Origin of the sequence: Pseudomonas guariconensis (genome assembly GCF_024127895.1) — a bacterium.
Taxonomy (GTDB): Bacteria; Pseudomonadota; Gammaproteobacteria; order Pseudomonadales; family Pseudomonadaceae; genus Aquipseudomonas; species Aquipseudomonas guariconensis_B.
The window spans coordinates 56,488-113,042 of sequence record NZ_JAMYBK010000015.1 but is presented as its reverse complement, the minus strand read 5'-3'; the positions used below and the strand labels follow the sequence as shown (position 1 = coordinate 113,042).

General features: G+C 64.8%; 52 protein-coding genes and 4 tRNA genes (2 of these 56 only partly in view). 40 read left to right on the top strand and 16 right to left on the bottom strand.

What is annotated here, in order from left to right; translation table 11 throughout:
- A protein-coding gene (locus NJF35_RS16400) for a DUF962 domain-containing protein (RefSeq protein ID WP_253091269.1) crosses the window boundary here: on the bottom strand, positions 1-131 show its 5' portion. It extends 181 nt beyond the left edge of the window; only the first 131 of its 312 coding nucleotides appear in the window; the start codon lies at positions 129-131; its stop codon lies off the left edge, out of view.
- A 155-nt stretch (positions 132-286) separates the two neighbouring features.
- Here NJF35_RS16400 and NJF35_RS16395 point away from each other — a divergent pair, with 155 nt between their 5' ends.
- Positions 287-1,339, top strand: coding sequence for an AraC family transcriptional regulator (locus NJF35_RS16395; RefSeq protein ID WP_225789749.1), 1,053 nt, complete (start codon positions 287-289; stop codon positions 1,337-1,339).
- Positions 1,340-1,355: 16 nt separating this feature from the next.
- On the opposite strand, the gene NJF35_RS16390 is transcribed toward NJF35_RS16395, so the two are convergent.
- Complete coding sequence (locus tag NJF35_RS16390) at positions 1,356-2,810, bottom strand: TrkH family potassium uptake protein (protein ID WP_225789748.1); 1,455 nt, start codon at positions 2,808-2,810, stop codon at positions 1,356-1,358.
- 183 nt (positions 2,811-2,993) lie between these two features.
- Between NJF35_RS16390 and NJF35_RS16385 the strand changes: the two genes are divergently transcribed.
- The gene (locus tag NJF35_RS16385; RefSeq protein WP_225789747.1) at positions 2,994-3,551 is read left to right on the top strand and encodes a nitroreductase family protein; all 558 of its coding nucleotides are present in this window, start codon (positions 2,994-2,996) and stop codon (positions 3,549-3,551) included.
- A 32-nt stretch (positions 3,552-3,583) separates the two neighbouring features.
- Here the strand turns inward: NJF35_RS16385 and NJF35_RS16380 are convergent, their stop codons facing one another.
- From NJF35_RS16380 to NJF35_RS16355, 6 genes are all read right to left on the bottom strand, one after another.
- Positions 3,584-4,918 (bottom strand): sensor histidine kinase, encoded by a 1,335-nt coding sequence (locus NJF35_RS16380; RefSeq protein WP_253091268.1) that lies wholly within the window; start codon positions 4,916-4,918, stop codon positions 3,584-3,586.
- 69 nt (positions 4,919-4,987) lie between these two features.
- Positions 4,988-5,404, bottom strand: a complete 417-nt coding sequence (locus tag NJF35_RS16375) for a Spy/CpxP family protein refolding chaperone (RefSeq protein WP_225789745.1) — start codon at positions 5,402-5,404, stop codon at positions 4,988-4,990.
- Positions 5,405-5,571: 167 nt separating this feature from the next.
- On the bottom strand, positions 5,572-6,249 hold the full coding sequence (locus NJF35_RS16370) for a response regulator transcription factor (RefSeq protein ID WP_225789744.1): 678 nt from the start codon (positions 6,247-6,249) through the stop codon (positions 5,572-5,574).
- A gap of 7 nt (positions 6,250-6,256) precedes the next feature.
- Complete coding sequence (locus NJF35_RS16365; RefSeq protein WP_253081468.1) at positions 6,257-6,643, bottom strand: translation initiation factor 2; 387 nt, start codon at positions 6,641-6,643, stop codon at positions 6,257-6,259.
- Between the two features lie 403 nt (positions 6,644-7,046).
- Positions 7,047-7,346 carry a YciI family protein gene (locus NJF35_RS16360; RefSeq protein WP_225789742.1) on the bottom strand — a complete coding sequence of 100 codons (300 nt, stop codon included), beginning with the start codon at positions 7,344-7,346 and terminating at the stop codon, positions 7,047-7,049.
- Position 7,347: 1 nt separating this feature from the next.
- Entirely contained in the window at positions 7,348-7,944 is a 597-nt protein-coding gene (locus NJF35_RS16355) for a septation protein A (protein WP_225789741.1), read from the bottom strand.
- 67 nt (positions 7,945-8,011) lie between these two features.
- On the opposite strand from NJF35_RS16355, the gene NJF35_RS16350 reads away from it, so the two are divergent.
- The 6 genes from NJF35_RS16350 (at position 8,012) to NJF35_RS16325 (ending at position 14,471) form a co-directional block, all read left to right on the top strand.
- Complete coding sequence (locus tag NJF35_RS16350; RefSeq protein WP_225789740.1) at positions 8,012-8,872, top strand: PHP domain-containing protein; 861 nt, start codon at positions 8,012-8,014, stop codon at positions 8,870-8,872.
- Between the two features lie 13 nt (positions 8,873-8,885).
- Positions 8,886-9,515 carry an L-threonylcarbamoyladenylate synthase gene (locus tag NJF35_RS16345; protein WP_225789739.1) on the top strand — a complete coding sequence of 210 codons (630 nt, stop codon included), beginning with the start codon at positions 8,886-8,888 and terminating at the stop codon, positions 9,513-9,515.
- Positions 9,516-9,640: 125 nt separating this feature from the next.
- The gene (locus NJF35_RS16340; protein WP_225789849.1) at positions 9,641-10,339 is read left to right on the top strand and encodes a segregation and condensation protein A; all 699 of its coding nucleotides are present in this window, start codon (positions 9,641-9,643) and stop codon (positions 10,337-10,339) included.
- Between the two features lie 21 nt (positions 10,340-10,360).
- Positions 10,361-11,125, top strand: a complete 765-nt coding sequence (scpB, locus tag NJF35_RS16335; protein WP_225789738.1) for an SMC-Scp complex subunit ScpB — start codon at positions 10,361-10,363, stop codon at positions 11,123-11,125.
- A gap of 187 nt (positions 11,126-11,312) precedes the next feature.
- Entirely contained in the window at positions 11,313-12,377 is a 1,065-nt protein-coding gene (gene rluB, locus NJF35_RS16330) for a 23S rRNA pseudouridine(2605) synthase RluB (RefSeq protein WP_225789737.1), read from the top strand.
- A 675-nt stretch (positions 12,378-13,052) separates the two neighbouring features.
- The gene (locus tag NJF35_RS16325; protein ID WP_225789372.1) at positions 13,053-14,471 is read left to right on the top strand and encodes an amino acid permease; all 1,419 of its coding nucleotides are present in this window, start codon (positions 13,053-13,055) and stop codon (positions 14,469-14,471) included.
- Positions 14,472-14,616: 145 nt separating this feature from the next.
- Here NJF35_RS16325 and NJF35_RS16320 read toward each other — a convergent pair whose 3' ends face one another.
- A complete protein-coding gene (locus NJF35_RS16320) occupies positions 14,617-15,501 on the bottom strand; it encodes a LysR substrate-binding domain-containing protein (protein ID WP_253081472.1) in 885 nt (294 codons plus the stop codon).
- Positions 15,502-15,676: 175 nt separating this feature from the next.
- Here NJF35_RS16320 and NJF35_RS16315 point away from each other — a divergent pair, with 175 nt between their 5' ends.
- Positions 15,677-18,697, top strand: coding sequence for an FAD-binding and (Fe-S)-binding domain-containing protein (locus tag NJF35_RS16315; protein WP_253081473.1), 3,021 nt, complete (start codon positions 15,677-15,679; stop codon positions 18,695-18,697).
- Between the two features lie 135 nt (positions 18,698-18,832).
- On the opposite strand, the gene NJF35_RS16310 is transcribed toward NJF35_RS16315, so the two are convergent.
- The 5 genes from NJF35_RS16310 to phhA form a co-directional block, all read right to left on the bottom strand.
- The gene (locus tag NJF35_RS16310; RefSeq protein WP_253091267.1) at positions 18,833-20,014 is read right to left on the bottom strand and encodes an MFS transporter; all 1,182 of its coding nucleotides are present in this window, start codon (positions 20,012-20,014) and stop codon (positions 18,833-18,835) included.
- Positions 20,015-20,116: 102 nt separating this feature from the next.
- Positions 20,117-20,245 carry a hypothetical protein gene (locus NJF35_RS24670; RefSeq protein WP_262923792.1) on the bottom strand — a complete coding sequence of 43 codons (129 nt, stop codon included), beginning with the start codon at positions 20,243-20,245 and terminating at the stop codon, positions 20,117-20,119.
- Positions 20,246-20,581: 336 nt separating this feature from the next.
- On the bottom strand, positions 20,582-21,775 hold the full coding sequence (locus NJF35_RS16305; protein ID WP_262924613.1) for an amino acid aminotransferase: 1,194 nt from the start codon (positions 21,773-21,775) through the stop codon (positions 20,582-20,584).
- On the bottom strand, positions 21,775-22,131 hold the full coding sequence (locus NJF35_RS16300; protein WP_225789367.1) for a 4a-hydroxytetrahydrobiopterin dehydratase: 357 nt from the start codon (positions 22,129-22,131) through the stop codon (positions 21,775-21,777). The genes NJF35_RS16305 and NJF35_RS16300 overlap by 1 nt, the downstream gene beginning before the upstream one ends.
- A 39-nt stretch (positions 22,132-22,170) precedes the next feature.
- Complete coding sequence (phhA, locus tag NJF35_RS16295) at positions 22,171-22,959, bottom strand: phenylalanine 4-monooxygenase (RefSeq protein WP_225789366.1); 789 nt, start codon at positions 22,957-22,959, stop codon at positions 22,171-22,173.
- A 257-nt stretch (positions 22,960-23,216) separates the two neighbouring features.
- Between phhA and NJF35_RS16290 the strand changes: the two genes are divergently transcribed.
- Positions 23,217-24,776 carry a sigma-54-dependent transcriptional regulator gene (locus NJF35_RS16290; protein WP_225789365.1) on the top strand — a complete coding sequence of 520 codons (1,560 nt, stop codon included), beginning with the start codon at positions 23,217-23,219 and terminating at the stop codon, positions 24,774-24,776.
- A gap of 97 nt (positions 24,777-24,873) precedes the next feature.
- On the opposite strand, the gene NJF35_RS16285 is transcribed toward NJF35_RS16290, so the two are convergent.
- On the bottom strand, positions 24,874-25,131 hold the full coding sequence (locus tag NJF35_RS16285) for a DUF2790 domain-containing protein (RefSeq protein ID WP_225789364.1): 258 nt from the start codon (positions 25,129-25,131) through the stop codon (positions 24,874-24,876).
- A gap of 408 nt (positions 25,132-25,539) precedes the next feature.
- Here NJF35_RS16285 and acs point away from each other — a divergent pair, with 408 nt between their 5' ends.
- The 20 genes from acs to mgtE all read left to right on the top strand — a co-directional run bounded on the left by acs (position 25,540) and on the right by mgtE (position 47,242).
- Positions 25,540-27,501, top strand: coding sequence for an acetate--CoA ligase (gene acs / locus NJF35_RS16280; RefSeq protein WP_225789363.1), 1,962 nt, complete (start codon positions 25,540-25,542; stop codon positions 27,499-27,501).
- Positions 27,502-28,122: 621 nt separating this feature from the next.
- Entirely contained in the window at positions 28,123-28,908 is a 786-nt protein-coding gene (locus NJF35_RS16275) for an ABC transporter substrate-binding protein (protein ID WP_225789362.1), read from the top strand.
- 91 nt (positions 28,909-28,999) lie between these two features.
- Positions 29,000-29,689, top strand: a complete 690-nt coding sequence (locus NJF35_RS16270) for an ABC transporter permease (RefSeq protein ID WP_225789361.1) — start codon at positions 29,000-29,002, stop codon at positions 29,687-29,689.
- A complete protein-coding gene (locus tag NJF35_RS16265; protein ID WP_225789360.1) occupies positions 29,686-30,384 on the top strand; it encodes an ABC transporter permease in 699 nt (232 codons plus the stop codon). Before NJF35_RS16270 ends, NJF35_RS16265 begins: the two co-directional genes overlap by 4 nt.
- Before the next feature lie 22 nt (positions 30,385-30,406).
- A complete protein-coding gene (locus tag NJF35_RS16260; protein WP_225789359.1) occupies positions 30,407-31,171 on the top strand; it encodes an ABC transporter ATP-binding protein in 765 nt (254 codons plus the stop codon).
- A 99-nt stretch (positions 31,172-31,270) separates the two neighbouring features.
- Positions 31,271-32,251: a transcriptional regulator ArgR gene (gene argR, locus NJF35_RS16255; RefSeq protein ID WP_253091265.1), complete on the top strand. Its 981-nt coding sequence runs from the start codon at positions 31,271-31,273 to the stop codon at positions 32,249-32,251.
- 322 nt (positions 32,252-32,573) lie between these two features.
- On the top strand, positions 32,574-33,794 hold the full coding sequence (locus NJF35_RS16250) for an aspartate aminotransferase family protein (protein WP_225789357.1): 1,221 nt from the start codon (positions 32,574-32,576) through the stop codon (positions 33,792-33,794).
- 140 nt (positions 33,795-33,934) lie between these two features.
- Complete coding sequence (aruF, locus tag NJF35_RS16245; RefSeq protein WP_225789356.1) at positions 33,935-34,954, top strand: arginine/ornithine succinyltransferase subunit alpha; 1,020 nt, start codon at positions 33,935-33,937, stop codon at positions 34,952-34,954.
- Between the two features lie 81 nt (positions 34,955-35,035).
- Positions 35,036-36,067, top strand: coding sequence for an arginine N-succinyltransferase (gene astA, locus NJF35_RS16240; RefSeq protein WP_225789355.1), 1,032 nt, complete (start codon positions 35,036-35,038; stop codon positions 36,065-36,067).
- Positions 36,064-37,527 carry a succinylglutamate-semialdehyde dehydrogenase gene (gene astD, locus NJF35_RS16235; RefSeq protein WP_253091264.1) on the top strand — a complete coding sequence of 488 codons (1,464 nt, stop codon included), beginning with the start codon at positions 36,064-36,066 and terminating at the stop codon, positions 37,525-37,527. The genes astA and astD overlap by 4 nt, the downstream gene beginning before the upstream one ends.
- A 23-nt stretch (positions 37,528-37,550) precedes the next feature.
- Complete coding sequence (gene astB / locus NJF35_RS16230) at positions 37,551-38,900, top strand: N-succinylarginine dihydrolase (RefSeq protein WP_253091263.1); 1,350 nt, start codon at positions 37,551-37,553, stop codon at positions 38,898-38,900.
- 14 nt (positions 38,901-38,914) lie between these two features.
- The gene (locus tag NJF35_RS16225) at positions 38,915-39,202 is read left to right on the top strand and encodes a topoisomerase II (RefSeq protein WP_225789352.1); all 288 of its coding nucleotides are present in this window, start codon (positions 38,915-38,917) and stop codon (positions 39,200-39,202) included.
- A gap of 11 nt (positions 39,203-39,213) precedes the next feature.
- Positions 39,214-40,221 (top strand): succinylglutamate desuccinylase, encoded by a 1,008-nt coding sequence (gene astE / locus NJF35_RS16220; protein ID WP_253091262.1) that lies wholly within the window; start codon positions 39,214-39,216, stop codon positions 40,219-40,221.
- A gap of 341 nt (positions 40,222-40,562) precedes the next feature.
- Positions 40,563-43,187: an alanine--tRNA ligase gene (gene alaS, locus NJF35_RS16215; RefSeq protein WP_225789350.1), complete on the top strand. Its 2,625-nt coding sequence runs from the start codon at positions 40,563-40,565 to the stop codon at positions 43,185-43,187.
- A gap of 85 nt (positions 43,188-43,272) precedes the next feature.
- Positions 43,273-44,508, top strand: coding sequence for an aspartate kinase (locus NJF35_RS16210; RefSeq protein WP_225789349.1), 1,236 nt, complete (start codon positions 43,273-43,275; stop codon positions 44,506-44,508).
- Positions 44,509-44,679: 171 nt separating this feature from the next.
- On the top strand, positions 44,680-44,868 hold the full coding sequence (gene csrA / locus NJF35_RS16205; protein ID WP_043209419.1) for a carbon storage regulator CsrA: 189 nt from the start codon (positions 44,680-44,682) through the stop codon (positions 44,866-44,868).
- A 72-nt stretch (positions 44,869-44,940) separates the two neighbouring features.
- Positions 44,941-45,031: transfer RNA gene (locus NJF35_RS16200), tRNA-Ser, on the top strand.
- 107 nt (positions 45,032-45,138) lie between these two features.
- Positions 45,139-45,215: transfer RNA gene (locus tag NJF35_RS16195), tRNA-Arg, on the top strand.
- Between the two features lie 74 nt (positions 45,216-45,289).
- A tRNA-Arg gene (locus NJF35_RS16190) sits at positions 45,290-45,366 on the top strand.
- Between the two features lie 433 nt (positions 45,367-45,799).
- Positions 45,800-47,242, top strand: coding sequence for a magnesium transporter (mgtE, locus tag NJF35_RS16185; protein WP_225789348.1), 1,443 nt, complete (start codon positions 45,800-45,802; stop codon positions 47,240-47,242).
- Positions 47,243-47,373: 131 nt separating this feature from the next.
- On the opposite strand, the gene NJF35_RS16180 is transcribed toward mgtE, so the two are convergent.
- Entirely contained in the window at positions 47,374-47,700 is a 327-nt protein-coding gene (locus tag NJF35_RS16180) for an Arc family DNA-binding protein (RefSeq protein WP_225789347.1), read from the bottom strand.
- An 86-nt stretch (positions 47,701-47,786) separates the two neighbouring features.
- On the opposite strand from NJF35_RS16180, the gene NJF35_RS16175 reads away from it, so the two are divergent.
- From NJF35_RS16175 to NJF35_RS16130, 10 genes are all read left to right on the top strand, one after another.
- The gene (locus NJF35_RS16175) at positions 47,787-48,032 is read left to right on the top strand and encodes a hypothetical protein (protein ID WP_225789376.1); all 246 of its coding nucleotides are present in this window, start codon (positions 47,787-47,789) and stop codon (positions 48,030-48,032) included.
- 11 nt (positions 48,033-48,043) lie between these two features.
- The gene (phnN, locus tag NJF35_RS16170; RefSeq protein WP_225789375.1) at positions 48,044-48,655 is read left to right on the top strand and encodes a phosphonate metabolism protein/1,5-bisphosphokinase (PRPP-forming) PhnN; all 612 of its coding nucleotides are present in this window, start codon (positions 48,044-48,046) and stop codon (positions 48,653-48,655) included.
- Positions 48,656-48,816: 161 nt separating this feature from the next.
- Positions 48,817-48,891 (top strand) — tRNA-Arg (locus NJF35_RS16165).
- 147 nt (positions 48,892-49,038) lie between these two features.
- Positions 49,039-50,061 carry a LacI family DNA-binding transcriptional regulator gene (locus NJF35_RS16160; RefSeq protein WP_225789346.1) on the top strand — a complete coding sequence of 341 codons (1,023 nt, stop codon included), beginning with the start codon at positions 49,039-49,041 and terminating at the stop codon, positions 50,059-50,061.
- An 83-nt stretch (positions 50,062-50,144) separates the two neighbouring features.
- Positions 50,145-50,915 carry a sugar phosphate isomerase/epimerase family protein gene (locus NJF35_RS16155; RefSeq protein ID WP_225789345.1) on the top strand — a complete coding sequence of 257 codons (771 nt, stop codon included), beginning with the start codon at positions 50,145-50,147 and terminating at the stop codon, positions 50,913-50,915.
- Positions 50,908-51,861: a sugar kinase gene (locus NJF35_RS16150; protein WP_225789344.1), complete on the top strand. Its 954-nt coding sequence runs from the start codon at positions 50,908-50,910 to the stop codon at positions 51,859-51,861. Before NJF35_RS16155 ends, NJF35_RS16150 begins: the two co-directional genes overlap by 8 nt.
- A gap of 64 nt (positions 51,862-51,925) precedes the next feature.
- Positions 51,926-53,203, top strand: coding sequence for an MFS transporter (locus NJF35_RS16145; protein WP_225789343.1), 1,278 nt, complete (start codon positions 51,926-51,928; stop codon positions 53,201-53,203).
- A gap of 9 nt (positions 53,204-53,212) precedes the next feature.
- A complete protein-coding gene (locus NJF35_RS16140) occupies positions 53,213-54,199 on the top strand; it encodes a 2-hydroxyacid dehydrogenase (protein ID WP_225789342.1) in 987 nt (328 codons plus the stop codon).
- Positions 54,200-54,338: 139 nt separating this feature from the next.
- Positions 54,339-55,091, top strand: coding sequence for a gluconate 2-dehydrogenase subunit 3 family protein (locus NJF35_RS16135; RefSeq protein WP_225789341.1), 753 nt, complete (start codon positions 54,339-54,341; stop codon positions 55,089-55,091).
- 3 nt (positions 55,092-55,094) lie between these two features.
- Positions 55,095-56,555 carry the 5' portion of a GMC family oxidoreductase gene (locus tag NJF35_RS16130; RefSeq protein ID WP_225789340.1) on the top strand. 327 nt of this gene lie beyond the right edge of the window, so 1,461 of the gene's 1,788 nt are visible here — the first part of the coding sequence; it begins with the start codon at positions 55,095-55,097; the stop codon falls past the right edge of the window.

Below are 56,555 nucleotides of genomic sequence, written 5' to 3'. Positions count from 1 at the left end.
GTATAGGCCAGCAGGGCGATGACCAGGCTGGTGCCGACGAAGTGCAAGCGACGGCAGGTGGGGTTGCTGTGCTCCCCCAGGTAATAAGGGTAGAACTCGGCAAAACTGCGGAACTGCGCTCTGCGGTTCATGGCTGTGCTCCCGGAGGATTCGCGTTCTGGACAGGATACACGGCGTGGAGCCTGATTCGAGTCTAGAGTCATTGGCGGAGCCGGCCAGTGACAATAGGCGCCAAATGAGTATCCTTTGGGTTCACCGCAGGAGCGGTCAGCACAAGAAGCCTGTCATGAGTGAAAGAACCACGTCAGCCAGCTGGGCATCAGGGATCGTCAAGGCGCTCGAGCTGGAAGGGCTCGATTGCCGGGCCATGTTCAAGCAGCTCGGGCTGGACTTCGCCGCCCTCGACGACCCGGACGCACGTTTCCCCCAGGACGACATGACCCGCCTTTGGCAATTGGCGGTGGAGCTGTCCGGCAACGAGGCCATCGGCCTGAACATGGCGCGGGTGGTGCGTCCGGCCTCGTTCCACGTGGTGGGCTATGCGCTGATGTCCAGCCGCACCCTGGCCGAGGGCTTCGAGCGCCTGGTGCGCTACCAGCGGATCATCGCCGAGAGTTCCGACCTGAGTTTCCGCCTGGAGCCGGACGGCTATGTCCTGACGCTGACCGTGCACGGTGACCATCTGCCCCCGACCCGCCACAGCGCCGAGGCGTCGCTGGCCTGCGCGTTGTCGCTGTGCACCTGGCTCAGCGGGCGGGCGGTCCAGCCGCGGCGGGTGCTGATCCAGGGGCCGCAGCCGAAGAACGTCGAGCCGTACAAGGTGGCCTTCCATGCGCCGCTGGTGTTCGGTGCGCCCCATGATGCGTTGGTGCTGGAGCGTGCCGACATGGAGGCGCCGCTGCCCACCGCCAACGAGGCCATGGCCATCCTGCACGATCGCTTTGCCGGGGAATACCTGGCGCGTTTCTCGGAAAGCCGGGTGACCCACCGGGTACGCCAGGTGCTGTGCCGCATCCTGCCCCAGGGCGAGCCCAAGCGCGAGACGGTCGCCCAGGCCCTGCACCTGTCCCAGCGGACCCTGCAGCGCCGCCTGCAGGAGGAGGGCACGAGCTTCCAGGCCTTGCTCGACGATACCCGTCGGGAGCTGGCCGAGCAGTACCTGGCCCAGCCCGGCATGACTTTGCTGGAAAGCGCCTACCTGCTGGGGTTCGCCGATCCGAGCAATTTCTTCCGGGCGTTCCGGCGCTGGTTCGACGTCACGCCCAGCGAGTACCGTGCCCGCCTCGGTGCCGGGGCGGCTTCGTTCGCGCCCCCGTTGCAGCGGCACGCGCCCCACTAGCGGGGCGTATCCTGGGTCAGTGACGCCAGAATGCCGGCATGCACAAGACCAGCACCGTGATGATCTCCAGGCGGCCGAGCAACATGCCGCCGGCGAGGATCCACTTGGCCGCGTCCGGCAGGCTGGCATAGTTGCCGGCCGGGCCGATCACCTCGCCCAGGCCAGGGCCGACGCCCGAGACGGTGCCGGCGGCGCCGGTCAGGGCGGTCATCCAGTCCACGCCCAGCAGTGACAGCAACAGGGCGATGATGCAGATGGTGATGGCGAAGAAGAACGAGAAGGTCAGGATCGAGCGTACGATCTCCTCGTCGAGGCGGTGGCCGTTGTACTTTTGCTTGATCACCGCGCGCGGGTGGATCAGTTGGTTGAGGTTGGCCTTGAGCAGGATGTAGGCCACCTGGAAGCGGAAGATCTTGATCCCGCCAGCGGTCGACCCCGAGCAGCCGCCGATGAAGCCCAGGTAGAAGAACAGCATCAGCGAGAAGTTGCCCCACAGGCTGTAGTCGCCCAGGGCGAAGCCGGTGGTGGTGACCACCGAGGTGACGTTCAGTGCCACGTGGCGCAAGGCGTCGAGCCAGGGCAGGCTGGTGGTGGCCCAGTACCAGGTGCCAAGGACGACCCAGGTCGCGACCAGCAGGCCGAGCAGGCCCTGGACCTGCTGGTCCTTGAACAGTGCCTTGCGGTGCCCGCGCAAGGTGGCCACGTACAGGGTGAACGGCATGCTGCCGAGGATCATCACCACCACCGCGACCCAGTGCACCGCCGGCATGTCCCACTTGGCCAGGGATTGATCCGAGGTGGAGAAGCCGCCGGTGGAGATCGCCGACATGGCGTGGTTGACGGCGTCGAACGGGGTCATGCCGGCCCACCAGAAAGCCAGGCTGCCGAGCAGGGTGATGCCGATGTACACCAGCACGATCGACTTGGCGACCATGTGCGAGCGTGGCATGACCTTCTCCGAGCGGTCCGAGGACTCGGTCTGGAACAGGCGCATGCCACCGATGCGCAGCAGCGGCAGGATCGCCACCGCCATGGCGATGAAGCCGATGCCGCCGAGCCAGTGCAGCATCGAGCGCCACATCAGGATCCCTGGCGACATGTTGTCCAGCCCGCTGAGCACCGTGGCGCCGGTGGCGGTGATGCCGGACATGCTTTCGAAGAAGGCGTCGGTATAGCTGATGTGCTGGGTCAGGAGCAGGGGCAGGGCGGCGAACACGCACACCACCACCCAACTGCTGACGGTCAGCAGGTACATGTCGCGAGGCCGCAGGCGCACGTGTTCGGGGCGGCCCTGGATGACCATGGCCAGGCCGGCGACGAAGGTGATCAGGCTCGACCAGAGGAACGACGGCATGTCGCCGGTGCGCTCGAAGATCACCAGGGTCGCCATGGGCACGACCATGCTGACCGCCAGGGTGATCAGGAAGATGCCGATGATGAAACCAATGATCCTTAAGGTCGGCAACGCCATGTGATCTGCTCTGACTCGAAACGGAAGGGCGCCATTCTACCTGTGGGTCAGGCAGCTGCAAGCGACAAGCTGCGAGCTGCAAGAAACAGCGGGCTGTGCATGGCCGGCTTTTTCCTGAAGCTTGCAGCTTGTCGCTCGCAGCTTGAGAATGGCCGCACATTTCGTTTGCCAGGAGGGTAGCCTATGGAGGCTCTCGACGCATTGCTCAACCGTGTTTCCGTGCCACGCCTCACCGACCCGGCGCCCAATGCCGCCCAGCGCGAGGCGCTGTTCCAGGCGGCGCTGCGTGCCCCGGACCATGGCCAACTGCGCCCCTGGCGCTTCCTGACCATCGAGGGGACGGGCCGGGAAAAGCTCGGTGAGCTGTTCGCCGAAGCCGTGCAGAACAAGGGCGATGCCAGCCAGGCCGCGCTGGACAAGGCGCGCGCCATGCCGCTGCGGGCGCCCCTGCTGGTCGTGGTGATCGCACGCCTGCAGGATCATTTCAAGGTGCCCAAGTCGGAGCAGCGCCTGGCCGCGGGCTGTGCGGCACACGGTATTCTCATCGCTGCCCATGCCCAGGGTATCGGCGCGGTGTGGCGCACGGGCGACATGGCGTTCGATGCCCATGTGCATCGGGGGCTGGGCTTGGCGGACAACGAGGAGCTGATCGGCTACCTGTACCTGGGCACGCCGGTGAGCGAGCCGCGGACCGCGCCGGTGCTGGAGACTGCCCAGTTCGTCAGTGCCTGGGGCGAATGAGGGTTTTGGGGGCCGCTTCGTGCCCCCGGGATTCAACTGCCCATCGCCTCGGCCAGGGGTAACTCCAGCCTGGCGATGAAGCCCCTCTGCGGGTGATTGCTCAGCACCAGGCTGCCCCCATGGCGTTCCGCCGCTCGCCGGGCGATGGCCAGCCCCAGGCCGTGCCCTGGCGCCTCCTGCCCCGGTGCGCGGAAGAAAGGCTCGCCCAGTTGCGCCAGGTGCTCCTCGGCTACCCCAGGGCCATGGTCGCGCACACTCAGTACTACGCGGTCTTGTTCACGGCTGGCACGGATCTCGATCGGTTTCCCCGGCGGATTGAAGCGCAAGGCATTGCGCAGCAGGTTGTCCACGGCACGTTCGATCAGCGTTGGCCAGCCCTGCAAGGTCAGGCCGGGCGTGGCTTCCAGGCGCACGTCCTGCTCCGGGGCGCTGAGCTGGGCATCCTTGCGCACGCTGCCGAGCAGGGCGTTGACGTCGACAGCCTCGCTGTGGGCTTGTTCGGCATCGACCCGGGCCAGGGCGAGGATCTCGCTGATCAGGTCTTCCAGGCGGTCGCACTCGCGGGTCAGGCGTGGCCATAGCGTCTGGCGCTGCTCGGGGCCGGCGCGCTCGGCCAGGGCCAGGGCGATGCGCAGGCGCGCCAGGGGCGAGCGCAGTTCGTGGGACACATCGCGCAGCAGCTGGCGCTGGCTGCCGATCAGGCTCTGCAGGCGCGCCCCCATCTTGTTGAAGTCGTTGGCCAACACGCCGAACTCGTCGCGCCGGGCGGCCAGACGGGCCAGGCTGTGCTGCTGGTAGCTGGTCTGGCCAAGGTCGTGCACCGCGCCGCGCAGGCGGCTGAGTGGGCGGGTGATGGACAGGGTCACCAGCAGGCTGAACAGGGTCAGTACCACCAGGGCGATGCCCAGGGCACTGAGCGGCCAGAGCAGGCTCTCGCGGTGCCAGGCGTCCAGCGCCGGGTGGGGGATGCGGTAGATCAGCAGGTAAGTCTCGCCGCTATAGGGGCTGGTGTATTCCTCGGTCAGGCGACGCCAGGGCAGGCGACGCTGATCGTTGTGCTGGCGCGCCTCGAAGGCTGCGGCACGGCGCGGGAAGGTGCCAGGCACCACGGCCTCGCCGCTGTCGTCGAGCACCTGGACATCGATCTTGAAGCGCTGTTTGCGCCGTTCCAGGAAGTGCTGGGCGGATTCCCTGCCTTCCTGTTCGTAATGCCGGGCCCAGTGGCTGGCCAGGGTGTTCAGGCCAGGGTGGCGACTGAGGATCCAGGCGTCCTGGTTGAGCATGTGGCCGAGCAGGATCGACAGGCCGGCGACCAGGGTAATGGCCAGCCAGAAACTGGCCAGGATGCGCCAGAACAGTGAACGCAAGACAGGCTCCTCCAACGAACGGACAAAACCCGGCCCGCATGGGAGCGGGCCGGGCAGGGGGGTGACAGCTTACTGGGCCTTGCCGGCTTTTTCAGCCTTCCAGGCCTGGAACTCTTTCCACTCGGCCTTGCGTTCGGCACGTTTCTTCTGCAGTTCGTCGAACTTCTTCTGTTGCTCAGGCTTGAGCAGGCCGCGGATGTCGGCCTGGGTCTTGTCGTGGCTGGCCTTGAGCTCGTCCTTCAGGGCTTTCTGCTCGGCCGCGGGCAGTTTGTCCAGGTAGCGCTGGGTGATGTCGCGGCGCTGCTTCATCTGCTCACCCATCAGCTTGCCGATCTGCTGGCGTTGCTCGCGGCTCAGGTCCAGCTGGGCGAAAGGCGCGTCACCGCGATGATGCGGGCCGTTGTGGCGCGGGCCGCCGTCGGGCATGGCCATGGCTACGGTCGGCAGGGCGGCGGCGAACATCAGGGCGATAAGGGTCTTGCGCATGGTGTTTCTCCTTTCATGGGCCGGTGATTACCGGATGAGCCCAGTCTAGGGGGATCAAGGTCAAGGGCGGTCAGCGGACGGTAAAGGCTGGGTAAAGACAGCTTCAAGCTGCAAGACAAGAGCGGATCGGTGTCGGTCGCGTGATCTGCTTCTAGCTTGCAGCTTGGTTAGAGGCTGTAGTAGTAGCCCCGGCTGCGCAGGGCGACGATGCGAGGGCGGCCGTCGGCGTGTGGGCCGATCTTCTTGCGCAGGTTGCTGACGTGCATGTCCAGGCTGCGGTCGTACAGCGTCAACTTGCGTCCCAGGCCGACCTGCGCCAGCTCCTGCTTGTCCAGTGGCTCGCCCGGTTGGCGCAGCAGGGCTTCGAGGATGCGGCTCTCGGAAAGGGTCAGGGTCATCTCGCGCTCGTCGATGCTGACCACACCCCGTGCAGGGCTGAAGGTCAGGTCGCCGACCTCGACCTGGCTGCTGCTGGCGGCCGGGTGGCTGCGGCGCAGCACGGCGCGCAGGCGGGCAGTGAGCTCGCGCGGGTCGCAGGGCTTGGCCAGGTAGTCGTCGGCCCCAAGCTCCAGGCCGAGGATGCGGTCCAGCGGCTCGCCCCGCGCCGAGAGCATCAGCACCGGCAGGTCGGCATGCTCGCTGCGCAGCTGCTTGAGCAGCTCCAGGCCACTGCCGTCGGGCAGCATCACGTCCAGCACCACCGCCGAAGGGGCGTGCTCGGCCAAGGCCTGGCGCGCGCTCTGGCCGTCGTGGCAGGCGCGTACCGCAAAACCTTCCTGGACCAGCCAGCTGCCGAGCAGCTCGCAGAGTTCCTGGTCATCGTCAATCAGTAACAGCTCGCTCATGACTCACTCAATTCAACCATTGACGGCGTCTCCTGTGTCCGCCACTGGCAAAGATACCGCAGACGGCCGAGAACAGTGCAACGGCCGAACCGATCAGGAACCACAGCTGCTGGTCGGTCAGCAGGGCCTGGGCAGGGCTGGCCTGCAGTTCCTTGATCGCCAGCTTCAGGCGCTGGTTCTCCTGGCGCAGGCGGGTGAGCTGGGCATCCAGCCGCTCGCTGTCGGCGTTCTGCAACTGCTGGGCGAGCGTGGCGCGTTGCTTCTCGCTCTCTTCCAGGCGCTGTTGCAGCTCGGTGATGCGGGCACCGGCTTCCAGCGACAAGGGTTGCTGGGCAGTGGCGAAAGGGGACAGCAACAACAGGCAAAGCAGCAGGGACATCGGACCTTGACGCATTGGAACTCCTGATTCCTATCGGTTCAGGAGGTTGTCGGCCGTTCGTCGGAATAGATGAGCCGAAGGGCAGCGGTGGCTGCAGCTTGGGGCTGCCTTGCAGCCCATCGCTGGCAAGCCAGCTCCCACAGGATGGCGCAAGCCTCACGTTCAACGCTATCCCTGTGCAGGCTGTGTGAAAACCCTCCGAGCAATCGGGCTGTTCAAAAAATAACCTAAAAATCGCGCTTCTACGCGTATTCTGGGTGAGTTGAGCAGCCAAGCTTTTCCAGATTTCGCGTAGAAGCGCGATCCTGAAAAAGCATTGGAGGTTTTCACACAGCCTGTGTGGGAGCCGGCTTGCCGGCGATGGGGCGCGAAGCGGCCCCAAAAACGGCTCAGGCCGGCACCGAGGTCGTCTCGCTGCTCAGGGCAGGACCTGCTTGAACGGCTTGACCACGACCTTGTCGTAGACGCCCGCGGCGACGTACGGGTCGGCATCGGCCCAGGCCTTGGCCGCGGCCAGGGAATCGAACTCGGCGACGATCAGGCTGCCGCTGAAGCCGGCTTCGCCCGGGTCGTTGCTGTCGATCGCCGGGTGCGGGCCGGCCAGTACCACGCGGCCTTCGGCCTTGAGCTGCTGCAGGCGCTCGATGTGCGCGGGGCGGGCGGCCAGGCGCTTTTCCAGGGAACCTTCGACGTCGCTGGCAATGATGGCGTAGAGCATGTCAATCCTTGGGTTTGGAGGTGGAGGGATCGCTGTCGTGCAGGTGGCGCGAGAGGTACACGCCCTGGGCCACCAGGAAGATCACGGTCATGCCCAGGCTGCCGAACACCTTGAAGTCGACCCAGATGTCCTGGAAGGTGAAGGCGACGAACAGGTTGGCCGCGCCGCAGACCAGGAAAAAGCCGATCCAGGCCAGGTTCAGGCGTGTCCAGATGGCGTCGGGCAGGGCCACGGCATGGCCCATGATGCGCTTGATCAGCACCCGGTCGCCGATGAAGTGGCTGGCGGCGAAGCCCAGGGCGAACAGCCAGTTGACCACCGGGGCCTTCCACTTGAGGAAGGTCTCGCTGTGGAAGGCGAGGGTCAGGCCGCCGAACACCAGGCAGGCCACGAGGGTCAGCAACTGGCCTTTTTCCAGCTTGCCCTGGCGCACGAACAGCGCCCCGTAGACCACCAGCGAGCTGATGATCAGCACCGCCGTGGCACTGTAGATGCCGCCCAACTCGAAGCCATGGCCGGCGATTTCGAGGGGGCGCGGATCGAGCTTGTAGACGATGAAGAACAGCAGCAGCGGGATGAAATCGATGAATTGTTTCACAGTGGCAGCCAGAAGCGGGATGTGACGGCATAATATCAAACATCGATTCCAGCGAAAGCGCTCCTCCATGAATGTTGATCTGCACTGTCACAGCACGGCCTCCGACGGCGCCCTGTCGCCCTCGGCACTGGTCGCCCGGGCCCATGAGCACGGCGTGCGGACACTGGCGCTCACCGACCACGACACCATCGAGGGCCTGCCCGAGGCGCGCCAGGCCTGCCGCGAGCGAGGCATGCAATGGGTCAGTGGTGTGGAGCTGTCGTGCACCTGGGGTGGCGCCACCATCCATGTGCTGGGCTATCACTTCCCGCTCGACGCAGCGCCGCTGCTCGAGGCCATCGAGGCCTTGCACCGTGGCCGCTGGCTGCGCGCCGAGGAAATCGACCGGCGCCTGGCGGCCAAGGGCATGCCGGGCAGCCTCGAAGGCGCGCGTGCCGTGCAGCAGGCGCTGGGCGACAGCGACAACGCCCCGGCACGCCCGCACTTCGCCGAGTTCCTGGTGCGTGCCGGGCACGTCAAGGACCGCGGCGAGGCCTTCCGCAAGTGGTTGGGCGCCGGCAAGCTGGGCGACGTCAAGCTGCACTGGCCGACGCTCGAGGAAACCGTCGCGACCCTGCGCCAGTCCAACGCATGGGTGAGCCTGGCCCATCCCATGCACTACGAACTCACACGCAGCAAGCGCAGACGGCTGATTGCCGACTATATTCAGGCAGGCGGGCAGGCGCTTGAGGTGGTCAACGGGATGATGCCGGCCGAGCAGGTGGGCACGATGTCCATCCTCACCCGTGAGTTCGGTCTGCTGGCCAGCGCCGGCAGTGATTTCCACGGCCCCGGCACCTGGGGCGAGATCGGTGCCTACCGGCCACTGCCCGAGGACCTGCCACCTTTGTGGCGCCGATTCAGCCATGAACAGCCTATGGCGGTATGAACAGGACGACTACGTGAGCCAATTCTTCCAGATCCATGCGGAAAATCCGCAGGCACGCCTGATCAAGCAGGCCGTCGAGATCATCCGCAAGGGTGGCGTGGTGGTGTACCCCACCGACTCGGCCTACGCGATGGGCTGTCAGATCGGTGACAAGACCGCCGTGGAGCGGGTCCGGCGCTTGCGCCAACTGGACAAGAACCACAATTTCACCCTGCTGTGCTGCGACCTGTCGCAGATGGGCCTGTTCGCCAAGATCGACACGGCCACCTTCCGCCTGCTCAAGGCGCACATCCCCGGGCCGTACACCTTCATCCTCAATGCCACGCGCGAAGTACCACGGCTGTTGCTGCACGAGAAACGCCGGACCATCGGCCTGCGGGTGCCGTCCAACCCGATCGTCCTGGCCTTGCTCGAAGAGCTGGGCGAGCCGTTGATGAGCGTGAGCCTGATCATGCCGGGGGACGAAGAGCCGATGACCGACCCCTACGAGATCCGCCAGCGCCTGGAGCACCACGTCGACCTGATCATCGACGGTGGTTTCGGCGACCTGAAGGCCTCGACCGTGATCAGCCTGGCCGGCGACGAACCGGAAGTGATCCGCGTCGGCTGCGGCGACCCCGCGCCGTTCCTGGCGCTCGCGTGAGCCAGGTGGATGCGCCCGAGGCGCCGCCCAGCGACGCCGAGGCTCCCCAGCAACTGCAGTTGGCGCTGGTCTACGGCGAGGCGGTGACCGAGCTGCCGGTGGACCTGTACATTCCACCGGATGCGCTGGAAGTCTTCCTGGAGGCCTTCGAGGGCCCGCTGGACCTGCTGCTGTACCTGATCCGCAAGCAGAACATCGACATCCTCGACATCCCGGTGGCGGAGATCACCCGCCAGTACATGGCCTATGTCGAACTGATGAAGTCCGTACGCCTGGAGCTGGCCGCCGAGTACCTGGTGATGGCCGCCATGCTCGCGGAGATCAAGTCGCGCATGCTGTTGCCGCGCTCCAGCGAAGTGGAGGAAGAGGAGGGCGACCCGCGCGCCGAGCTGATCCGCCGCCTGCAGGAGTACGAACGCTTCAAGGCCGCCGCCGAGGGCATCGACGAGTTGCCCCGGGTCGGCCGCGAGATCGTCGTGCCGCGCCTCGACGCGCCCCAGGCCAAGGTGCGCAAGCTGTTGCCCGAGGTCAGCCTGGAAGAGTTGCTGGTGTCCATGGCCGAGGTGATGCGCCGCAACGACCTGTTCGAAAGCCACCAGGTCACCCGCGAGGCGCTGTCTACCCGCGAGCGCATGAGCGAAGTGCTCGAGCGCCTGAAGGGGGGCGGCTTCGTGCCCTTCGTCGAGTTGTTCACGGCAGAGGAGGGCAAGCTCGGCGTGGTGGTCACCTTCATGGCGATTCTCGAATTGGTGAAGGAATCGCTCGTCGAACTGGTGCAGAATGAGCCCTTCGCCCCGATCCATGTCCGTGCCCGGGCCGAGTGACAACGAGCCAGCCCCCATACGATGAACCTGAACGAACCCCGCGACCTGGCGTCGCTGATCGAGGCCTTCCTCCTGGCATCCGGCAAGCCGCAATCCCTGGAGCGCTTGTACGAGCTGTTCGAGGAAGCCGAGCGCCCGGCGCCTGCTGTCTTCCGGAAGGCCCTGGAGGTCCTGGGCAAGTCCTGCAGCGGCCGTGCCTTCGAGCTCAAGGAGGTGGCGACCGGCTACCGTCTGCAGATCCGCGAGGACTTCGCACCCTGGGTCGGGCGGCTGTGGGAGGAGCGTCCGCAGCGCTATTCCCGTGCCCTGCTGGAGACCATGGCGTTGATCGCCTACCGCCAGCCCATCACCCGCGGCGAGATCGAGGACGTGCGTGGCGTAGCGGTCAACAGCAACATCATCAAGACCCTGATGGAGCGCGAGTGGATCCGTATCGTCGGTTACCGCGAGGTACCTGGCAGGCCGGCCATGTTCGCTACCACCAAGGCGTTCCTCGACCATTTCAATCTCAAGAGCCTCGACGAGCTGCCGCCTTTGGCCGAGCTGCGCGAACTGGAGCCGGGGCCGTTGCTCGACCCCGACGAGGCCGCGGTGCCTGCGCACCTGCAGGCCCTGGCCGATGCCAGCCTGGGCGAGGAGGGCGAGGCTGCGCCGCCTGCCGAGGAAACCAGTTTCCGCACCCTGCTGGTGGAGCTCGATGCCATGGAAGAGGGGCTCAAGACCGATTTCGACGATTTGCGCGATGAGGCCCCGCAGGCCGAGGTCGAGGACGAACCTAAGTCGTAGGCGGTGCCGGCCCATTCGCGGCGGCCCGGCATGACCTGCCGAAAACCTTCGGGCGGAAAACCGGGGCGCGCGCAAGAAAACCCGCTAGTCTCCAGTGCGTTCGCCCGTCGAACCGCGTATGATGCGCGCCCCTTTGGCGCATCCGTCGCCAAGACCGATTTCACTACATACACCGGGAGGTGCCCAGATGAGTGACAAAGACCTGCAGGAAACCCAACCTACCCCGCCGTCCGGCGAAAAGCTGCAGAAGGTGCTGGCGCGCATTGGCGTCGGCTCGCGCCGTGATGTCGAGGCCTGGATCAGCCAGGGCCGGATCAAGGTCAATGGCGTCGAAGCCACCCTCGGCCAGCGCGTCGACCTGCACGACGCCATCGCCGTCGATGGCAAGCTGATCAAGCGCGTGGAAGCCGCCGAGGCGACCCGCCGGGTGATCATGTACAACAAGCCCGATGGCGAGATCTGCACCCGTGACGACCCCGAGGGCCGCCCGACCGTGTTCGACCGCCTGCCGCGGCCGAAGGAAGGCCGCTGGATCAACATCGGCCGCCTGGACATCAACACCACCGGCCTGTTGCTGTTCACGACCGATGGCGAGCTGGCCAACCGCCTGATGCACCCGTCCTACGAGATGGACCGCGAGTACGCGGTACGGGTGCGCGGCGAGGTCGACGACGACATGATCGAGCGACTCAAGGCCGGCGTGATGCTCGAGGACGGCCCGGCCAAGTTCACCGATATCCAGAAGGCTCCGGGCGGTGAAGGCTTCAACCACTGGTACCACTGCGTGGTGATGGAAGGCCGCAACCGTGAGGTACGCCGCCTGTGGGAATCCCAGGGCGTGGTGGTCAGCCGCCTCAAGCGGGTACGCTTCGGTCCGGTGTTCCTCAATGCCGACCTGCCCATGGGGCGCTGGCGCGAGATGACCCAGGGCGAGATCGACATCCTCGCCGCCGAGGTCGGGCTGCAGCCGGTGGCGCTGCCGGCATTGAACCTCAAGGCCAAGGACAAGCTCGAGCGCATGCAGCGCAAGTCCACCCGCCCGCTGGGGCGTGGCGAGCGTGTGCGTACCTTGCGTCCGGCCCATGAGGGCCAGGCCGAGCGTCCGGCGCGCCCTGCTCGCGAAGAGGCCGCACCGCGCAAGGGTGGTCGCGGTAGCACCGTGGCGGAGCGTCCGAGCGAGATGCGCAAGCGCCCGGCCCGGCCCGACGGCGACAAGCCCGTGGGGCGTGGTCGCGGCAAGCCGCGCGGCTGAGCAGCGATTGCCTGGGGCCGTTTCGCGCCCCTATTACGACACAAGGCCGCTCCCACAGGCACAGCGCTGTGCCTGTGGGAGCGGCCTTGTGTCGCGATAGGGGCGCAAATGGGCAGTCCCTAACTACCTGATCCCACAGATATTTCTTCAAGCAGCGGAAACTTTTCACACCGCCTTGTAAGGATTTTTTTACGAATCAGGGTGAATTCCCTACTCTTTCCCCCGCCTGTAAACAGAACTTGCCGCATCCGCCGTCCCAGCGCTTTTCCCGCCCCTCCCGCCCCCTTGTCCAAACCCTCGCCCCGCGTTGATATAGCGCCATTGCCGTGTGCAAGGCCCGGGCCGCAGAGCCGGGCATCGAAAACAACAAATGGAGGCGCCATGTACGCCGATCACTCCGCCTTTCCAGGCTTTCCCCCCAGGACCGGTGCGTTTTTTCATCAGGAAACGACGCAACGCGTTGACGCCTGCGCGTGCGCAGGGGTATACAATGCGCCGCGTTTTACCTGTGACCCCTATGCGTACCACGCACTCTCGCCGACTCCCGGTTGATCCGCCCAGGGCTCTTGCCCGAGTCCCGAGAAACCCAAGGTAACCACCTTGCCCATTCCGCTGCGCCACGAGCGCGGTGGGTCCGATTCCGTCACAGATAAAAACAAGCAGGTGACTTCGTTCATGAGTGGACACAACATGCAGTCAGGCGAGCTCAAGCGGGGCCTGAAAAACCGCCATATCCAGCTGATCGCCCTGGGAGGCGCGATCGGTACCGGATTGTTCCTGGGCTCGGCCGGCGTGATGAAGTCCGCCGGTCCGTCGATGATCCTCGGCTATGCCATCTGCGGCTTCATCGCCTTCATGATCATGCGCCAACTGGGCGAGATGATCGTCGAGGAACCGGTGGCCGGCTCCTTCAGCCACTTCGCCCACAAGTACTGGGGTGGCTTCGCCGGCTTCCTGTCCGGCTGGAACTGCTGGGTGCTGTACATCCTGGTCGGCATGTCGGAGCTGTCGGCGGTCGGCAAGTACGTCCACTACTGGTGGCCGGAGATCCCCACCTGGGTCACGGCGGCTGCCTTCTTCCTGCTGATCAACGCCATCAACCTGATGAACGTCAAGGTGTTCGGCGAGGCCGAGTTCTGGTTCGCGATCATCAAGGTCCTGGCCATCGTCGGCATGATCGGCCTGGGTGCCTACCTGCTGACCAGTGGCAGCGGCGGCCCTGAAGCCTCGGTCACCAACCTCTGGGCCCATGGCGGCTTCTTCCCCCATGGCGTGAGCGGGCTGGTCATGGCCCTGGCGATCATCATGTTCTCCTTCGGCGGCCTGGAAATGCTCGGCTTCACCGCAGCCGAGGCCGACAAGCCCCGTACCGTGATCCCCAAGGCGATCAACCAGGTCATCTACCGTATCCTGATCTTCTACATCGGCGCCCTGGTGGTGCTGCTCTCGCTGACCCCGTGGGACAGCCTGGTGGCCAGCATCGATGCCTCTGGCGGCAGCTACGGCAGCAGCCCATTCGTCCAGGTCTTCTCCCTGCTGGGTAGCGACGTGGCCGCCCACCTGCTGAACTTCGTGGTCCTGACCGCGGCACTGTCGGTGTACAACAGCGGCACCTACTGCAATGCGCGCATGCTCTACGGCATGGCCGAGCAGGGCGATGCTCCGGCGGGCCTGGCGAAGATCGACAAGCGTGGCGTACCGGTACGCTCGATCCTGGCGTCGGCGGGCGTCACCCTGGTGGCGGTGCTGCTCAACTACCTGATCCCGCAGCACGCCCTGGAGCTGCTGATGTCGCTGGTGGTCGCGGCACTGGTGATCAACTGGGCGATGATCAGCTACTCGCACCTGAAGTTCCGCCAGCACCTGGACCGTACCGGCCAGAAGCCGCTGTTCAAGGCGCTGTGGTACCCCTATGGCAACTACCTGTGCCTGGCCTTCGTGGTGCTGATCCTGGGCATCATGCTGCAGATTCCGGGGATCCAGATCTCGGTGTATGCGATTCCGGTGTGGCTGGTGGTGATGTACGTGTGCTACCTGCTCAAGAGCAAGCGTGGCCAGCAGCGCCACGCTGCGGTGGGTAGCGTGGCCAAGTAAGCGCTCAGGCGCAGGCTTGGGAAACCCGATGCCAGGTGACTGGCATCGGGTTTTTTGCTGTCAGGGTCGGCTAATGTCGGGCAGTGTAATTTCGGGGCCGCTTCGCGCCCCAAAGGGCGGTGAAAATAGTGCCCACCCAATAGGCTCAGATCTGCTCCAGCAACCAGCTGCGAAACGCCCGCAACGATGGCAATGCCTCGTTGCGCGGTGGGTAGATCAGGTAATAGCTGCGCTGGCTGGCGAACGGCAACCCGGCGCTGAACAGCTCCCCGCTGGCCAGCTCTTCCTCCACCAAGATTCGCGGCACCAGGCCGATGCCGATCCCGGCCCGTACCGCCTGGATCAGGTGCGAGGTCAGCTCGAAGCTCGGCCCCAGGCGCATGGCTCGGTGCGCCAGGGCGTGGTGGGAGAACCATTCGCCCCAGGCATGGGGGTTGTTGGCGACATTCAGCAGCACCTGCTCGCTGATGCGCGCCGGGCTCCAGCCTTGCGGGTCGCCCGCAGCCTCCGGTGGCAGGATCACCACCAGCTCCTCGGCATGCAGCCGATGGCAGATCAACCCCGGCAGGTCATGGGTCGCCACGCCGATGGCGGCGTCGATCTCGCTGGTGTCGAAGTTGATGGCTTCGATCCGCGAATGAATGTGTACCAGCATCCCTGGGTGGGCGCTGTAGAACGCATGCAGGCGCGGCAGCAGCCATTTCGAGCCGAACGTGGGCAGGGTGGCCAGGCGCAGGGTGCCGACGCCGGACTGATAGGCCAGCGCCTGCAAGGTGGCGCTGCGGATGCGGCCCAGGGCTTCGCTCAGTTCGCGCTGGTACAGGCGGCCGACATCGGTCAGTTGGACCTGGCGCCCCTCGCGGCGAAACAGCGTCAGCCCAAGCTGCTGCTCCAGGGCCTGCACCTGCCGGCTGACCGCGCTCTGGGTCAGCGACAGCTCGGCGGCGGCGCGGGTATAGCTTTCGTGCCGGGCGGCGGCCTCGAAGGCCAACAACAGCGACATCGAGGGTGTCAGGTGGCGGTAATTCATTCATAAAGCTCATCGATAGCGGCAGGAATATCCGTTTGCCCCTGGCTGGAAAGTACAGGAACATTGGCACATCCGTCATCCGGTCTTGAAACATACATACCGGAACTGCAGGGGAACGCCCTGCAGCTGCACCCGAATGCCCGTGACCTAGCCAATATCAAGAGGCCATCCATCGATGATCGCCCAGTTGCCGACCAGCGCCCCTAGCGCCAACTACCCTGAATTTCTCGACGCCCTGCGTGCCAGCGGCTTCCGTGGCCAGATCAGTGCCGACTACGGCACCCGCACGGTGCTCGCCACCGACAACTCCATCTACCAGCGCCTGCCCCAGGCGGCGGTGTTCCCGCAGGATGCCGACGATGTGGCGCGGGTGGCGGCGCTGATGGCCGAGCCGCGCTTTCGCCAGGTCAAGCTGACCCCGCGCGGCGGCGGCACGGGGACCAACGGCCAGTCGTTGACCGACGGTATCGTCGTCGACCTGTCGCGGCACATGAACAAGATCCTCCAGATCAACGTCGAGGAGCGTTGGGTGCGGGTCCAGGCCGGCGTGGTCAAGGACCAGCTCAATGCTGCGCTCAAGCCCCATGGGCTGTTCTTCGCCCCAGAACTGTCCACCTCCAACCGCGCCACCGTGGGCGGCATGATCAACACCGATGCCAGCGGCCAAGGCAGTTGCACCTATGGCAAGACCCGCGACCACGTGCTCGAGCTGCACAGCGTGCTGCTCGGCGGCGAACGCCTGCACAGCCTGCCGATCGACGACCAGGCGCTGGAGCAGGCCTGTGCCGCGCCTGGCCGGGTCGGCGAGGTGTACCGCATGGCCCGAGAGATCCAGCAGACCCAGGGCGAATTGATCGAAAGTACCTTCCCCAAGCTCAACCGCTGCCTGACTGGCTACGATCTGGCCCACCTGCGCGACGAGCAGGGCCGCTTCAACCTCAACAGCGTGTTGTGCGGCGCCGAGGGCTCGCTGGGCTACGTGGTCGAGGCCAAGCTCAACGTGTTGCCGATCCCCAAATACGCGGTACTGGTGAACGTACGCTACACCAGCTTCATGGATGCCCTGCGCGACGCCAATGCGTTGATGGCGCACAAGCCGCTGTCGATCGAGACCGTCGATTCCAAGGTGCTGATGCTGGCCATGCAGGACATCGTCTGGCACAGCGTCGCCGAATACTTCCCGGCCGACCCGGAGCGTCCGACCCTGGGCATCAACCTGGTGGAGTTCTGCGGTGACGAGCCGGCCGAGGTCAACGCCCGGGTCGAGGCCTTCATCGCCCACCTCAAGGCCGACACCAGTGTCGAGCGCCTGGGCCATACCCTGGCCGAGGGCGCCGAGGCGGTGACCCGTGTCTATGCCATGCGCAAACGTTCGGTGGGTTTGCTGGGCAACGTCGAGGGCGAGGTCCGGCCGCAGCCGTTCGTCGAGGACACCGCGGTACCACCGGAGCAGTTGGCCGACTACATCGCCGACTTCCGTGCCTTGCTCGACGGCCACGGCCTGGCCTACGGCATGTTCGGCCATGTCGATGCTGGCGTGTTGCACGTGCGCCCGGCCCTGGACATGAAGGACCCGGCCCAGGCCGCGCTGGTCAAGCCGATTTCCGATGCCGTGGCGGCGCTGACCCAGCGTTATGGCGGCCTGCTCTGGGGCGAGCACGGCAAGGGCCTGCGCTCGGAATACGTGCCGGAGTACTTCGGTGAACTGTACCCCGCGCTGCAACGCTTGAAGGGGGCCTTCGACCCACATAACCAGCTCAACCCGGGCAAGATCTGCACGCCGCCGGACAACGCCGAAGGCCTGACCAGGGTCGATGGCGTGACCCTGCGCGGCGACCTCGACCGGACCATCGACGAGCGGGTCTGGCAGAGCTTCGGCAGCGCCGTGCACTGCAACGGCAATGGCGCCTGCTACAACTACGACCCCAACGATGCCATGTGCCCGTCGTGGAAGGCCACTCGCGAGCGCCAGCATTCGCCCAAGGGCCGTGCCTCGCTGATCCGCGAATGGCTGCGCCTGCAGGGGGCGGCGGATATCGACGTGCTGGCGGCGGCGCGCAACAAGGTGTCCTGGCTCAAGGGCCTGCCGGCGCGGCTGCGCAACAACCGGGCGCGCAGCCAGGGCCAGGAGGACTTCTCCCACGAGGTCTACGACGCCATGGCCGGCTGCCTGGCGTGCAAGTCCTGCGCGGGGCAGTGCCCGATCAAGGTCAACGTGCCGGACTTCCGCTCGCGTTTCCTCGAGCTGTACCACGGCCGCTACCAGCGCCCGCTGCGTGACTACCTGATCGGTTCGCTGGAATTCACCATTCCCTACCTGGCCCACGCGCCGGGGCTGTACAACGCGGTGATGGGGTCGAAATGGGTGAGCCGGCTGCTGGCGGACAAGGTCGGCATGGTCGACAGCCCGTTGATCAGCCGCTTCAACTTCCAGTCGACCCTGACCCGTTGCCGTGTCGCCGTGGCCAGCGTGCCAGCCCTGCGCGAACTGACCCCGGCCCAGCGCGAGCGCAGCATCGTGCTGGTCCAGGACGCCTTCACCCGTTACTTCGAGACGCCGCTGCTGGCGGCATTCATCGAACTGGCCCATCGCCTCGGCCACCGTGTGTTCCTGGCGCCCTACAGCGCCAATGGCAAGCCGTTGCACGTGCAGGGCTTCCTCGGTGCCTTCGCCAAGGCGGCGATCCGCAACGCCACCCAGCTCAAGGCCCTGGCCGACTGTGGTGTGCCGCTGGTGGGGCTGGACCCGGCCATGACCCTGGTCTACCGCCAGGAGTACCAGAAGGTGGAGGGGCTGGATGGCTGCCCGAAGGTGCTGCTGCCCCAGGAGTGGCTGATGGACGTGCTGCCCGAGCAGGCCGAGGGCAATAGTGGCAGCTTCCGCCTGATGGCCCACTGCACCGAGAAGACCAACGTGCCGGCCAGCACCCGGCAGTGGGAGCAGGTGTTCGCCCGTCTGGGCCTGAAGCTGGTCACCGAGGCCACTGGCTGCTGCGGCATGTCGGGCACCTATGGCCATGAGGCGCGCAACCAGGAGACCTCGCGGACCATCTTCGAGCAGTCCTGGGCGACCAAGCTGGACAAGGAAGGGGAGGCGCTGGCGACCGGCTATTCGTGCCGCAGCCAGGTCAAGCGCATGACCGAGCGGCAGATGCGGCATCCGCTGGAGGTGGTGTTGCAGTACGCGCAGCGCTGAAAGAAGGGGCGCCTCGCGCCCCGACAAGCCCGCTCCCACAGGGCCCTGCAAACCACAGCGTTTGCGAGCGACTCGCAACCCTGGGGGAGCCGGCTTGTCGACGATGGGCTGCAGAGCGGCCCCAGGATCGTCCTTTCAGCGCCCCAGTCGCGCCTGGCGATACAGGTACAGGCTCAACACCAGCCCACAGCAAGACGCCGCCGCCGCGAACAGGAAGATCGAGGCAAAGCCGAACCCCGACGCCACGGCCCCCACCAGTGGTCCCGTGATCCCCAGCGACAGGTCGATGAACAGCGAATAGGCACCCACTGCCGCCCCGCGGTTGGCCGCCGATACCTGGTTCACCGCCTCCACCCCCAGTGCCGGGAACACCAGCGAGAAACCGAACCCGCTCAAGGCCGCGCCGGCCAGGGCCAGTTCGGCACTCGGCGCCAGCCACAGCATCAGCAGGCCCAGGGTTTCCACCGCCAGGCAGACGATCGCCACACGGAAACCTCCGATGCGGTTGATCAGGTTGCCGAACAGCAGCCGTGCGCTGATGAAGCTGGCGCCGAACAGGCTCAGGGTCAGTGCGGCGTTGGGCCAGTCACGGCTGGCGTAGTACAGGGTGATGAAGGTGGCGATGGTGCCGAAGCCGATCGAGCCCAGGGCCAATCCAGAGCCATGGGGGAATACTTTGCCCAGCACCCGCAGGAACGGCAGGCGCACGCCGGCGACCACTGGGGCGGCATGTTTCGGCCAGGCCAGCAGCAAGCCGAGCACCGCCAGCAGGATGATGCTCGCGCCCATGCTCCACAGCCCCAGGGTCTTCACCATCAGCACGCCCAGCGGGGCGCCGATGGCCAATGCGCCATAGCTGGCGATGCCGTTCCAGGAGATGACCTTGGCGGTGTGCTCGGCGCCGACCCGGCCGATGCCCCAGCCGATCGAGCCGGAGCCCACCAGGCTTTCGGCGCTGCCCAGCACCAGGCGGCCGATGAGCAAGCAGGCCAGGCTCAGCCAGGGCAGCGAGGTGAGGAAGCTGCAGGCCAGCATGAACACCCCGCTCAGCCCGCAGCCGAGCAGGCCGTACATGACCGCTTTCTTGCTGCCGAGGTTGTCGATGATGCGGCTGGCGGTGGGGCGGCTGAGCAGGGTGGCCAGGTACTGGACGCTGATCACCAGGCCCGCGACCACGGCGCTGAACCCCAGGTCGTTGTGCACGTAGCCGGGCAGCACGGCCAGGGGAATGCCGATGTTCAGGTAGCCGATGAAGGTGAAGAGGACGATGGAGACGACTTGCAGGGTGACCGCAAGGGGGCGCGGTGAGTCGGGCATGGGGCGCTTTCGTGGGCTGGGGTTCTGGACGGTGTGAAAACGCGATGACGGGCAAGGTTCCCGCGAGTCAGCCGTTTTCACACTGTCGGATGGGATGCGCGGTTATTCCTGGTCGGCGCAGGGTTGATCGTCGCCATCCTGCTCGACGGCGGGCGTCGGTTCGGTGTGGGCGGCAACGGTTTGCTCTTCGGGGTTCAGGCTTGGGAAGGGAAGATTCGGGATTTCATGCATCTCGTCGTTCCTCGCAAGTGTGAGTGAAAAGACTGCGCCAGGCGCGTGGAGGCTTCGAAAAGCTGGGGCAGGATACAGGAGTCTGGGTGACAGTTTGAAATTTTTCCGGGTCGCTGGTCGGTTTTGCGACGGTGGTGGCAGGTGGTGTCGGCGGTTTCGAGGCTAGTCAGTCAAGGGTTTCAGCGCTATCAGGCGGCGTTTCGCGCCCCACCGCCGGCAAGCCGGCTCCTCATAGACCGCGCCGCTCTTGAGATCGACGCCAACCTGTGGGAGCCGGCTTGCCGGCGATGGGCTGCAAAGCAGCCCCAGATCATGGGTGAGCGGCTCGGGCCAGGCTCAGCGACAGACGTCGGCGATCGCCGCCGCCAGTTGCTCCAGGCGCTGGGCATCGGCGCCGGCGATGTTCGCCCGGCCGGTACCGACCATGTACACGCTGTGCTTTTCCCGCAGCAGGCGAACCTGCTCCGGATCCAGCCCGGTGTAGGAGAACATCCCGCGTTGCGCGGCGATATGAGCGAAGCGCTGCGCCAGCCCGTGGGGCTCCAGCGCCTTGACCAGGCCGTGGCGCAGCTCGGCGATGCGCTGGCGCATGGCGTTCACTTCCTCGACCCACAAGGCCTTGAGGGCCGGGTCGCCGAGGATCTGCGCGACCACCGCGGCGCCGTGGTCCGGCGGTGTCGACCACAGGTTGCGGGCCAGCAGTGCCAGTTGGCTGCGCACGTCCTGCAGCTTCTCGGCATCGTGGCTGCACACCAGCAGGGCGCCGGTGCGCTCGCGGTACAGGCCGAAGTTCTTCGAGCAGGAGCTGGTGACCAGCAGCTCCGGCAGCTCCGCGGCGAACAGCCGTACCGCCCAGGCATCTTCTTCCAGGCCGTCGCCGAAGCCCTGGTAGGCGAAGTCGATCAGCGGCAGCAGGTTGCGCCTGCGCACCACCTCGAGCACCGCACGCCAGTCGTCCTGGCCCAGGTCGAAGCCGGTGGGGTTGTGGCAGCAGGCGTGCAGCAGCACCACGTCGCCTTCCGGCACCTGCTCCAGGGCCGCCAGCATGCCAGCGACATCCAGGCGGTTGTCCGCACCGACATAGGGGTAGTGCGACACCTTCAGCTTGGCGCTGGCAAACAGGGTCTCGTGGATCGGCCAGGTCGGGTCGCTGAGCCAGACGCCGCGGCCCGGCAGGCAGTGGGCGATGAACTCCGCCGCCAGGCGCAGGGCGCCGGTGCCGCCCGGGGTCTGGGTCGCGCCGGCGCGCTGGCTGGCGAGCAGCGGCGAAGCGCTGCCCAGCACCAGTTCGCTGACCAGGCGGCCGAACGCTGGGTCACCGTGGCCGCCGACATAGCTTTTGGTGGCTTGCTGTGCCACCAGGCGCTGTTCGGCCTGCTTGACTGCCGCGGGGATCGGCGTCAGGCCCTGGGCGTCCTTGAACACGCCCACACCCAGGTCGAACTTCGCCGGATTGGCGTCGCGGGCGTAGGCGTCCATCAGCCCCAGGATCGGGTCGCCAGGGACCCGGCCAATGGCTTGGAAATGCATCACTTGCGCCCTTCGGCAGTTTCGGCGACTTGGTCGGTGCGCGCGGCCATGATGAAGTCGTTGCGGTGCAGGCCCTTGATCGAGTGGCTCCACCAGGTGACGGTGACCTTGCCCCACTCGGTCAGTAGGCCTGGATGATGGCCCTCGGCCTCGGCGATCTCGCCGATGGCGTTGGTGAAAGCCAGGGCGTGCTTGAAGTTCTTGAACAGGAAGACGCGCTCCAGCTCCATGTGGCCGTCGCGGACTTCGATGTTCCAGTCTGGAATCTCGCGGATCAGTACCGCCAGTTCCTCGTCGGTGACTTTCGGCGCGTCGGCGCGGCAGGCTTCGCAATGGGCTTGGTTCAAGGCATTCATGGGTCTTTTCCGGTTTGAGTTGTTATTCGGCAAGGCGGCTCAGGCGGCCGCCTTGGGTGGAAACTTCGGTGCGTGCAGGCCCAGTTGCATGGCCTGGCGGACCAGGGCCATGATGTCTTCGTGGGCCAGGTCGAACAGGCGCTTGAGGTTCGGCAGGACGAAGTACAGCGGCTGCAGGATATCGATGCGATACGGCGTGCGCATGGCTTCGAGGGCGTCGAAGGCCTGGTGTTCCGGCTCGCCGGACAGGCAGTAGACGGTTTCCTTGGGCGAGGACAGGATGCCGCCGCCATAGATCTTGCGGCCCTGTGGCGTGTCCATCAGGCCGAACTCGATGGTCATCCAGTACAGGCGCGCCAGGTACACACGTTCTTCCTTGGTGGCCGCCAGGCCCAGCTTGCCGTAGGTGTGGGTGAACTCGGCGAACCAGGGGTTGGTCAGCAGCGGGCAGTGGCCGAAGATCTCGTGGAAGATGTCCGGCTCTTGCAGGTAGTCCAGTTCTTCCGGGGTGCGGATGAAGGTGGCGACCGGGAAGCGCTTGCTGGCCAGCAGTTCGAAAAAGGTCTGGAAGGGGATCAGCGCCGGTACGCGGGCGACCTGCCAGCCGGTGGTGGCACCCAGGACCTTGTTGATTTCACCCAGTTGGGGAATACGATCGTGGGGCAGCTTGAGCTGCTCGATGCCGTCCAGGTATTCCTGGCATGCGCGGCCTTCGATCACCTTCAGCTGCCGGGTGATCAAGGTGTTCCATACCGCGTGTTCCTGCTGCGGGTAGTCGATAAAACCGTGCGCATCGGGCTCGCGTGCCACGTATTGCGTCTGTTTCATGTGGCTCTCCTGGTGAGGGCTTTCTTGTTATGTTCACGACATACCCTAGGAATATCCCCTCGCGGCCAGCTTTGCACGGGGTGCGGTGGGGTGCATGGAGGACCTTTCATCCTGTTTTCGTAACGTAAATTTTACAAAATGAGCCTGGTCCCGGAAAATCGCGGGTATCGAGCTGGCCGTCAGGATTATTTTGTCAGCTTATCTTTACGATTTTTCCATGCGCCGGTGAAAAATCCGGCTGCCTCGGGGCCTTTTCCATGCGTATCAAAGTGCATTGCCAGAACCGCATCGGCATCCTGCGCGACATTCTCAACCTGCTGGTGGAATACGGCATCAACGTGCTGCGGGGAGAGGTCGGCGGCGACCATGGCAACGCCATCTACCTGCATTGCCCGAACCTGATCAACCTGCAGTTCCAGGCGCTGCGGCCGAAGTTCGAGTCGATCGCCGGGGTGTTCGGCGTCAAGCGTGTGGGCCTGATGCCCAGCGAGCGTCGGCACATGGAGCTCAATGCGTTGCTCGGTGCCCTGGAGTTCCCGGTGCTGTCGATCGACATGGGCGGCAGCATCGTCGCTGCCAACCGCGCTGCTGCCCAATTGCTCGGGGTGCGGGTCGACGAGGTGCCGGGCATCCCCCTGGCACGCTACGTCGAGGACTTCGACCTGCCGGAACTGGTGCGCGCCAACAAGTCGCGGATCAACGGCCTGCGCATCAAGGTCAAGGGCGATGTGTTCCTCGCCGACATCGCCCCGTTGCAGTCGGAGCATGACGACAGCGAGGCACTGGCCGGCGCGGTGCTCACCCTGCATCGGGCCGACCGTATCGGCGAGCGCATCTATAACGTGCGCAAGCAGGAGCTGCGCGGCTTCGACAGCATCTTCCAGAGCTCGCGGGTGATGGCGGCGGTGGTGCGCGAGGCGAGGCGCATGGCGCCGTTGGATGCACCGCTGCTGATCGAAGGCGAGACCGGCACCGGCAAGGAGCTGCTGGCCCGCGCCTGCCACTTGGCCAGCCCGCGCGGCCAGGCGCCACTGATGGCGCTCAACTGCGCCGGCCTGCCGGAGTCCATGGCCGAGACCGAGCTGTTCGGCTACGGCCCGGGCGCGTTCGAGGGCGCGCGCGCCGAGGGCAAGCTGGGGCTGCTGGAGCTGACGGCGGGCGGCACGTTGTTCCTCGACGGGGTGGGGGAAATGAGCCCGCGCCTGCAGGTCAAGCTGCTGCGCTTCCTACAGGATGGCTGCTTCCGGCGGGTCGGCAGCGACGAGGAGGTGTACTTGGACGTGCGGGTGATCTGCGCCACCCAGGTGGACCTGTCCGAACTGTGCGCCCGTGGCGAGTTTCGCCAGGACCTCTACCATCGCCTGAACGTACTGTCGTTGCACATCCCGCCGCTGCGCGAATGCATGGATGGCCTGGAGGGCCTGGTGCAGCACTTCCTCGACCAGGCCAGCCGGCAGATCGGCTGCCCGATGCCGCACCTGGCGCCAGCGGCGATGGAAAAGCTGGGCCAGTACCACTGGCCGGGTAACGTGCGGCAATTGGAGAACGTGCTGTTTCAGGCTGTGTCGTTGTGCGAGGGCGGTGTGGTGAAAGGCGAACATATTCGCCTGCCGGATTATGGTGCGCGTCAACCCTTGGGTGAGTTTTCACTGGAGGGGGATCTTTCGGAAATTGTCGGGCGTTTTGAAAAAGCCGTACTGGAAAGTTTGATGAGCGAGTTTCCAAGTAGTCGGGCATTGGGCAAGCGGTTGGGCGTTTCCCATACGACGATTGCCAATAAGTTGCGTGATTATTCGCTCAATAAAACAGCCGAGTAGAACCAGGTTCATATCGGGGCTGTCATGCAGCCCTTTTGCGAAGACGCTCGGTTGTCATTTTGGGGCCGCTTCGCGGCCCCAAAGAAGGCAAGGCGCCTCAACCGTTGGAGCAGCCGTTGCCCATCACACGGTATTCGAGAATGTGCTTCTGGCCCTTGGAATCTTCGTAGGTCATGCGTGCAGGCACCACTTCGCAGACATTGGGTACTTCGCTCATGGAGATGACCCGGGCAATGTCCAGGTGCTGCGAATAACTGTACTGTTCAACCGGAATCTGCTCGGCATCCTTTGCAACTTCGTCGGCCATCGCCGCGCTGCAAAGACCACCAAGTACCAATACCAGTAAAGCTTTCATTTTCAATTTACCTGTCTAAGGTCGTGAGGGGGCACGCGGCGCTTGTGGCGCCGCGAGTACATCCAGTTTTCAACTATCGAAATTAGCGGGGGATTAACATGCCTTCGTGGGGGCTGTTACAAGAAGTTAATCGCCTTGCCATTGCTGGCGAGGTGAATTCTATGGGGGTGCCAGAGGCTGAAACAGAGGGACTTTTGATAAAGTCTTTTGACAGAATCTGTAACAATCCCCGGCAAAAATCTGCCCCCGCCCTGTGTGCTGGGCTGGAGTGCGCCAACTAGAGCGCTCGCCTCGCGCGACAGGGAAAAATACCGGCCTTGGTACTACCAACGTCGAATGGCCTTTGCCGCTCTGGTACAGTTACAAACGGTTTCATACAAAAACAACTATTACACCGAGGTAAAACAGATGAGTGCGGCTCCACTGTATCCCGTTCGTCCCGAGGTTGCGGCCAGTACCCTGACCGACGAGGCCACCTACAAGGCCATGTACCAGCAATCGGTGATCAACCCGGACGGCTTCTGGCGTGAGCAGGCCCAGCGCCTGGACTGGATCAAGCCTTTCACCAAGGTCAAGCAGACCTCCTTCGACGATCACCATGTCGACATCAAATGGTTCGCTGACGGCACTCTGAACGTTTCCTACAACTGCCTGGACCGCCACCTGGAAGAGCGTGGTGACCAGGTCGCCATCATCTGGGAAGGCGACGACCCTTCCGAAAGCCGCAACATCACCTACCGCGAGTTGCACGAGCAGGTCTGCAAGTTCGCCAACGCCCTGCGTGGCCAGGACGTGCACCGTGGCGACGTGGTGACCATCTACATGCCGATGATCCCGGAAGCCGTGGTGGCCATGCTGGCCTGTGCCCGTATCGGCGCGATCCACTCGGTGGTATTCGGTGGCTTCTCGCCCGAGGCCCTGGCCGGCCGCATCATCGACTGCCGCTCCAAGGTGGTGATCACGGCCGACGAAGGCGTGCGCGGTGGCCGCCATACGCCGCTCAAGGCCAATGTCGACCTGGCCCTGACCAACCCTGAAACCAGCAGCGTGCAGAAGATCATCGTGTGCAAGCGCACCGGTGGCGAGATCGCCTGGCACCAGCACCGCGACATCTGGTACGAAGACCTGATGAAAGTCGCCTCCAGCCATTGCGCGCCGAAGGAAATGGGCGCCGAGGAGCCGCTGTTCATCCTTTATACCTCCGGCTCCACCGGCAAGCCCAAGGGCGTGCTGCACACCACCGGCGGCTATCTGGTGTACGCCGCGCTGACCCATGAGCGGGTCTTCGACTATCGCCCGGGCGAAGTCTACTGGTGCACCGCCGACGTGGGCTGGGTCACCGGCCACAGCTACATCGTCTATGGCCCGCTGGCCAACGGCGCCACCACGCTGCTGTTCGAGGGCGTGCCGAACTACCCGGACATCACTCGGGTGTCGAAGATCATCGACAAGCACAAGGTCAACATTCTCTACACCGCGCCGACCGCCATCCGCGCGATGATGGCCGAGGGCGAGGCGGCGGTCGCCGGCGCCGATGGCTCCAGCCTGCGCCTGCTGGGCTCGGTGGGCGAGCCGATCAACCCCGAGGCCTGGAACTGGTACTACCAGACCGTCGGCAAGGAGCGCTGCCCGATCGTCGACACCTGGTGGCAGACCGAGACTGGCGGCATCCTGATCAGCCCGCTGCCGGGCGCCACTGGCCTGAAGCCAGGCTCGGCGACCCGTCCGTTCTTCGGCGTGGTGCCGGCGCTGGTGGACAACCTGGGCAACCTGATCGAAGGCGCCGCCGAGGGCAACCTGGTCATCCTCGACTCCTGGCCGGGTCAGTCGCGCTCGCTGTACGGCGACCACGACCGCTTCGTCGACACCTACTTCAAGACCTTCCGTGGCATGTACTTCACCGGTGACGGTGCGCGTCGCGACGAGGACGGCTACTACTGGATCACCGGCCGTGTCGACGACGTGCTCAACGTCTCCGGCCACCGCATGGGCACCGCCGAGATCGAGAGCGCGATGGTCGCCCACTCGAAGGTCGCCGAGGCGGCGGTGGTCGGTGTGCCGCACGACATCAAGGGGCAGGGCATCTATGTCTATGTCACCCTCAACGCCGGCGTGGAGCCGAGCGAGCAACTGCGTCTGGAGCTGAAGAACTGGGTGCGCAAGGAGATCGGCCCGATCGCCTCGCCGGATGTGATCCAGTGGGCGCCGGGGCTGCCGAAGACCCGTTCGGGCAAGATCATGCGCCGTATTTTGCGCAAGATCGCGACCGGCGAGTACGACGCGCTGGGGGATATCTCGACCCTGGCCGACCCGGGTGTGGTGCAGCACCTGATCGATACCCACAAGGCAATGGGGCTCGCGTCAGCCTGATGTGAATCGGGGCTGCCTTGCAGTCCATTCGCGACACAAGGCCGCTCCCGCGGTGTCCGTGTAGCGCCCGACAATGGGCGTTGCATGAACGGTGCGGGAGCGGCCTTGTGTCGCGATGGGGCGCAAGGCGGCCCCGGTACGGGTCGGCGGGGCTTCAGTGAACTTACGTCTTTGGCGAGGTGTTTGCTTTTGTTACCCGACATCCATCGGTAACCCCTTGGGCTACCCAATTTCGCTCAGAAGCGGGGCGAGTAGAAACATTCGTGTGCCATTGTAGGGCGATTCTGCAGGCATTTCGTACGCGACGGCACGCTGCGCTTGCCGGACTACAAGGGTTTGCCAATAATAGGCCCGGTTATTGCTTGGCTTATGGGTTATTTTTCTTTTGCTCTTGCATAATATGCAAGGGCTGTCAATATCGTCCGCCGTGGTTCCTGGCGCTTCTGTAACTAGTTGTCGCTTTGAAGAAATATCGACTACCCGCCTGTCGTTAAAATGCCACTCACTCGCTCGTGGTCTGCGACCTTGGTCGATACCCCCTGCGGCTCGCGTTGTACCCATTCGCATATCGGGCAGCCGTTACACCTGCCTTGTATTGCCCCGTACCGATGGAGTTACCAGATGAAGAAGCTCGCACTGCTTGGCGCCCTTGCGCTGTCCGTGTTGTCCCTGGGTTCGCAGGCCGATGAAAAACCGTTGAAGATCGGTATCGAGGCCGCCTACCCACCCTTCGCCTTCAAGCAGCCCGATGGCAGCATCGCCGGTTTCGACTACGACATCGGCAACGCCCTGTGCGAAGAGATGAAAGCCAAGTGCACCTGGGTCGAGCAAGAGTTCGACGGCCTGATCCCGGCGCTGAAGGTGCGCAAGATCGACGCCATCCTCTCGTCCATGTCGATCACCGAGGACCGCAAGAAGTCGGTCGACTTCACCAAGCGCTACTACCTGACCCCGGCACGCCTGGTCATGAAGGAAGGCACCACCGTCAGCGACAGCCTGGTCGAGCTGAAGGGCAAGAAGATCGGTGTGCAGCGCGGCTCGATCCATGACCGCTTCGCCAAGGAAGTCCTGGCTCCGCAGGGCGCCACCGTCGTGCCGTACGGCACCCAGAACGAAATCTACCTGGACGTCGCCGCTGGCCGCCTGGACGGCACCGTGGCCGATGCCACCCTGCTCGAAGACGGTTTCCTCAAGACCGACGCCGGCAAGGGCTTCGCCTTCGTCGGCCCGTCCTTCACCGACGTGAAGTACTTCGGCGACGGCGTCGGCATCGCCGTGCGCAAGGGCGACAACGCCAACCGCGAGCGTATCAACGCCGCGATCGATGCGATCCGTGCCAACGGCAAGTACAAAAAGATCCAGGACAAGTACTTCAACTTCGACATCTACGGGCCGGACGCCCAGTAAGACGTCGAGTTTCACCTGTGCAATGGTGCAAACAGCAGAAGCTCTGAGGTTTGCACCATTTTTCATTCCCAAGCCCTGAGGAATCCCAATCATGTTGAAAGGCTACGGGGCAGTCATCCTCGACGGGGCGTGGCTGACGCTGCAGCTCGCCCTGTCGTCGATGGCCCTGGCCATCGTGCTTGGCCTGATCGGCGTGTCGTTGCGCTTGTCGCCGGTGCGCTGGCTGGCCTGGCTGGGCGACCTGTATGCCACGGTGATCCGTGGCATCCCGGACCTGGTGCTGATCCTGCTGATCTTCTATGGCGGCCAGGACGTGCTCAACCGGGTCGCGCCGTTGCTCGGCTACGACGACTACATCGACCTGAACCCGTTGGCTGCCGGTATCGGTACCCTGGGCTTCATCTTCGGCGCGTACCTCTCGGAAACCTTCCGCGGTGCCTTCCTCGGCATTCCCAAGGGCCAGGCCGAGGCGGGCGTGGCCTATGGCATGAGCAGCCGGCAGGTGTTCTTCCGCATCATGGTGCCGCAGATGATCCGCCTGGCGATCCCCGGCTTCACCAACAACTGGCTGGTGCTGACCAAAGCCACGGCGCTGATCTCGGTGGTCGGCCTGCAGGACATGATGTTCAAGGCCAAGCAGGCGGCCGACGCCACCCGCGAGCCTTTCACCTTCTTCCTGGCGGTAGCGGCCCTGTACCTGGTGCTCACCAGCGTCTCGCTGCTGGCGCTGAAGTATCTCGAGAAGCGCTACTCGGTGGGCGTAAAGGCGGCTGAACTATGATCTTCGACTACAACGTGATCTGGGAGGCGATGCCGCTGTACCTCGGCGGGCTGCTGACCACCATCAAGCTGCTGGCGCTGTCGTTGTTCTTTGGCTTGCTGGCGGCCATTCCGCTGGGCCTGATGCGGGTGTCGAAGCAGCCGCTGGTGAACATGACCGCCTGGCTGTACACCTATGTGATCCGCGGCACGCCGATGCTGGTGCAGCTGTTCCTGATCTACTATGGCCTGGCCCAGTTCGAGGCGGTGCGCGAGAGTTTCCTCTGGCCGTGGCTGTCCAGCGCGACCTTCTGCGCCTGCCTGGCCTTCGCCATCAATACCAGCGCCTACACCGCCGAGATCATCGCCGGCAGCCTCAAGGCCACGCCCCATGGCGAGATCGAGGCTGCCAAGGCGGTGGGCATGTCGCGCATGAAGATGTACCGGCGCATCCTGCTGCCTTCGGCCTTGCGCCGGGCGCTGCCGCAGTACAGCAACGAAGTGATCATGATGCTGCAGACCACCAGCCTGGCGTCGATCGTCACCCTGATCGACATCACCGGCGCGGCGCGCACCGTCAATGCCCAGTACTACCTGCCTTTCGAGGCCTACATCACGGCGGGCGTGTTCTACCTGTGCCTGACCTTCATCCTCGTGCGCCTGTTCAAGATGGCCGAACGCCGCTGGCTCGGCTACCTGGCGCCGCGCAAGCACTGAACGCTCTGTGAGAACCGACAGCATGTACAAACTCCAAGTCCAAGACCTGCACAAGCGCTATGGCAGCCACGAAGTGCTCAAGGGCGTGTCGCTCGCGGCCAAGGCAGGCGATGTGATCAGCATCATCGGCTCCAGCGGCTCGGGCAAATCGACCTTCCTGCGCTGCATCAACCTGCTCGAGCAGCCCCATGCCGGCAGGATCCTGCTCAACAACGAAGAGCTGAAGATGGTCGCCGGCAAGGATGGCGCGCTCAAGGCCGTCGACCCGAAGCAGTTGCAGCGTATGCGTTCGCGCCTGTCGATGGTGTTCCAGCACTTCAACCTGTGGTCGCACATGACCGCCCTGGAGAACGTCATCGAGGCGCCGGTGCATGTGCTGGGGGTGAACAAGAAGGAGGCGCTGGAGAAGGCCGAACACTACCTGGCCAAGGTCGGCGTGGCCCATCGCAAGGACGCCTTCCCGGGGCATATGTCCGGGGGGGAGCAGCAGCGGGTGGCGATCGCCCGGGCCCTGGCCATGGAACCGGAGGTGATGCTGTTCGACGAGCCGACCTCGGCGCTCGACCCCGAACTGGTGGGCGATGTGCTCAAGGTCATGCAGGCCCTGGCCCAGGAAGGCCGCACCATGGTGGTGGTGACCCATGAGATGGGCTTCGCCCGCGAGGTCTCCAACCAGTTGGTGTTCCTGCACAAAGGCCTGGTGGAGGAGAGCGGCAACCCGCGCGAGGTGCTGGTCAACCCGCAATCGGAGCGTCTCAAGCAGTTCCTCTCCGGCAGCCTGAAGTAAAAAGCTGCACCTTTGCACCAGGATAGGGCATGCTGCGCAGCGAGCGCAGCCTGACCCGGCGCCACAGACACGAACGACCCAGGTTTCGGACCACGACCCATGACCACCCAGCGAATCGGATTTCTCATCTGGCCCGGCACCAGGCCGCTGACCCTGGCGCTGGCCGAGGAAGTGTTGCGGGTTGCCCAGCACGTGCACCCGGATGTGGTCTACGAGTTGGCCTTCCTCCAAGCCGAGGCGGCCGAGGAGGGCGCCTGGCGCCTGCCGGGCGAGCCCTGGAATGGCCGCTTGGAGGGTTGCCAGAAGCTGTTCTTGCTGGCGGACGAGCCGCCGCTGGCCGTGGGAGCGGCCTTGTCGGCCGCGCTCAAGCAAGTGGCGCGCAGTGGTTGCATGATCGGCGGGCTGTCCGCCGGGGTCTATCCGTTGGCGGCCCTGGGTTTGCTCGATGGCTACCGGGCGGCGGTGCACTGGCGCTGGCAGGATGATTTCGTCGAGCGCTTCCCCAAGGTCATCGCCACCAGCCATCTGTTCGACTGGGACCGCGACCGCCTGACTGCCTGCGGCGGCATGGCCGTGACCGACCTGTTGCTGGCGGTGCTGGCCCGCGACCATGGTGCGGAGCTGGCGGGGGCGGTGTCGGAGGAGCTGGTGGTCGAGCGCATCCGCGAGGGCGGCGAGCGCCAGCGTATTCCGCTGCAGAACCGCCTTGGCTCCAGCCATCCCAAGCTGACCCAGGCCGTGCTGCTGATGGAGGCCAACATCGAGGAGCCGTTGACCACCGACGAGATCGCCCAACATGTGTGCGTCTCTCGGCGACAACTGGAGCGGATCTTCAAGCAGTACCTCAATCGCGTGCCCAGCCAGTACTACCTGGAGCTGCGCCTGAACAAGGCGCGGCAGATGCTGATGCAGACCAGCAAGTCGATCATCCAGATCGGGCTGTCCTGCGGTTTTTCGTCCGGGCCGCATTTCTCCAGCGCCTACCGCAACTTCTTCGGCGCCACGCCGCGGGAAGACCGCAACCAGCGGCGTAGCAGCAGCCCGTTCGAGTTGAGTTCGGCGCCGGCCGAGCGCAGCTGATAGTCCTTTGCACGGGGGGGGAAGCGGCCCCAGGATTACAAATCCCCGTTTGTAACTGACCGGCATCGAGGCAAGCCGACAACACCGATGCCGCAGTGAACATCCGTTCTCCCAATTTACCTTCCCATCTCCCCGTCACCCCCGCCTCCCGCTACACTGCGCGATTGCGACAATGTTTGTCGCATTGCCGAAAGCCTCGGTAAAACAGGGTTTGGCGCTGTAACAAGTTGTCGCCTGGCAGCAAGGACAGGCGCCGATCAGTCCTTACAATCCCCCCATCGCTCGCCACTTCCAGGCCAGCGTTCCTCTTCAGGAGACTCAGATGTCCGTTGAGCAAGCCCCGGTGCAACGTGCCGATTTCGACCAGGTCATGGTCCCCAACTATTCCCCGGCGGCCTTCATCCCTGTGCGCGGCGCAGGCTCCCGAGTATGGGACCAGTCGGGTCGCGAGCTGATCGACTTCGCCGGCGGCATCGCGGTCAACGCCCTGGGGCACTGCCACCCGGCACTGGTCAAGGCCCTGACCGAGCAGGCCAACACGCTCTGGCACGTATCCAACGTCTTCACCAACGAGCCGGCCCTGCGCCTGGCCCACAAGCTGGTGGACGCGACCTTCGCCGAGCGCGCCTTCTTCTGCAACTCCGGCGCCGAGGCCAACGAGGCCGCGTTCAAGCTGGCCCGTCGCGTCGCCCACGACCGCTTCGGCCCGGAGAAACACGAGATCATCGCCACCGTGAACAGTTTCCACGGTCGCACCCTGTTCACCGTCAGCGTCGGTGGCCAGCCCAAGTATTCCGACGGCTTCGGCCCGAAGATCACCGGCATCAGCCATGTCCCGTACAACGACCTGGAAGCGCTCAAGGCGCAGATCTCCGACAAGACCTGCGCCGTGGTGATCGAGCCGATCCAGGGCGAGAGCGGCGTGGTCCCGGCCGACAAGGCCTACCTGGAAGGCGCGCGCAAGCTGTGTGACGAGCACAACGCCCTGCTGATCTTCGACGAGGTGCAGACGGGCGTCGGCCGCACCGGTTCGCTGTACGCCTACCAGCACTACGGCGTGACCCCGGATATCCTGACCAGCGCCAAGAGCCTGGGCGGCGGCTTCCCGATCGGGGCCATGCTGACCACTACCGACCTGGCCAAGCACCTGGCCGTCGGCACCCACGGCACCACCTATGGCGGCAACCCGCTGGCCTGTGCCGTGGCCTGCGCCGTGCTGGACGTGGTCAATACCCCCGAGACGCTCGCCGGTATCAAGGCCAAGCATGAGCGCTTCAAGGCCCGCCTGGAGAAGATCGGCCAGCAGTTCGGCCTGTTCACCCAGGTGCGTGGTGTGGGTCTGCTGATCGGCTGCGTGCTCAGCGACGCCTGGAAGGGCAAGGCCAAGGACGTGCTCAATGCCGCCGAGAAGCAAGGCGTGATGGTCCTGCAGGCCGGCCCGGACGTGGTGCGTTTCGCGCCGAGCCTGGTGGTCGAGGACGCCGATATCGACGAAGGCCTGGAGCGCTTCGAGCGCGCCGTAGCCACGCTGACCCAGGGCTGATACCGGCCTGCGGTCCTTTCGCCGGCCTGTGCCATCGGGCACGGGCCGGCGATACCTGAATTCCAGTGCGTGCGCCCGCAGGCGCACGCCGTTTTTCCGTGCCGACGCTGTTGGCCCGTTTTCCCGAAAGGAGTGACACCATGCTGGTGATGCGCCCCGCGCAAATGGCTGATCTGAACGAAGTGCAGCGCATGGCTGCAGACAGCCCCATTGGTGTCACCTCGCTGCCGGACGACGCCAGTCGCCTGGGTGACAAGATCGCCGCCTCGGAGACGTCCTTCGCCGCCGAGGTCAGCTTCAATGGCGAGGAGAGCTACTTCTTCGTGCTCGAAGACAGCGAGACCGGCAAGCTCGCCGGCTGCTCGGCCATCGTCGCCTCGGCCGGTTATTCCGAGCCGTTCTACAGCTTCCGCAACGAGACCTTCGTGCATGCCTCGCGGGAGCTGAAGATCCACAACAAGATCCATGTCCTGTCGCTGTGCCACGACCTGACCGGCAACAGCCTGCTGACCAGCTTCTACGTGCTGCCGGAGCTGGTGAACAGTGCCTGGGCCGAGCTCAACTCCCGTGGCCGCCTGCTGTTCATGGCCTCGCATCCCGAGCGCTTCGCCGATTCGGTGGTCACCGAGATCGTCGGCTACAGCGACGAGCAAGGCGAGTCGCCGTTCTGGGATGCCATCGGTCGCAACTTCTTCGACTTGAACTACGCCGAGGCCGAGCGGCTGTGCGGGCTCAAGAGCCGTACCTTCCTCGCCGAACTGATGCCTCATTACCCGATCTACGTGCCGCTGCTGCCGGACGCGGCCCAGGAAGCCATGGGCCAGGTTCACCCGCGGGCGCAGATCACCTTCGACATCCTCATGCGCGAAGGCTTCGAGACCGAGCACTACATCGACATCTTCGACGGCGGCCCGACCCTGCATGCCCGGGTCTCGGGCATCCGCTCGATCGCCCAGAGCCGGGTGGTGCCGGTCAGGCTCGACGACAGCCAGGTCAAGGGCGGCCGTCCGTACCTGGTGTGCAACGGCCAACTGCAGGACTACCGCGCCGTGCTGCTGGAACTGGACTGGGTGCCGGGCAAGCCGCTCAGCCTGGGCCTGGAGGCCGCCGAGGCGCTGGGCGTCGGCGATGGCGGCAGCGTTCGCCTGGTGGCCGTCTGAGGCCCGGGCACGGATAGCCCAGGCCAGGACCCGCAACAGAGAGATTCGCGGCAGGCACAGGCCACCGCACAAGGAGATAGCATGATCGTTCGTCCCGTACGCAGCAGCGATTTACCCGCGCTGATCGAATTGGCACGCAGCACCGGCACGACCGGGCTGACCACCTTGCCGGCCAACGAGGAGCGCCTCGAACAGCGTGTCGGCTGGGCCGAGAAGAGCTTTCGCGGCGAAGCCGAGCGCGGCGATACCGACTACCTGTTCGTGCTGGAGAACGACGAAGGCCTGGTGGTCGGCATCTGCGCCATCGCCGGGGCGGTCGGCCTGCGCGAGCCCTGGTACAACTACCGGGTCGGCCTGACCGTCAGCGCCTCCCAGGAGCTGAAGATCTACCGCGAGATCCCCACCCTGTTCCTGGCCAACGACCTGACCGGCAACTCCGAGCTGTGCTCGTTGTTCCTGCGCAGCGACTATCGCACCGGCCTCAACGGCCGTCTGCTGTCCAAGGCGCGCCTGTCGTTCATCGCCGAGTTCCCCGAGCTGTTCGGCAACAAGATCATCGCCGAGATGCGCGGCATGTCCGACGAAAGCGGTCGCTCGCCGTTCTGGGAAAGCCTGGGCCGGCACTTCTTCAAGATGGAGTTCAGCCAGGCCGACTACCTCACCGGGGTGGGTAACAAGTCGTTCATCGCCGAGCTGATGCCCAAGTTCCCGCTGTACACCTGCTTCCTGTCGGAGGCCGCGCGCAACGTCATCGGCCGGGTGCACAGCGACACCGAGCCGGCCCTGGCCATGCTCAAGCGCGAAGGCTTCAGCTACCAGGGCTACGTCGACATCTTCGACGCCGGCCCCGCCATCGAGTGCGAGACCTCGAAGATCCGTGCCGTGCGCGACAGCCAGACCCTGGTGCTGGCCGTGGGCACGCCGGGCGACGATGCCACCCCTTACCTGATCCACAACCGCAAGCGCGAGGACTGCCGCATCACCGCCGCGCCCGCGCGCCTGGCGGCCGGCACCCTGGTGGTCGATCCGTTGACCGCCAAGCGCCTGCGCCTGGGCGCCGGTGACCATGTGCGCGCCGTGCCGCTGTCCGCCAGCCGGGAGGCCAACCCATGACCACGCATTACATCGCCGGCCATTGGCAGGCCGGGCAGGGCGATGCCCTGCAATCGCTCAACCCCGTTACCCAGGCGGTGGTCTGGGAAGGGCAGGGTGCCGACCCAGCCCAGGTCGAGGCTGCCGTGCAAGCGGCCCGCCAGGCCTTCCCTGGTTGGGCGCAGTTGAGCCTGGATGCGCGCATCGGCGTGCTCGAGGCGTTCGCCGACCAGCTCAAGGCCCATGCCGACGAGCTCGCCCGCTGCATCGGCGAGGAAACCGGCAAGCCGCTGTGGGAGTCGGCCACCGAAGTCACCAGCATGGTCAACAAGGTGGCCATCTCGGTGCAGAGCTACCGCGAACGCACCGGCGAGAAGAGCGGCCCACTGGGCGACGCCAGCGCCGTGCTGCGGCACAAGCCCCATGGCGTGGTGGCTGTGTTCGGCCCGTACAACTTCCCCGGCCACCTGCCCAATGGCCATATCGTTCCGGCCCTGCTGGCGGGCAACTGCGTGGTGTTCAAGCCCAGCGAGCTGACCCCCAAGGTCGCCGAGCTGACCGTCCGCTGCTGGATCGACGCCGGCCTGCCGGCAGGCGTGCTCAACCTGGTCCAGGGCGCGCGCGAGACTGGCATGGCCCTGGCGGCGAACCCGGGCATCGACGGGCTGTTCTTCACCGGCTCCAGCCGCACCGGCAACCTGCTGCACCAGCAGTTCGCCGGGCGACCGGACAAGATCCTGGCCCTGGAGATGGGCGGCAACAACCCGCTGCTGGTGGACGAGGTCAAGGACCTGGATGCGGCGGTCTACACCATCATCCAGTCGGCCTTCATCTCGGCGGGCCAGCGCTGCACCTGTGCCCGGCGCCTGCTGGTGCCGCAGGGCGCCTGGGGCGATTCGCTGGTCGAGCGCCTGGTCGAGGTGAGCCGTGGCATCAGCGTCGGTGCCTTCGACCAGCAACCGGCGCCGTTCATGGGCTCGGTGATCTCGTTGCAGGCGGCGCGCGCCTTGCTCGCGGCCCAGGCCGAACTGCTGGGCAAAGGGGCCGTGGCGCTGCTGGAAATGACCCAGCCACAGGCCGAGGCCGCCCTGCTGACCCCTGGCATCCTCGATGTGACCGGCGTGGCCGAGCGCCCGGACGAAGAGTTCTTCGGCCCGCTGCTGCAGGTGATCCGCTACGCCGATTTCGAGGCCGCGATCGACGAGGCCAACAACACCCAGTACGGCCTGGCCGCCGGCCTGCTGTCCGACTCCCGGGCGCGCTACCAGCATTTCTGGCTGCGCAGCCGCGCCGGTATCGTCAACTGGAACAAGCAGTTGACCGGCGCCGCCAGCAGCGCGCCGTTCGGTGGCGTCGGCGCCAGCGGCAACCACCGCGCCAGTGCCTACTACGCGGCCGACTACTGTGCCTACCCTGTGGCTTCGCTGGAGACCGCCAGCCTGGCCTTGCCGGCGACCCTGACGCCGGGCGTCACCCTATAACAACCGGTCTCGGAGCCTAGCCGATGAAATCCTATGAAGTGAATTTTGATGGCCTGGTGGGGCCGACCCACAACTACGGCGGCCTGTCCTACGGCAACGTGGCTTCGCAGAGCAACAGCCAGCAGGTTTCCAACCCGCGTGAGGCGGCGCGCCAGGGCCTGGCGAAGATGAAGGCGCTGGCTGACATGGGCTTCAAGCAGGGCGTGCTCGCCCCGCAGGAGCGACCGGACGTGGCCGCGCTGCGCCGCCTGGGCTTTTCGGGCAGCGATGCCGAGGTGATCCGTCGCGCCGCCCAGGAGGCCATGCCCCTGCTGGTGGCCAGTTGCTCGGCGTCGAGCATGTGGGTGGCCAACGCCGCCACGGTCAGCCCCAGTGCCGACACTGCCGATGGCCGCGTGCATTTCACCGCCGCCAACCTCAACTGCAAGTACCACCGCAGCATCGAGCACCCCACCACCAGCCGCGTGCTGGCGGCCATGTTCGCCGACGACAAGCATTTCGCCCACCATCCGGCGCTGCCGGCGGTGGCCCAGTTCGGCGACGAGGGGGCAGCCAACCATACCCGTTTCTGCCGGGCCTATGGCGAGCCGGGCGTGGAGTTCTTCGTCTATGGCCGCAGCGCCTTCGACAGCCGCTATCCCGCGCCGCAGAAGTATCCGGCGCGCCAGACCCTGGAAGCCTCCCAGGCCGTGGCAAGGCTGCATGGCCTGGCCGAGGACGGTGTGGTCTACGCTCAACAGAACCCGGCGGTGATCGACCAGGGCGTGTTCCACAACGACGTGATCTCGGTGGGCAACGGCGAGGTGCTGTTCTACCACGAGGATGCCTTCCTCGAGACCGATACGGTGCTTGGCCAGCTGCAAGCTAAACTGGCCAGCAAGGGCGGCCGGTTCCAGGCGATTCGCGTGCCGCGCTCGGCGGTGACGGTGGAGGACGCGGTGCGTTCCTACCTGTTCAACAGCCAGCTGCTGTCTCGCGACGACGGCTCCATGCTGCTGGTGGTGCCGGAGGAGTGCCGCAACAACGAACGGGTCTGGGCCTACCTGGGACAGCTGACCCGCCAGGGCGGCGCGGTGAAGGAGGTCAAGGTGTTCGACCTCAAGCAGAGCATGCAGAACGGCGGTGGCCCGGCTTGCCTGCGTTTGCGCGTGGCCCTGAAGGAAACCGAACTGGCGGCGGTCAATCCAGGCGTTATCATGACCGCGCCGCTGTACGACACCCTGGTGCAGTGGGTCGACAAGCACTACCGCGATCGCCTGGGCGAAGCGGACCTGGCCGACCCGCAACTGCTGGACGAGTGCCGTACAGCCCTGGATGAGCTGACCCAGATACTCAAGCTGGGCCCGGTCTATCCATTCCAACGCCAACCTTGAAGAGAGAATTTGCAATGTCCGACGCCCTGCGCCTGATCCTCGAAGACGACGACGGTACCCAGCTGGAAACCTCCTGCACCCGCTTTGCCGTGGTCTGGCAAGGCAAGGAGGTGTGGATCCAGCAGGACGGCCGTGGCCAACTGCTGATCGGCGTCGACGTCGAGGAAGACGACACCGAGTACGCCAACCTGTTGCTGCGCCCCATGGCCACCAACCTGGTCAGCCTGCAACTGGAGATGGAACCGGCCGAGGTTGGCGACGACGACCACGTGCACGGCCCGGACTGCGGTCATAACCACTAAGGAAACGCCCTATGCTCGCCCTCGGCAAATTGCTTGACCTGACCCTGGCCGATCATGAACCGGCCGAGAAGACGCAAGTGACGGTCGAGGGTGTGCGCTTGCGCTGGCTGGGGGAGGGCGCCCTCGAGGTGCGTCCGCCGCAGGGCAAGGACAATGGCCTGGACCTGCTGCTGTCGGCGGGTATCCATGGCAACGAGACCGCGCCCATCGAGTTGCTCGACGCGCTGCTGCATGGCGTGGCCCGAGGCGACATCAAGCCGCGGGCGCGGGTGTTGTTCCTGTTCGGCAACCCTGAGGCGATTCGCAAGGGCGAGCGCTACGTCGAGCAAGACATCAACCGCCTGTTCAATGGCCGCCACGAGTTGTCCAGTGGCGCCGAGGCCCTGCGCGCGGCGGAGCTGGAGCAGTTCGCCCGGGTGTTCTTCAGCCAGCCGGAGCGCACGCGCCTGCACTACGACCTGCACACGGCGATCCGTGGTTCGAAGATCGAGCAGTTCGCGCTCTACCCGTACAAGGAAGGCCGCCAGCACTCCCGTCGTGAGCTGGCGCGCCTGCACGCGGCCGGCATGGAGGCGGTGCTGTTGCAGAACAAGGCATCGATCACCTTCAGTGCCTTCACCTACGAACAACTGGAGGCCGAGGCCTTCACCCTGGAACTGGGCAAGGCACGGCCGTTCGGCCACAACCAGCAGGTCAACCTCGACCGCCTGGAAGCCCGCCTGGTACAGATCATCGAGGGCAACGAGCCGGAGACCGACGAGAGTCTCGATGGCCTGCAACTGTTCAGCGTCGCCCGCGAGATCATCAAGCACAGCGACAGCTTCCACCTGCACCTGCCGGCGGACATCGAGAACTTCTCCGAGCTCAGCAAGGGTTACCTGCTGGCCGAGGACCTGGCCGAGACCCGCTGGATCGTCGAGGAGGAGGGGGCGCGGATCATCTTCCCCAACCCCAGGGTCCGCAATGGGCTGCGGGCCGGGATCCTGATCGTGCCGGATTCTGGACAGCGGCTGGGCTGATCGGTAGGCGGCGCGTCAAGCTGGGGCGCGAAGCGGCCCCAAATGGCAGCACAGGCGCCGCTGTTTTTGGATCCCTTCGCTGATGAAAGTCCCTTGTTTCACCAGCTGTTCCATTTTCCGCCTACCTGGGTCGTAATTGGCTTGCCAGTGGCGAAAGGCAGGCTATAGCATCCCACTCATGATTTTGTTCGTGCCGACCTGAAAATCCGTCCAAACGGCGGTTTCCATCGCATAAACACACTGCACCGAGACTGCAGGACCGATATAATGCGGCCCTTTGCCGTCGTTTCGTCGATTCGACGTGTTTGCCTTAAAGGGCCGCCGTTTCCGTGGAAGAACCTATGAAAAGCGCAGAAATCCGTGAAGCCTTCCTTCGCTTCTTCGAGGAGCAGGGGCATACTCGAGTCGCCTCCAGCTCCCTGATCCCGGGCAATGACCCGACCTTGCTGTTTACCAACGCCGGCATGAACCAGTTCAAGGACTGCTTCCTCGGGCAGGAAAAGCGCGCCTACACCCGTGCGGTCAGCAGCCAGAAGTGCGTGCGCGCCGGCGGCAAGCACAACGACCTGGAAAACGTCGGCTACACGGCGCGTCATCACACGTTCTTCGAGATGCTGGGCAACTTCAGCTTCGGCGATTACTTCAAGCGCGACGCGATCACCTTCGCCTGGACCTTCCTGACCTCGGACAAGTGGCTGAACCTGCCCAAGGACAAGCTGTGGGTCACCGTCTACGAGAGCGACGACGAAGCCTACGACATCTGGACCAAGGAAATCGGCGTCCCGGCCGAGCGCATGGTGCGCATCGGCGACAACAAGGGCGCGCCCTACGCCTCCGACAACTTCTGGACCATGGGCGACACCGGCCCTTGCGGCCCGTGCACCGAGATCTTCTACGACCACGGCCCGGAAATCTGGGGCGGCCCACCCGGTTCGCCGGAAGAAGACGGTGACCGCTACATCGAGATCTGGAACAACGTCTTCATGCAGTTCAACCGCACCGCCGACGGCGTGCTGCATCCGCTGCCGGCACCGTCGGTGGATACCGGCATGGGCCTGGAGCGCATCAGTGCGGTCATGCAGCACGTGCACTCGAACTACGAGATCGACCTGTTCCGCAACCTGCTGGCGGCCGCGGCCAAGGCCATCGGCTGCAGCAACGACGGCCAGCCGTCGCTGAAAGTGGTCGCCGACCACATCCGCTCCTGCGGCTTCCTGATCGCCGACGGCGTGCTGCCGTCCAACGAGGGCCGTGGCTACGTGCTGCGCCGGATCATCCGCCGCGCCTGCCGTCACGGCAACAAGCTCGGGGCCAAGGGCAGCTTCTTCTACCAGATCGTCGCGGCCCTGGTGGCCGAGATGGGCGATGCCTTCCCCGAGCTCAAGGCCCAGCAGGCGCACATCGAGCGCGTGCTCAAGACCGAGGAAGAGCAGTTCGCCAAGACCCTCGAGCAGGGCCTGCGCATCCTCGAGCAGGACCTGGCCCAGCTCCAGGGCGACGTGGTCCCGGGCGACGTGGTGTTCAAGCTGTACGACACCTACGGTTTCCCCATGGACCTGACCGCCGACATCGCCCGCGAGCGCGAGCTGACCATCGACGAAGCCGGTTTCGAGCGCGAAATGGAGGCCCAGCGCGAGCGTGCCCGTTCCGCCAGCGCCTTCGGCATGGACTACAACAGCCTGGTCAAGGTCGACGTGGCCACCGACTTCCTCGGCTACGAGACCACCGAAGGCCAGGGCAAGGTGGTTGCCCTGTACAAGGACGGCCAGGCCGTCGAGCGACTGGGTGAAGGCGAGCAGGGCGTCGTGGTCCTGGACCGTACCCCGTTCTACGCCGAGTCCGGCGGCCAGGTCGGTGACACCGGCTACCTGCAGGCCGGCGGCGTGCGCTTCGACGTGCGCGACACCACCAAGACCGGTGGCGCCTTCCTGCACCACGGCGTGGTCGCCAGTGGCGAACTGCGTGTCGGCGCCCAGGTCGAGGCGCGCGTCGATGCCGAAGTGCAGCACGCCACCTCGCTGAACCACTCCGCCACCCACCTGCTGCACGAAGCGCTGCGCCAGGTGCTGGGCGAGCATGTGCAGCAGAAAGGCTCGCTGGTCGACAGCCAGCGCCTGCGTTTCGACTTCAGCCACTTCGAGGCGGTCAAGCCAGAGCAGATCAAGGCGCTGGAAGAGATCGTCAACCGCGAAGTGCGCAGGAACACCGAGGTGCAGACCGAACTGACCGATATCGAAACCGCCAAGCGCAAGGGCGCCATGGCCCTGTTCGGCGAGAAGTACGGCGATACCGTGCGCGTGCTGAGCATGGGCGGCGACTTCTCGGTGGAGCTGTGCGGTGGCATACACGCCAAGCGCACCGGCGATATCAGCCTGTTCAAGATCATCAGCGAAGGTGGCGTGGCCTCGGGTGTGCGCCGTATCGAAGCGATCACCGGCGCCGCCGCGCTGGCCTACCTGAACACTGCCGAAGAGCAGGTCAAGGAAGCTGCGCAGCTGGTCAAGGGCAATCGTGACAACCTGATCGACAAGCTGTCGGCTGTGCTCGAGCGCAACCGTCAGCTGGAAAAGCAGCTCGAGCAGCTGCAGGCCAAGGCCGCCAGCGCCGCCGGGGACGATCTCTCCAACGCGGCCGTTGAGGTCAAGGGCGCCAAGGTTCTTGCCGCACGCCTGGATGGGCAGGACGGCAAGGCCCTGCTGGCCCTGGTCGATCAGCTGAAGAACAAGCTCGGCCACGCAGTGATCCTGCTGGGCAGCGAGTACGAGGGCAAGGTCGTGCTGGTGGCCGGCGTGACCAAGGACCTCTCCGGCCAACTCAAGGCCGGCGACCTGATGAAGCAGGCCGCAGCGAAGGTGGGTGGCAAGGGCGGTGGCCGTCCGGACATGGCCCAGGGTGGTGGCGTCGACGTCGCCGCGCTGGACGATGCCCTGGCCCTGGCCGTGCCGTTCGCCGAGCAGGGGCTTTGAGATGACCGGGGGCCACTGTCTAGTAGTGGCCCCCGGCGTGATGGATTGTTATTGGGTGCCCATCGTGGGCTGAGGCAGCTTTGAAATGGCGTTGATCGTACAGAAATTTGGCGGCACCTCTGTCGGTTCCATCGAGCGGATCGAGCAGGTTGCCGACAAGGTCAAGAAATTCCGCGAGCAAGGCACTGACCTGGTGGTTGTGCTGTCGGCCATGAGCGGAGAAACCAATCGCCTGATCGAGCTGGCCAAGCAGATCAGCGACCACCCGGTTCCCCGCGAACTGGACGTGATCGTCTCGACCGGCGAGCAAGTGACTATCGCCTTGCTGACCATGGCCTTGATCAAGCGCGGCGTGCCGGCGGTGTCCTACACCGGCAACCAGGTGCGAATCCTCACCGACAGCGCGCACAACAAGGCGCGCATCCTGCAGATCGATGACCAGAAGATCCGTGCCGACCTCAAGGCCGGCCGCGTGGTCGTGGTGGCAGGTTTCCAGGGTGTCGACGAGCACGGCAACATCACCACCCTCGGTCGTGGCGGCTCCGACACCACCGGCGTTGCCCTGGCGGCGGCGCTCAAGGCCGACGAGTGCCAGATCTACACCGATGTCGATGGCGTCTACACCACCGATCCGCGCGTGGTGCCCCAGGCCCAGCGCCTGGAGAAGATCACCTTCGAGGAGATGCTGGAGATGGCCAGCCTCGGCTCCAAGGTGCTGCAGATCCGTTCGGTCGAGTTCGCCGGCAAGTACAACGTTCCGCTGCGCGTGTTGCACAGCTTCAAGGAGGGTCCGGGTACCCTCATTACCATTGATGAAGAGGAATCCATGGAACAGCCGATCATTTCCGGTATCGCCTTCAACCGTGATGAAGCCAAGCTGACCATTCGCGGCGTGCCGGATACCCCGGGCGTTGCCTTCAAGATCCTCGGCCCGATCAGCGCCGCGAACATCGAAGTCGACATGATCGTGCAGAACGTCTCGCACGATAACACCACCGACTTCACCTTCACCGTGCACCGCAACGAGTACGAGAAGGCCCACAGCGTGCTCGAGAACACTGCCCGTGAAATCGGTGCACGTGAAGTGATCGGCGATACCAACATCGCCAAGGTGTCCATCGTCGGCGTCGGCATGCGCTCCCACGCGGGTGTCGCCAGCCGCATGTTCGAGGCCCTGGCCAAGGAGAGCATCAACATCCAGATGATCTCCACCTCGGAGATCAAGGTGTCGGTGGTCATCGAGGAGAAGTACCTGGAGCTGGCCGTGCGCGCGTTGCACACTGCGTTCGAACTCGACGCTCCTGCCCGACAGGGCGAGTAAGGCGCTGCCTGGAGGGGCGCGGCTTGCCGCGCCCTTTCGCGTTTCTGGCCGCAGCGCAGGCGCCTGTCCAGCCTTGCGCAGCGACCTTCCGGGCTTGAGCCGTCGTCCCCGGCCCTGGCCCTTGCTTACCACAGACTGTTGTCCCTGAATGAATTGCTTGAGGAGAAAGCTATGTTGATTCTGACTCGTCGGTGCGCCGAGAGCCTGATCATTGGTGACGGTGAAATCACCGTTACGGTCCTGGGTGTCAAAGGCAACCAGGTGCGTATCGGCGTGAGTGCCCCTAAGGAAGTGGCCGTGCACCGCGAGGAAATCTACCTGCGGATCAAGAAAGAGAAGGACGAAGAACCAACCCTTTAATTTTTCTCGGTTTTTTTTCAAAAAAGGGTTTGCAAACGGGGAAAGGTCTGGTTATTATACGCCCCGTGTTGCGGTGAGGTGGCCGAGTGGCCGAAGGCGCTCCCCTGCTAAGGGAGTATACCTCAAAAGGGTATCGGGGGTTCGAATCCCCCCTTCACCGCCATTTTTCGTGTAGGGCGCCGTAACTGGCCGAATCGCTTAAGTAGTTGAAAATAAACGAAAAAGTGCTTGGCAAATCAGTTTGGCGAACTATAATGCGCGGCAAGACACGGACTCATAGCTCAGCTGGATAGAGTACTCGGCTACGAACCGAGCGGTCGGAGGTTCGAATCCTCCTGAGTCCGCCACACAATGAGGCGGTTTTGGTTATCAAGGCGGCTTCATCCACCAGTGGTAATCTGGTCTAAAAAATACCACCTACGGACTCATAGCTCAGCTGGATAGAGTACTCGGCTACGAACCGAGCGGTCGGAGGTTCGAATCCTCCTGAGTCCGCCATACATCAAGAAGCCCGCTTATAGCGGGCTTTTTGTTTTTCTCTGTTTCACTGTTTTGTCAGTGATGCCCGGCTAGACTCCTGAATAGGGGCGGGCGGCCTGTATGTCACCCGTGCCTTGCACGACCGTGCAGCCTGCCGAGCTGCGCGATCTTCCATGGGCTCGAACTCGAATGTGCTTTTTAGTCTGGATCGGCCGTCGCACTGTTGGCTTCCAGCGTTGTCACAGCTTTATCGCGCAAACGATTGTTCTGGCCAAAAATTTAAGCGATCTGACAGCTGATGCAGTGTATGATTGCGCCCGTCAGCCCCGCCGGGGCTTGTGGAATACCACCATGGACTTACCCAGTAGTTACTCGATAACACGATTTACCAAGCTAGATCCGACCGATTGATTCTCCCGGCGTGCTCCGCTGCTGGGAGTGGAGTTCGCCTATGACCGAAGTCGAAGTAAAGAAAGCCCAAGAGAGCCTGCAGGATCGCCTTGCCCAGGTGATCGAGCTGCTGCAGCGCCAACGGGTGGTCGAGGACCTGACGCACCGTCAGGAAGGTCACCATCACGACCTGGTGGAAAATCTCGTCCACCGCCAGAACCTGGTCGAGCTGCAGCGCAAGCTCGACGACCTGCACCCCGCCGATATCGCCTACATCCTCGAGGCCCTGCCGCTCGACGACCGCCTGACGGTCTGGCAATTGGTCCGCTCCGAGCGCGACGGCGACATCCTGCTCGAAGTCTCCGACGCCGTACGCCAGACCCTGATCGCCGACATGGACGATCACGAGCTGCTCGCCGCTGCCAAGGAAATGGATGCCGACGAACTGGCCGACCTGGCGCCGGAGCTGCCGCGCGACGTTGTCCATGAGCTGATGGAAAGCCTCGATGCCCAGCAGCGCGAGCGTGTGCGCTCGGCCCTGAGCTACGACGAGGAGCAAGTCGGTGCGCTGATGGACTTCGAGATGGTGACCATCCGTGAGGATGTCAGCCTGGAGGTGGTGCTGCGTTACCTGCGCCGGCTCAAGGAGCTGCCCAGTCATACCGACAAAGTGTTCGTGGTCGACTACGACGGCCTGCTCAAGGGCGTGCTGCCGATCAAGCGTCTGCTGGTCAACGATCCGGAGAAAAAGGTCGCGGAGGTCATGGCCACCGACCCGGTGACCTTCCACCCCGAGGAGGATGCCTACGACGCAGCCCAGGCCTTCGAGCGCTATGACTTGATTTCCGCTCCGGTGGTGGACAAGGGCGATCGCCTTATCGGCCGCCTGACCATCGACGAGATGGTCGACCTGATCCGTGAGGAAAGCGAGAGCGAAGTGTTGAACATGGCCGGTTTGCGCGAAGAGGAAGATATCTTCGCCTCGGTCTGGCGCTCGCTGCGCAACCGCTGGGCCTGGTTGGCCATCAACCTGATCACGGCCTTCCTGGCCTCGCGGGTGATCGGCCTGTTCGAGGGCTCGATCGAGAAGCTGGTCGCGTTGGCCGCCCTGATGCCGATCGTGGCGGGTATCGGCGGCAACTCGGGCAACCAGACCATCACCATGATCGTTCGCGCCATGGCGTTGGACCAGGTCTCGCCAGGCAACACCAGCCGCCTGATGCGCAAGGAGCTGGCGGTTTCGCTGCTCAACGGCCTGATCTGGGGCGGGGTGATCGGTGCGGTGGCGTTCTGGCTCTACGGCAGTTGGTCGCTGGGGCTGGTGATGACCGCGGCAATGACCTTGAACCTGTTGCTGGCGGCGCTCATGGGTGTGCTGATTCCCATGACCCTGACACGCCTGGGACGCGACCCGGCGATGGGCTCGAGCGTTATGATCACCGCGGTCACCGATAGCGGCGGCTTCTTCATCTTCCTGGGGTTGGCGACGCTGTTTCTGCTTTGAGCATGCCGTAGGGGCTGTCATCCTGGGGCTGCAGTGCAGCCCATCGCGGGCAAGCGGCCCTGAAGGGCGATCACTGAGCCACAACGAAAAAAGCCAGCTTACGCTGGCTTTTTTGCTGGGGTTGGCGTCGGTCAGGAAGCGTCTGCAGCCATTTCCACGTCATGGGCGATCAGGGCGACCAGGGCGTTCTGCTGGCGGTGGGTAAGTTGACGGAAGCGTTGCAGCAGCTCACGTTCGTGCAGGGTCAGCTCGGGGCTGTCCAGGCGCATGCTCAGCTCGTCGCCCAGCGCGCCTTCCTGGATGAGGCTCTGCTCCAGGCGCGCGATGATTTCGGAGTTCATGCTGCGGTGATGGTTGCGCGCTACCTCGGCAATGCGCTCACGCATTCCGTCTGGCAGGCGGACGACGAACTTGTCAGCGGTGCGGCTCGAATAGATAGCCTGTTTCATTGGGCGCATATTAAATTGACCGGTTTTTCAGGTTTCAAGGGGAAGCGGTTCTCAAATTGGCCGCACGATGGAAGTACGACCGTGGCGACGGCAAAATGTTCAACCGTGATGCAATTCGGGTGCTCATCTTGCCTTATGGTCGCCGTTTCCTTGGCGTCAATTCTGTGACAAATAGTGATCCGGATAAAGGCTTTTTGCCAGTACCAATTATCAGAAATGAGTACTGGTTTGAAAAGTTTTGCTTTTCCCGGTTTGTCGCCTCGTCAGGCCTTTGTCGTCAAAATCTGGTAAAAATCAGCAAAGGCCCGGTAAAAATCAAAAACGTGCAGGTTTTCAATTGAGCATAGTGGCAATGCAGCATGACGCAAGCGGCACGACCACCCCAGCAGGTCGCCTGGTATTTTTGCTTGGACCTTCCGGATCGGGAAAAGATTCCCTGATCGAGGCGGCTCGCGGGCAATTGATGGCCAATGGGGTGCGGATCGCCAAGCGGGTCATCACTCGCTCGGCAGAAGCCAGGGGCGAGGATGCCCATGGGGTCAGCACCGAACGCTTCGAAGAAATGCGGGCGGCGGGGGCTTTTGCGATGCATTGGCAGGCCAATGGCCTGGCCTACGGCATTCCCGCGCAGATCGATGACTGGCTGGCAGCGGGTTGCCCTGTGCTGGTCAATGGCTCGCGCGGTTACCTGGCCGAGGCGCGCCGACGCTATCCCGGGCTGTTGGCGATCCGCCTTGAAGTGGCGCCGCAGGTCCTGCGCCAGCGCTTGCTCGCCAGGGGGCGGGAGAGCGCCCTGGAGATCGAACGACGCTTGGCGCGCAGCGCTCGCCTGCAGGCCGATGACGATCCTGCGACGCATGTTTTGGACAATTCCGCTTCGTTGGACACGACGGTCACTGTCTTGCTCGACCTGCTGGCCCGGGAAGGCGTGATCGACAGGGTGGTGCATGCCCCGGCGAGCTAGGGCAGAAAAGGATTACGTGCAAAAAGCCCGATTGAGACATGACAAACGGCGGATCGCTGGTTAACATGCTCGCCGTTCTTGCGCGCCAGGCTGGCCCGTGCAAGGCCGCACGACCGTCGCTCCCTTCTGCATGCCGTATGGCCAAGGGGGCCGAGCTATCCGTCCTCGTAGTTTAATGGATAGAACGGGGCCCTCCTAAGGCCTTGATGCAGGTTCGATTCCTGCCGGGGACGCCATCTTCCAGTAGCGATGCCGTTACGCTTTCCACTCAAACCCCGACAACCCTGAACGCCTTGTGCGCTTGACGAAGCCGGCCATCCCTGATTTATTGAAACCGGTTTCATCAACCCTACCAGCACAAGTGCAAACAAAAAGGTGACAGGGTGGACAAGATACTTTCGCCAGCTCGCGGGCGGGCCACCATCAGTGACGTAGCCAAGGCCGCCGGTGTTTCCAAGGCCACGGTGTCGCGTTATATCGGCGGTGATCGGCAACTGCTCGCCGACGCCACCGCGCAGCGCATCGAGGCGGTGATCGAGCAGCTCGACTACCGCCCCAGCCGCATGGCCAGCGCCCTCAAGCGTGGCCACACGCGGCTGGTCGGCATGCTCCTGGCGGATATCCGCAACCCTTATTCCGTCGCGGTGATGCACGGCGTTGAGACTGCCTGCCGCCAGCATGGCTATAGCCTGGTGGTGTGCAACACCGATTGCGACGACGAGCAGGAGCGCCTGCACCTGCAGGCCCTGCAGTCGTACAACGTCGATGGCCTGATCGTGAATACCCTCGGCCATCATGCCGGCGAGTTGTCCAGCCTTGCCCGTGAACTGCCCATGGTGCTGGTGGATCGCCAACTGGCGGAGTTGCAGGCCGACCTGGTGGGCCTGGACAACGCCGATGCGGTCGAGCAAGCCCTCGATCATCTGCAGCAGCGTGGTTACCGCGACATCCTGGCCATCAGCGAGCCCCTCGACGGTACCAGTTCACGGCAAGAGCGGGTGTCGGCTTTCCAGGCTTCCATCGCCCGGCGGCGTGGGCTACGAGGTCAGGTGATAGAAGTGGGTGGCAACCTACACGAGCGACTGGCGGGCTTTCTCGCCAGCGCCGGCCACGGACCGCAGGCCCTGTTCACCTGCAACGGCGTGGCCACGCTCGAAGTCATGCGCAACCTGCGCGAACGGGGGGAGCACCTGTTCCGTGACCTGGGCCTGGTAGCGCTCGACGAACTGGACTGGTACCCCTTGGTCGGGGGGGGCATCACCGCCTTGGCGCAACCCACCGAACGCATCGGCGCCGCAGCCTTCCAATGCCTGTTGGAGCGTCTGCAGGGCAGCCGCTTGCCCGCGCGGCGCATGGACCTGCGGGCCGAACTCATCGTGCGAAACTCCACCCCGATACGCGACTGAAGCCGGCGCGGCCCGCTGCCGCGCCGTCTCTTCGCCTGAAAATGAAACCGGTTTCATATCAACAAAAACAAGGACAAACGACCATGCACACGCACCCCGTTTCCATCAGCCTGTCGAGCTTCGGTGCCGATGCCGTGAAGCGCCAGGGCCAGCTCGCCTACCTGCCGCTCTTGGCTGCGTCCGGCGCCAGCCGTGTCGAGTGGCGCGAAGAACTGTTCGAGGCGTGGCCGGATGCCGTCATGCTGGCCACGGCCAGTGCCGAGCAGGGCCTGGAAAGCCTCTATTCGACGCCGCTGGAGCTCTGGCGCGAGGACGGCAGCCTGGAGCCGGAGGTGGCCGGGCGGTTGCGCCTGGCCTGCGCGATCGGGGCCGTGGCGTTGAAAGTCTCGTTGGGCCACTACCGCGACGATTGCGACCTCGAGGCCTTGCGCCCCCTGCTGGGGCACAGCGCGGCCCTGTTCGTGGAGAACGACCAGACCGTCCAGGGTGGTCGCCTCGAGCCCCTGTTGCGCTTCTTCCAGCGCGCAGAAGAACAAGGCCTGGCACCCGGGATGACCTTCGACATCGGCAACTGGCACTGGCAGGACGAATCGCCCTTGCAGGCGGCGCAACTGTTGGGGCGCTGGGTGCGCTACGTACATTGCAAGGCCGTGGTGCGTCGTGACGACGGGCGCCTGGTGGCGGTGGCGCCGCAACCTGACGACCTTGCGCAGTGGTGCGAGCTGATGAGCCATTTCGCGCCCGGCGTGCCGCGCGCCATCGAATACCCCCTGGCTGGCGACGACCTGCCAGCCTTGACCCGGCGGCAGGTCGCGCACCTGGCCCAGTTGGGTTCGCAGGTGCGCCATGGCTGAACATGATGTGTTGTGCTTCGGCGAGACCATGGCCATGTTCGTCGCCGAACACTGCGGTGACCTGGCCCAGGTGCAAGGCTTCGGCAAGCGCATCGCCGGTGCCGACAGCAACGTGGCCATCGGCTTGGCACGTCTGGGCCTGCGGGTGAACTGGCTGAGCCGTGTCGGCGACGACTCCCTGGGGGCGTTCGTGCTGGCCAGCCTGCGCCGCGAAGGCCTGGGCTGCGACGCTGTCGAGGTCGACCCCGAGCATCCCACTGGCTTTCAGCTCAAGGCGCGCTGCGACGATGGCAGCGACCCGCAGGTGGAGTATTTCCGCCGTGGCTCGGCGGCCAGTCGCCTGTCGCCGGCAGCGCTGCGTCCTGAACTGTTGCAGGCGCGCCACCTGCACGCCACGGGCATCCCGCCGGCCTTGTCGGCGACCTGCCGCGAGCTGTCCCACCGGCTGCTGGATACCATGCGCGCCAACGGCCGCAGTATTTCCTTCGACCCCAACCTGCGGCCCTCGCTATGGCCGGACCGCCAGACCATGGTGCGCGAGATCAATGCCCTGGCGGTCAAGGCCCACTGGGTACTGCCGGGGCTGGAGGAGGGCCGCCTGCTCACCGGCCGGCAGACCCCGGAGGCCATCGCCGGCTTCTACCTGGAGCACGGCGTGCAATGCGTGGCCATCAAGCTGGGTGCCGAGGGCGCGTATTTTCGCGATGCCCGCGGTGGCGAAGGTGTGGTCGCCCCTCGACCGGTGGCCCAGGTGGTGGACACGGTCGGGGCGGGCGATGCCTTCGCCGTCGGCGTGATCAGCGCCTTGCTCGAGGGCCACGACCTGCGCCGCGCCGTGACGCGAGGCAACTGGTGCGGCAGCCGCGCGGTGCAGTCGCGCGGCGACATGGAAGGCCTGCCGCAGCGCCATGAACTGGACGATTACGAAGGCCGCTGTGGCGGCTGAACCCTGAACCACCGGCCCGGCCGGTACCTGTTGCAACAAAAACAAAAAGCTCAGGAGAAACATCATGCCGATCGAACGACTCGCGCCACGCCGTTGGTGGTACATCATGCCCATCGTCTTCATCACCTACAGCCTGGCCTACCTTGACCGTGCCAACTACGGCTTCGCCGCAGCCTCCGGCATGGCCGACGACCTGCACATCACCCCGGCGTTGTCCTCGTTGCTGGGGGCGCTGTTCTTCCTGGGGTATTTCTTCTTCCAGGTGCCTGGCGCGATCTATGCGCAAAAGCGCAGCGTGAAGAAACTGATCTTCGTCAGCCTGATCCTCTGGGGCGGCCTTGCGACCCTCACCGGCATGGTCCAGGACGTGTACCTGCTGATCGGCATCCGCTTCTTGCTCGGCGTGGTGGAGGCTGCCGTGATGCCAGCCATGCTCATCTACCTGTGCCACTGGTTCACCCGTGCCGAGCGTTCGCGGGCCAATACCTTCCTGATCCTCGGCAATCCCGTGACCATCCTCTGGATGTCGGTGGTCTCCGGCTATCTGGTCAAGCACTTCGACTGGCGCTGGATGTTCATCATCGAGGGCCTGCCGGCGGTGTTCTGGGCCTTCATCTGGTGGCGCCTGGTGGATGACCGCCCGGCCCAGGCCAAGTGGCTCAGCGAAGGCGAGAAGACAGCGCTGCAGGAGGCTCTGGACGCCGAGCAACAAGGTATCGCGCCGGTGAAGAACTACCGCGAGGCCTTCCGCTCGCCCAAGGTGATCGTGCTGTCGCTGCAGTACTTCTGCTGGAGCATCGGGGTCTACGGTTTCGTCCTCTGGCTGCCGTCGATCCTCAAGCACGCGGCCTCCGTGGACATCGTCACCGCCGGCTGGCTGTCGGCGGTGCCGTACCTGGTGGCGGTGCTGGCGATGCTCGGCGTGTCCTGGGCGTCCGACCGGATGCAGAAGCGCAAGCGCTTCGTCTGGCCACCGCTGCTGATCGCCGCCTTGGCCTTTTACGGCTCCTACAGCCTGGGCACCGAGCATTTCTGGTGGTCCTACGCGCTGCTGGTGATCGCCGGCGCCTGCATGTACGCCCCCTATGGCCCGTTCTTCGCCATCGTGCCCGAGGTGTTGCCGAGCAACGTCGCCGGCGGCGCCATGGCGCTGATCAACAGCATGGGCGCGCTGGGCTCGTTCTCCGGCTCCTGGCTGGTCGGCTACCTCAACGGCGTCACCGGTGGCCCCGGGGCTTCCTACCTGTTCATGTGCGGCTCGCTGCTGCTGGCCGTGGCCCTGACCGCCATCCTCAATCCGTCGCACCAGGCGCGTCGCTCCCGCCTGGCGCCCAGCCAATAGGTACCGATCATGAAAAAACGCATCGTCCTCTACAAACGCCTGTCCGATGAGCTCATGCAGCGTCTGCAGGCTCACGCCGAGGTGACCTTGGTCGAGGCCCCGTCTGCCGATGGCCTGGCCCGCCTGCGTGCGGCACTGCCTGGGGCCCATGGGCTGCTCGGCGCGAGCCTGCGCCTGGACAGCGCGCTGCTGGGCCTGGCGCCGCAGCTTGAAGTGGTCTCCAGTGTGTCGGTGGGGGTGGACAACTACGACATCGACGAACTGGACCGCCGCGGCGTGCTGCTGACCAACACCCCCGACGTGCTCACCGAGACCACCGCCGACACCGGCTTCGCCCTGCTGCTGGCCTGCGCCCGGCGGGTGGTCGAGCTGGACGGCTGGATCCGCGATGGCCACTGGCGTGCTGGCATCGGCCCGGCGCAGTTCGGCTGCGACGTGCACGGCAAGACCCTCGGCATCGTCGGCATGGGGCGCATCGGCGAAGCCCTGGCGCGCCGGGCCCAGGCCGGCTTTGGTATGCAGGTGCTGTATCACACCCGGCGGCCGCGCCCCGAGGTGCAGGCGCGGCATGGGGCTCGTCACCGCAGCCTCGACGCCTTGCTGGCAGAGTCCGATTTCGTCTGCCTGTGCGTGCCCCTTGGCCCAGAGACGGAAAACCTCATCGGCGAGCGGGAACTGGCGCTGATGAAGCCCTCGGCGATCCTGGTGAACATCTCCCGTGGCCGGGTGCTGGACGAGCCGGCGCTGCTGCAGGCCCTGCGCGAGCGGCGCATCCGTGGCGCCGGCCTGGACGTCTTCGTTCGCGAGCCGTTGCCTGTGGACTCGCCGCTGCTGCAACTGGACAACCTGGTGGTGACCCCGCACATCGGCTCGGCCACCCAGGAAACCCGCGAAGCCATGGCCCGTTGCGCGGTGGACAACCTGCTCGCCGCGCTGGCCGGCGAGCGGCCGGCGAACCTGGTGAACCCCCAGGCCTGGGAGCGCCGGGCAGGCTGACCGGACGGAGCCTGCACGGGCCCCAGCGTGGCTCGTTGCAGGCTTGCCGAGGCTACCCCCGAAAACAACAACAGTCCCGCACGAACGGAGCGTATGCCTTGTATGACCTGATTGACTTGTTAAAGGAGAGGCTCAAGCCATGCCTAACGACGAACCTGCCTTCGCGCAACCGGCGCGACGCGAGTTCCTGCGCAAATCACTGACCCTCATTCCGGTGGCGACCCTCGCCAGTACCGGCATGGGCGGGGTCGTGCTTGCCGAAACTGCCAAACCCGCATCCCCTGCGGCCCGAGAAAAAGCCCAGGTTCAGGCCCGCGCCTACCAGCCGACTTTCTTCAGCGCTGAAGAATGGGCGTTCATCGTCGCTGCCGTGTCGGTGCTGATTCCGGCCGATGCACTGGGCCCTGGTGCTGCGCAGGCCGGTGTGCCGGAGTTCATCGACCGCCAGCTCAATACCCGCTATGGCAGCGGTGGCCTGTGGTACATGCAGGGGCCGTTCCACCCGGATGCCCCGGCCGAACTGGGCTACCAGCTCAAGCTCAGCCCCCAGGAAATCTATCGCCTGGGTATCCAGGAGACCGATGCCTGGTGCAAGGCGCAGTGGCAAAAGCCCTTCGCCGAGATGCCCCTTGCGCAACAGGAGCAGGCCCTGGAAGCCCTGGACAGTGGCAAGGCGCAGTTCCAGTCGGTGCCCGCCGCGACCTTCTTCGCCATGCTCTGGCTCAACACCCGCGAAGGCTTCTTCAGCGACCCTCTGCACGGCGGCAACCAAGGCCTGGCCGGCTGGCAACTGGTGGGGTTCCCCGGTGCCCGCGCCGATTTCATGGATTGGGTGGAGCGCGACGAGCGCTATCCCTTCCCGCCGGTATCCATCAGTGGCGAGCGAGGCTGAGCAATGGCCCAGGTGATGAAAAAAGTCGATGCGGTCATCGTCGGGTTCGGCTGGACCGGCGCCATCATGGCCAAGGAGCTGACCGAGGCTGGCCTGCAGGTGGTGGCCCTGGAGCGCGGGCCTGCCCGTGACACCTACCCGGACGGGGTCTATCCGCAGACCATGGACGAGCTGACCTACAACTCGCGCAAGAAGCTGTTCATGGACATCTCCCGCGAGACCGTGACCTTGCGCCACAGCCTGAACGATATCGCCGTACCCTATCGCCAGTTCGGCGCCTTCCTCCCCGGCACGGGGACCGGCGGGGCAGGGCTGCACTGGTCCGGCGTGCACTTTCGGGTCGACCCGATGGAGCTGCGCATGCGCAGCCATTACGAGGAACGCTACGGCAAGGCCTTCATCCCCGAAGGCATGACCATCCAGGACTTCGGCGTCAGCTATGAAGAACTGGAGCCGTACTTCGATTTCGCCGAGAAGGTCTTCGGTACCTCCGGCACCGCCTGGTCGATCAAGGGCCAGGTGGTCGGTCGCGACACAGGCGGCAACCCGTTCTCCCCGGACCGTTCCGATGACTTCCCGCTGCCGGCGCAGAAGAACACCGTTTCGGCCCAGTTGTTCGAAAAGGCCGCCCGCGAGGTCGGCTACCATCCCTACAACCTGCCCTCGGCCAACACCTCCGGCCCCTACACCAACCCCTACGGGGCCCAGATGGGGCCGTGCAACTTCTGTGGCTACTGCAGTGGCTATGCCTGCTACATGTATTCCAAGGCCTCGCCCAACGTGAATATCCTGCCGGCCCTGCGCCAGGCGGAGAACTTCGAGCTGCGCAACAACGCCCATGTGCTGCGGGTGAACCTCAACGTCGAGAAGAACCTGGCCACCGGCGTGACCTACGTCGATGCCCAGGGGCGCGAAGTGGAGCAGCCGGCGGACCTGGTGATCCTCGGCGCGTTCCAGTTCAACAACGTGCGCCTGATGCTGCTCTCGGGTATCGGCAAACCCTACGACCCGGTCCGCAACGAAGGGGTGGTGGGGCGCAACTTCGCCTTCCAGAACCTCTCCACGGTGACGGCATTCTTCGATAAGGACAGCCACCACACCAACCCCTTCATCGGTGCCGGCGGCAATGGCGTGGCGGTGGACGACTTCAATGCCGACAACTTCGACCACGGTCCTCACGGCTTCGTCGGCGGCTCGCCATTCTGGGTCAACCAGGCCGGCACCAAGCCTATCGCCGGTACCAAGACCCCGCCGGGTACGCCCAAGTGGGGCAGTGCCTGGAAGGCCGCGGTGGCCGACAGCTACAGGCACATGCTGTCGATGGACGCCCACGGTGCGCACCAGTCCTACCGCGACAACTACCTGGACCTGGACCCGGTGTACAAGGACGCCTACGGCTTGCCGCTGCTGCGCATGACCTTCGACTGGAAGGACAACGACGTGAAGATGAACCGCTTCATGGTC

Bases quoted from the DNA above. Each gene is read 5' to 3' on its own strand.
- NJF35_RS16395 (WP_225789749.1), top strand. From the start codon at position 287: ATGAGTGAAAGAACCACGTCAGCCAGCTGGGCATCAGGGATCGTCAAG.
- NJF35_RS16390 (WP_225789748.1), bottom strand. From the start codon at position 2,810: ATGGCGTTGCCGACCTTAAGGATCATTGGTTTCATCATCGGCATCTTC.
- NJF35_RS16385 (WP_225789747.1), top strand. From the start codon at position 2,994: ATGGAGGCTCTCGACGCATTGCTCAACCGTGTTTCCGTGCCACGCCTC.
- NJF35_RS16375 (WP_225789745.1), bottom strand. From the start codon at position 5,404: ATGCGCAAGACCCTTATCGCCCTGATGTTCGCCGCCGCCCTGCCGACC.
- NJF35_RS16370 (WP_225789744.1), bottom strand. From the start codon at position 6,249: ATGAGCGAGCTGTTACTGATTGACGATGACCAGGAACTCTGCGAGCTG.
- NJF35_RS16365 (WP_253081468.1), bottom strand. From the start codon at position 6,643: ATGCGTCAAGGTCCGATGTCCCTGCTGCTTTGCCTGTTGTTGCTGTCC.
- NJF35_RS16360 (WP_225789742.1), bottom strand. From the start codon at position 7,346: ATGCTCTACGCCATCATTGCCAGCGACGTCGAAGGTTCCCTGGAAAAG.
- NJF35_RS16350 (WP_225789740.1), top strand. From the start codon at position 8,012: ATGAATGTTGATCTGCACTGTCACAGCACGGCCTCCGACGGCGCCCTG.
- scpB (WP_225789738.1), top strand. From the start codon at position 10,361: ATGAACCTGAACGAACCCCGCGACCTGGCGTCGCTGATCGAGGCCTTC.
- rluB (WP_225789737.1), top strand. From the start codon at position 11,313: ATGAGTGACAAAGACCTGCAGGAAACCCAACCTACCCCGCCGTCCGGC.
- NJF35_RS16325 (WP_225789372.1), top strand. From the start codon at position 13,053: ATGAGTGGACACAACATGCAGTCAGGCGAGCTCAAGCGGGGCCTGAAA.
- NJF35_RS16320 (WP_253081472.1), bottom strand. From the start codon at position 15,501: ATGAATTACCGCCACCTGACACCCTCGATGTCGCTGTTGTTGGCCTTC.
- NJF35_RS16315 (WP_253081473.1), top strand. From the start codon at position 15,677: ATGATCGCCCAGTTGCCGACCAGCGCCCCTAGCGCCAACTACCCTGAA.
- NJF35_RS16310 (WP_253091267.1), bottom strand. From the start codon at position 20,014: ATGCCCGACTCACCGCGCCCCCTTGCGGTCACCCTGCAAGTCGTCTCC.
- NJF35_RS24670 (WP_262923792.1), bottom strand. From the start codon at position 20,245: ATGCATGAAATCCCGAATCTTCCCTTCCCAAGCCTGAACCCCGAAGAG.
- NJF35_RS16305 (WP_262924613.1), bottom strand. From the start codon at position 21,775: ATGCATTTCCAAGCCATTGGCCGGGTCCCTGGCGACCCGATCCTGGGG.
- NJF35_RS16300 (WP_225789367.1), bottom strand. From the start codon at position 22,131: ATGAATGCCTTGAACCAAGCCCATTGCGAAGCCTGCCGCGCCGACGCG.
- phhA (WP_225789366.1), bottom strand. From the start codon at position 22,959: ATGAAACAGACGCAATACGTGGCACGCGAGCCCGATGCGCACGGTTTT.
- NJF35_RS16290 (WP_225789365.1), top strand. From the start codon at position 23,217: ATGCGTATCAAAGTGCATTGCCAGAACCGCATCGGCATCCTGCGCGAC.
- NJF35_RS16285 (WP_225789364.1), bottom strand. From the start codon at position 25,131: ATGAAAGCTTTACTGGTATTGGTACTTGGTGGTCTTTGCAGCGCGGCG.
- acs (WP_225789363.1), top strand. From the start codon at position 25,540: ATGAGTGCGGCTCCACTGTATCCCGTTCGTCCCGAGGTTGCGGCCAGT.
- NJF35_RS16275 (WP_225789362.1), top strand. From the start codon at position 28,123: ATGAAGAAGCTCGCACTGCTTGGCGCCCTTGCGCTGTCCGTGTTGTCC.
- NJF35_RS16270 (WP_225789361.1), top strand. From the start codon at position 29,000: ATGTTGAAAGGCTACGGGGCAGTCATCCTCGACGGGGCGTGGCTGACG.
- NJF35_RS16265 (WP_225789360.1), top strand. From the start codon at position 29,686: ATGATCTTCGACTACAACGTGATCTGGGAGGCGATGCCGCTGTACCTC.
- NJF35_RS16260 (WP_225789359.1), top strand. From the start codon at position 30,407: ATGTACAAACTCCAAGTCCAAGACCTGCACAAGCGCTATGGCAGCCAC.
- argR (WP_253091265.1), top strand. From the start codon at position 31,271: ATGACCACCCAGCGAATCGGATTTCTCATCTGGCCCGGCACCAGGCCG.
- NJF35_RS16250 (WP_225789357.1), top strand. From the start codon at position 32,574: ATGTCCGTTGAGCAAGCCCCGGTGCAACGTGCCGATTTCGACCAGGTC.
- aruF (WP_225789356.1), top strand. From the start codon at position 33,935: ATGCTGGTGATGCGCCCCGCGCAAATGGCTGATCTGAACGAAGTGCAG.
- astA (WP_225789355.1), top strand. From the start codon at position 35,036: ATGATCGTTCGTCCCGTACGCAGCAGCGATTTACCCGCGCTGATCGAA.
- astD (WP_253091264.1), top strand. From the start codon at position 36,064: ATGACCACGCATTACATCGCCGGCCATTGGCAGGCCGGGCAGGGCGAT.
- astB (WP_253091263.1), top strand. From the start codon at position 37,551: ATGAAATCCTATGAAGTGAATTTTGATGGCCTGGTGGGGCCGACCCAC.
- NJF35_RS16225 (WP_225789352.1), top strand. From the start codon at position 38,915: ATGTCCGACGCCCTGCGCCTGATCCTCGAAGACGACGACGGTACCCAG.
- astE (WP_253091262.1), top strand. From the start codon at position 39,214: ATGCTCGCCCTCGGCAAATTGCTTGACCTGACCCTGGCCGATCATGAA.
- alaS (WP_225789350.1), top strand. From the start codon at position 40,563: ATGAAAAGCGCAGAAATCCGTGAAGCCTTCCTTCGCTTCTTCGAGGAG.
- NJF35_RS16210 (WP_225789349.1), top strand. From the start codon at position 43,273: ATGGCGTTGATCGTACAGAAATTTGGCGGCACCTCTGTCGGTTCCATC.
- csrA (WP_043209419.1), top strand. From the start codon at position 44,680: ATGTTGATTCTGACTCGTCGGTGCGCCGAGAGCCTGATCATTGGTGAC.
- mgtE (WP_225789348.1), top strand. From the start codon at position 45,800: ATGACCGAAGTCGAAGTAAAGAAAGCCCAAGAGAGCCTGCAGGATCGC.
- NJF35_RS16180 (WP_225789347.1), bottom strand. From the start codon at position 47,700: ATGCGCCCAATGAAACAGGCTATCTATTCGAGCCGCACCGCTGACAAG.
- NJF35_RS16175 (WP_225789376.1), top strand. From the start codon at position 47,787: ATGTTCAACCGTGATGCAATTCGGGTGCTCATCTTGCCTTATGGTCGC.
- phnN (WP_225789375.1), top strand. From the start codon at position 48,044: ATGCAGCATGACGCAAGCGGCACGACCACCCCAGCAGGTCGCCTGGTA.
- NJF35_RS16155 (WP_225789345.1), top strand. From the start codon at position 50,145: ATGCACACGCACCCCGTTTCCATCAGCCTGTCGAGCTTCGGTGCCGAT.
- NJF35_RS16150 (WP_225789344.1), top strand. From the start codon at position 50,908: ATGGCTGAACATGATGTGTTGTGCTTCGGCGAGACCATGGCCATGTTC.
- NJF35_RS16145 (WP_225789343.1), top strand. From the start codon at position 51,926: ATGCCGATCGAACGACTCGCGCCACGCCGTTGGTGGTACATCATGCCC.
- NJF35_RS16140 (WP_225789342.1), top strand. From the start codon at position 53,213: ATGAAAAAACGCATCGTCCTCTACAAACGCCTGTCCGATGAGCTCATG.
- NJF35_RS16135 (WP_225789341.1), top strand. From the start codon at position 54,339: ATGCCTAACGACGAACCTGCCTTCGCGCAACCGGCGCGACGCGAGTTC.